The organism is Allobosea sp. 10N428 (genome assembly GCF_056394545.1).
Genome location: NZ_JBFTIC010000017.1, coordinates 1 through 43,336, shown reverse-complemented (window position 1 = coordinate 43,336; position 43,336 = coordinate 1). Strand labels below are relative to the sequence as shown.

At 63.5% G+C, this 43,336-nt stretch carries 44 protein-coding genes and 1 pseudogene; 25 read left to right on the top strand and 20 right to left on the bottom strand.

Annotated features, from left to right (window positions below; genetic code table 11):
- Both AC1DDA_RS26275 and AC1DDA_RS26270 read right to left on the bottom strand, forming a co-directional pair.
- Positions 1-267: hypothetical protein (locus AC1DDA_RS26275; RefSeq protein ID WP_476797970.1), on the bottom strand; the 267-nt coding region annotated here is incomplete at its 3' end.
- Positions 268-350: 83 nt separating this feature from the next.
- Entirely contained in the window at positions 351-1,217 is an 867-nt protein-coding gene (locus tag AC1DDA_RS26270; RefSeq protein WP_476797969.1) for a LysR substrate-binding domain-containing protein, read from the bottom strand.
- 202 nt (positions 1,218-1,419) lie between these two features.
- Between AC1DDA_RS26270 and ilvD the strand changes: the two genes are divergently transcribed.
- The 3 genes from ilvD to AC1DDA_RS26255 all read left to right on the top strand — a co-directional run bounded on the left by ilvD (position 1,420) and on the right by AC1DDA_RS26255 (position 5,577).
- Complete coding sequence (gene ilvD / locus AC1DDA_RS26265; protein ID WP_476797968.1) at positions 1,420-3,261, top strand: dihydroxy-acid dehydratase; 1,842 nt, start codon at positions 1,420-1,422, stop codon at positions 3,259-3,261.
- 195 nt (positions 3,262-3,456) lie between these two features.
- Entirely contained in the window at positions 3,457-4,563 is a 1,107-nt protein-coding gene (locus AC1DDA_RS26260) for an HPP family protein (protein WP_476797967.1), read from the top strand.
- 78 nt (positions 4,564-4,641) lie between these two features.
- A complete protein-coding gene (locus tag AC1DDA_RS26255) occupies positions 4,642-5,577 on the top strand; it encodes a hypothetical protein (protein ID WP_476797966.1) in 936 nt (311 codons plus the stop codon).
- A 56-nt stretch (positions 5,578-5,633) separates the two neighbouring features.
- Here AC1DDA_RS26255 and AC1DDA_RS26250 read toward each other — a convergent pair whose 3' ends face one another.
- Positions 5,634-6,119: a hypothetical protein gene (locus tag AC1DDA_RS26250; RefSeq protein ID WP_441509280.1), complete on the bottom strand. Its 486-nt coding sequence runs from the start codon at positions 6,117-6,119 to the stop codon at positions 5,634-5,636.
- A 244-nt stretch (positions 6,120-6,363) separates the two neighbouring features.
- On the opposite strand from AC1DDA_RS26250, the gene AC1DDA_RS26245 reads away from it, so the two are divergent.
- A complete protein-coding gene (locus tag AC1DDA_RS26245; RefSeq protein ID WP_476797965.1) occupies positions 6,364-6,807 on the top strand; it encodes an Lrp/AsnC family transcriptional regulator in 444 nt (147 codons plus the stop codon).
- 188 nt (positions 6,808-6,995) lie between these two features.
- Positions 6,996-8,126 (top strand): saccharopine dehydrogenase family protein, encoded by a 1,131-nt coding sequence (locus AC1DDA_RS26240; protein ID WP_441509281.1) that lies wholly within the window; start codon positions 6,996-6,998, stop codon positions 8,124-8,126.
- Between the two features lie 36 nt (positions 8,127-8,162).
- Here the strand turns inward: AC1DDA_RS26240 and AC1DDA_RS26235 are convergent, their stop codons facing one another.
- Complete coding sequence (locus tag AC1DDA_RS26235; RefSeq protein ID WP_476797964.1) at positions 8,163-8,777, bottom strand: HAD family hydrolase; 615 nt, start codon at positions 8,775-8,777, stop codon at positions 8,163-8,165.
- Between the two features lie 125 nt (positions 8,778-8,902).
- Between AC1DDA_RS26235 and AC1DDA_RS26230 the strand changes: the two genes are divergently transcribed.
- Both AC1DDA_RS26230 and AC1DDA_RS26225 read left to right on the top strand, forming a co-directional pair.
- Positions 8,903-9,775, top strand: coding sequence for a protein-methionine-sulfoxide reductase heme-binding subunit MsrQ (locus tag AC1DDA_RS26230; protein ID WP_476779799.1), 873 nt, complete (start codon positions 8,903-8,905; stop codon positions 9,773-9,775).
- Between the two features lie 162 nt (positions 9,776-9,937).
- Positions 9,938-11,668: an MFS transporter gene (locus AC1DDA_RS26225; RefSeq protein ID WP_476797963.1), complete on the top strand. Its 1,731-nt coding sequence runs from the start codon at positions 9,938-9,940 to the stop codon at positions 11,666-11,668.
- Between the two features lie 79 nt (positions 11,669-11,747).
- On the opposite strand, the gene AC1DDA_RS26220 is transcribed toward AC1DDA_RS26225, so the two are convergent.
- The gene (locus tag AC1DDA_RS26220) at positions 11,748-12,545 is read right to left on the bottom strand and encodes an undecaprenyl-diphosphate phosphatase (RefSeq protein WP_441509285.1); all 798 of its coding nucleotides are present in this window, start codon (positions 12,543-12,545) and stop codon (positions 11,748-11,750) included.
- 258 nt (positions 12,546-12,803) lie between these two features.
- Here AC1DDA_RS26220 and AC1DDA_RS26215 point away from each other — a divergent pair, with 258 nt between their 5' ends.
- From AC1DDA_RS26215 to AC1DDA_RS26205, 3 genes are read left to right on the top strand one after another with little or no spacing between them, the layout of a single operon-like run.
- Entirely contained in the window at positions 12,804-13,496 is a 693-nt protein-coding gene (locus AC1DDA_RS26215; RefSeq protein ID WP_476797962.1) for a glutathione S-transferase family protein, read from the top strand.
- Positions 13,497-13,507: 11 nt separating this feature from the next.
- Positions 13,508-14,632 carry a tRNA epoxyqueuosine(34) reductase QueG gene (gene queG, locus AC1DDA_RS26210; RefSeq protein ID WP_476797972.1) on the top strand — a complete coding sequence of 375 codons (1,125 nt, stop codon included), beginning with the start codon at positions 13,508-13,510 and terminating at the stop codon, positions 14,630-14,632.
- Entirely contained in the window at positions 14,629-15,495 is an 867-nt protein-coding gene (locus AC1DDA_RS26205; protein ID WP_476779797.1) for an SDR family oxidoreductase, read from the top strand. Before queG ends, AC1DDA_RS26205 begins: the two co-directional genes overlap by 4 nt.
- A 107-nt stretch (positions 15,496-15,602) precedes the next feature.
- Here the strand turns inward: AC1DDA_RS26205 and olsB are convergent, their stop codons facing one another.
- From olsB to AC1DDA_RS26190, 3 genes and pseudogenes are all read right to left on the bottom strand, one after another.
- Positions 15,603-16,454 (bottom strand): l-ornithine N(alpha)-acyltransferase, encoded by an 852-nt coding sequence (gene olsB, locus AC1DDA_RS26200; protein WP_476779811.1) that lies wholly within the window; start codon positions 16,452-16,454, stop codon positions 15,603-15,605.
- A gap of 204 nt (positions 16,455-16,658) precedes the next feature.
- Positions 16,659-18,746 carry a hybrid sensor histidine kinase/response regulator gene (locus AC1DDA_RS26195; RefSeq protein WP_476797961.1) on the bottom strand — a complete coding sequence of 696 codons (2,088 nt, stop codon included), beginning with the start codon at positions 18,744-18,746 and terminating at the stop codon, positions 16,659-16,661.
- A 161-nt stretch (positions 18,747-18,907) separates the two neighbouring features.
- Positions 18,908-19,834, bottom strand: a pseudogene (locus tag AC1DDA_RS26190) (YifB family Mg chelatase-like AAA ATPase); the annotation flags it as partial.
- A 102-nt stretch (positions 19,835-19,936) separates the two neighbouring features.
- On the opposite strand from AC1DDA_RS26190, the gene AC1DDA_RS26185 reads away from it, so the two are divergent.
- Entirely contained in the window at positions 19,937-21,676 is a 1,740-nt protein-coding gene (locus tag AC1DDA_RS26185; protein ID WP_476797960.1) for a recombinase family protein, read from the top strand.
- A gap of 7 nt (positions 21,677-21,683) precedes the next feature.
- Here AC1DDA_RS26185 and AC1DDA_RS26180 read toward each other — a convergent pair whose 3' ends face one another.
- On the bottom strand, positions 21,684-22,451 hold the full coding sequence (locus tag AC1DDA_RS26180; RefSeq protein ID WP_476797959.1) for a DNA-binding protein: 768 nt from the start codon (positions 22,449-22,451) through the stop codon (positions 21,684-21,686).
- Positions 22,452-23,420: 969 nt separating this feature from the next.
- On the opposite strand from AC1DDA_RS26180, the gene AC1DDA_RS26175 reads away from it, so the two are divergent.
- From AC1DDA_RS26175 to AC1DDA_RS26160, 4 genes are all read left to right on the top strand, one after another.
- On the top strand, positions 23,421-23,774 hold the full coding sequence (locus AC1DDA_RS26175) for a DUF6634 family protein (RefSeq protein ID WP_476797958.1): 354 nt from the start codon (positions 23,421-23,423) through the stop codon (positions 23,772-23,774).
- The gene (locus tag AC1DDA_RS26170) at positions 23,771-24,430 is read left to right on the top strand and encodes a hypothetical protein (protein ID WP_476797957.1); all 660 of its coding nucleotides are present in this window, start codon (positions 23,771-23,773) and stop codon (positions 24,428-24,430) included. Before AC1DDA_RS26175 ends, AC1DDA_RS26170 begins: the two co-directional genes overlap by 4 nt.
- 330 nt (positions 24,431-24,760) lie before the next feature.
- On the top strand, positions 24,761-26,629 hold the full coding sequence (locus AC1DDA_RS26165) for an AAA family ATPase (RefSeq protein ID WP_476797956.1): 1,869 nt from the start codon (positions 24,761-24,763) through the stop codon (positions 26,627-26,629).
- Positions 26,626-26,985 carry an antitoxin Xre/MbcA/ParS toxin-binding domain-containing protein gene (locus AC1DDA_RS26160; protein WP_476797955.1) on the top strand — a complete coding sequence of 120 codons (360 nt, stop codon included), beginning with the start codon at positions 26,626-26,628 and terminating at the stop codon, positions 26,983-26,985. The genes AC1DDA_RS26165 and AC1DDA_RS26160 overlap by 4 nt, the downstream gene beginning before the upstream one ends.
- A 448-nt stretch (positions 26,986-27,433) precedes the next feature.
- Here the strand turns inward: AC1DDA_RS26160 and AC1DDA_RS26155 are convergent, their stop codons facing one another.
- From AC1DDA_RS26155 to AC1DDA_RS26125, 7 genes are all read right to left on the bottom strand, one after another.
- Entirely contained in the window at positions 27,434-27,868 is a 435-nt protein-coding gene (locus tag AC1DDA_RS26155) for a pyridoxamine 5'-phosphate oxidase family protein (protein ID WP_476797954.1), read from the bottom strand.
- Positions 27,869-28,195: 327 nt separating this feature from the next.
- Positions 28,196-28,423: a hypothetical protein gene (locus AC1DDA_RS26150; RefSeq protein ID WP_476797953.1), complete on the bottom strand. Its 228-nt coding sequence runs from the start codon at positions 28,421-28,423 to the stop codon at positions 28,196-28,198.
- A 156-nt stretch (positions 28,424-28,579) separates the two neighbouring features.
- Positions 28,580-28,786, bottom strand: a complete 207-nt coding sequence (locus AC1DDA_RS26145) for a hypothetical protein (protein ID WP_476797952.1) — start codon at positions 28,784-28,786, stop codon at positions 28,580-28,582.
- Positions 28,783-28,983 (bottom strand): hypothetical protein, encoded by a 201-nt coding sequence (locus AC1DDA_RS26140; RefSeq protein WP_476797951.1) that lies wholly within the window; start codon positions 28,981-28,983, stop codon positions 28,783-28,785. The genes AC1DDA_RS26145 and AC1DDA_RS26140 overlap by 4 nt, the downstream gene beginning before the upstream one ends.
- The gene (locus AC1DDA_RS26135; protein WP_476797950.1) at positions 28,980-29,183 is read right to left on the bottom strand and encodes a DUF3606 domain-containing protein; all 204 of its coding nucleotides are present in this window, start codon (positions 29,181-29,183) and stop codon (positions 28,980-28,982) included. The genes AC1DDA_RS26140 and AC1DDA_RS26135 overlap by 4 nt, the downstream gene beginning before the upstream one ends.
- 217 nt (positions 29,184-29,400) lie before the next feature.
- The gene (locus AC1DDA_RS26130) at positions 29,401-29,862 is read right to left on the bottom strand and encodes a DUF3597 domain-containing protein (protein ID WP_476797949.1); all 462 of its coding nucleotides are present in this window, start codon (positions 29,860-29,862) and stop codon (positions 29,401-29,403) included.
- 2 nt (positions 29,863-29,864) lie between these two features.
- Positions 29,865-30,368, bottom strand: a complete 504-nt coding sequence (locus AC1DDA_RS26125) for a YciE/YciF ferroxidase family protein (RefSeq protein WP_476797948.1) — start codon at positions 30,366-30,368, stop codon at positions 29,865-29,867.
- A gap of 146 nt (positions 30,369-30,514) precedes the next feature.
- Here AC1DDA_RS26125 and AC1DDA_RS26120 point away from each other — a divergent pair, with 146 nt between their 5' ends.
- The 4 genes from AC1DDA_RS26120 (at position 30,515) to ku (AC1DDA_RS26105) (ending at position 33,718) form a co-directional block, all read left to right on the top strand.
- Positions 30,515-30,814 (top strand): PepSY domain-containing protein, encoded by a 300-nt coding sequence (locus tag AC1DDA_RS26120; RefSeq protein ID WP_476797947.1) that lies wholly within the window; start codon positions 30,515-30,517, stop codon positions 30,812-30,814.
- 36 nt (positions 30,815-30,850) lie between these two features.
- Positions 30,851-31,417, top strand: coding sequence for a hypothetical protein (locus tag AC1DDA_RS26115; RefSeq protein ID WP_476797946.1), 567 nt, complete (start codon positions 30,851-30,853; stop codon positions 31,415-31,417).
- 589 nt (positions 31,418-32,006) lie between these two features.
- Entirely contained in the window at positions 32,007-32,894 is an 888-nt protein-coding gene (gene ku, locus AC1DDA_RS26110; protein WP_476797945.1) for a non-homologous end joining protein Ku, read from the top strand.
- A gap of 11 nt (positions 32,895-32,905) precedes the next feature.
- Complete coding sequence (gene ku, locus AC1DDA_RS26105) at positions 32,906-33,718, top strand: non-homologous end joining protein Ku (protein ID WP_476797944.1); 813 nt, start codon at positions 32,906-32,908, stop codon at positions 33,716-33,718.
- Positions 33,719-33,733: 15 nt separating this feature from the next.
- On the opposite strand, the gene ligD is transcribed toward ku (AC1DDA_RS26105), so the two are convergent.
- From ligD to AC1DDA_RS26090, 3 genes are all read right to left on the bottom strand, one after another.
- Complete coding sequence (ligD, locus tag AC1DDA_RS26100) at positions 33,734-36,358, bottom strand: DNA ligase D (protein WP_476797943.1); 2,625 nt, start codon at positions 36,356-36,358, stop codon at positions 33,734-33,736.
- Between the two features lie 23 nt (positions 36,359-36,381).
- A complete protein-coding gene (locus tag AC1DDA_RS26095) occupies positions 36,382-37,485 on the bottom strand; it encodes an ROK family protein (protein WP_476797942.1) in 1,104 nt (367 codons plus the stop codon).
- Between the two features lie 138 nt (positions 37,486-37,623).
- The gene (locus AC1DDA_RS26090; RefSeq protein ID WP_476797971.1) at positions 37,624-37,917 is read right to left on the bottom strand and encodes a DUF982 domain-containing protein; all 294 of its coding nucleotides are present in this window, start codon (positions 37,915-37,917) and stop codon (positions 37,624-37,626) included.
- A gap of 539 nt (positions 37,918-38,456) precedes the next feature.
- On the opposite strand from AC1DDA_RS26090, the gene AC1DDA_RS26085 reads away from it, so the two are divergent.
- From AC1DDA_RS26085 to AC1DDA_RS26060, 6 genes are all read left to right on the top strand, one after another.
- Positions 38,457-38,696, top strand: coding sequence for a DUF2171 domain-containing protein (locus tag AC1DDA_RS26085; protein WP_476797941.1), 240 nt, complete (start codon positions 38,457-38,459; stop codon positions 38,694-38,696).
- Positions 38,696-39,337, top strand: a complete 642-nt coding sequence (locus tag AC1DDA_RS26080) for a dienelactone hydrolase family protein (protein WP_476797940.1) — start codon at positions 38,696-38,698, stop codon at positions 39,335-39,337. The genes AC1DDA_RS26085 and AC1DDA_RS26080 overlap by 1 nt, the downstream gene beginning before the upstream one ends.
- Positions 39,338-39,360: 23 nt before the next feature.
- The gene (gene xth, locus AC1DDA_RS26075) at positions 39,361-40,137 is read left to right on the top strand and encodes an exodeoxyribonuclease III (RefSeq protein ID WP_476797939.1); all 777 of its coding nucleotides are present in this window, start codon (positions 39,361-39,363) and stop codon (positions 40,135-40,137) included.
- Between the two features lie 167 nt (positions 40,138-40,304).
- A complete protein-coding gene (locus tag AC1DDA_RS26070; protein ID WP_476797938.1) occupies positions 40,305-40,706 on the top strand; it encodes an MOSC domain-containing protein in 402 nt (133 codons plus the stop codon).
- Positions 40,707-41,213: 507 nt separating this feature from the next.
- Entirely contained in the window at positions 41,214-41,606 is a 393-nt protein-coding gene (locus AC1DDA_RS26065) for a hypothetical protein (protein ID WP_476797937.1), read from the top strand.
- Entirely contained in the window at positions 41,587-42,516 is a 930-nt protein-coding gene (locus AC1DDA_RS26060; RefSeq protein WP_476797936.1) for a DUF6036 family nucleotidyltransferase, read from the top strand. The genes AC1DDA_RS26065 and AC1DDA_RS26060 overlap by 20 nt, the downstream gene beginning before the upstream one ends.
- A 51-nt stretch (positions 42,517-42,567) precedes the next feature.
- Here the strand turns inward: AC1DDA_RS26060 and AC1DDA_RS26055 are convergent, their stop codons facing one another.
- Positions 42,568-43,245 carry a hypothetical protein gene (locus AC1DDA_RS26055; protein WP_476797973.1) on the bottom strand — a complete coding sequence of 226 codons (678 nt, stop codon included), beginning with the start codon at positions 43,243-43,245 and terminating at the stop codon, positions 42,568-42,570.
- Positions 43,246-43,336: the final 91 nt, after the last annotated feature.

Here is a 43,336-nt window from a genome sequence, read left to right as displayed (position 1 = left end):
TCTCTTTCTGTCTTCAATTTTCAAACAGCAGGGCTTCAACAAAACCGACAGAACTTCACCCGGCGAACCGGCCTCAGCCCCAGCGTCCTTAGGAAGCGCAGAAGAGGCGCCGCTCAGCGGCGGCGCCGTCTCGATGGGTGGCTTATAGGGCGCGCTCCTTTTCGCTGTCAACGCCGATTTTGAAAGTTTTTCGACAACGCCAGAATTTTTAGTGAATTCAATGAGTTGTATGGAATCATGAGTTTTCCACAAGGTCGGGAGCGCCATTCTCGTCCGCTCCGGGGCCAAGCCGGCGCCATCCCTCACCAGGCCAGAGGGAAGATGCCGCGAGAACGCGAGAGCCCGTGCCCTCAGGATGCAGCGGGCGCATCGCTCAGCGCTTCCGCCAGGAAGTCACTCAGGGCCACCACGGCCGCCGCCGCGCGCCCCGGCGCCTGGTGCAGTGCGATCTCGGAGGCCGGCAACGCCGGCAGCCCCTGCTCCGGCCCCAGCAACTGCAACTCCTGGCGTGCGGTGCCGGCCTTGACCACGGTCAGCGCCGCGCCCGATGCCGCCATGGCTTCGACAGCGCCGATGCTCGACGATGAGAACAGGATGCGCCAGCGCAGCCCGGCTTCGTTCAGCGCTTCCAGCGCCCATTCGCGGAACATGTTGGGCGCCTTCAGCAAGGCGAGTTGCAGCGGCTCCTCCACGGAGAAGGCGGCACGGTCCGAGCAAGCCCAGACGGTGCGTTCCCGGCGCAAGACCTGGCCACGCCCATCGCCGGCCTTCTGCGTGGCGAGAACCAGGTCGAACTCCTCGCCGAGGCTGTTCAGCAGGTCGCGGGTGAAGCCGGTCGTGACCTCGAGCTCGACCTCGGGATGGGAGCGGGCAAAGCGGGCGAGCGTTTCCGGCAAGACGATGGTGGCGTAATCATCCATGACCGCCAGCCTGACTCGGCCGCTGACGCTCTGCGCATTGATGACGTCGAGCGCCTCATCATGCAGCGAGACGATACGGCGGGCATAGCCGAGGAACTGCTCGCCCGCGCGCGTCAGCAGCACTTCCTGCGGCGAGCGCTGCAATAGCGTCTGCCCCGCCAGCTCCTCGAGCCGGCGGATCTGGGTGCTGACCGTAGACTGGCTGCGGAACAGCGCCGCCGCCGCGCGGGTGAAGCTGCGCAGCTCGGCGACCGTGACGAAGCTGCGCAGCAGATCGACGTCGATATTGCGCAGCATGGTGCAGCAGCCCTCGCCTCTTCGCGTTCCAGCGGGTGTCGTTATGCCAATTCGGAAACCATCTGTCCCGTAGGCAGAGCCTGTGGCCGCCATGCGCGGCGCCGATCATGGAAATCGAAGAATTCAATTTTGTCGCAGGGCGCGGCAACGGTAGTTTGCCGCCCAACGGGACATCAGGAGCCCGAGACCGGAGACGCATGAGATGCCCAGGCTGAGATCCGCAACCTCCACCCATGGCCGCAACATGGCCGGCGCCCGCGGCCTGTGGCGCGCCACAGGCATGAAGGATGGCGATTTCGGCAAGCCGATCATCGCCGTGGTGAACTCCTTCACCCAATTCGTGCCGGGCCATGTCCATCTCCAGGACCTCGGCCAGCTCGTCGCACGCGAGATCGAGAAGGCCGGCGGCGTCGCCAAGGAGTTCAACACCATCGCGGTCGATGACGGCATCGCCATGGGCCATGACGGCATGCTCTACAGCCTGCCCTCGCGCGAGCTCATCGCCGACAGCGTCGAGTACATGGTCAACGCCCATTGCGCCGACGCGATGGTCTGCATCTCCAATTGCGACAAGATCACTCCGGGCATGCTGATGGCGGCGATGCGCCTGAACATTCCGACCGTCTTCGTCTCGGGTGGACCGATGGAGGCCGGCAAATTCATCGCCGAGGGTGTGCTGAAGAAGGTCGACCTCGTCGATGCGATGATCGCGGCGGCGGACGACAAGTATACCGACGCCGAGGTCGACGTGATCGAGCGCTCGGCCTGCCCGACCTGCGGCTCCTGCTCGGGCATGTTCACCGCGAACTCGATGAACTGCCTGACCGAGGCGCTCGGCCTCGCCCTGCCCGGCAACGGCTCGACGCTCGCCACCCATGCCGACCGCAAGCGCCTCTTCGTCGAGGCCGGCCATCTGATCGTCGATATCGCCCGCCGCTACTACGACCAGGACGACGAGAGCGTGCTGCCGCGCAATGTCGGCTCGTTCAAGGCGTTCGAGAACGCGATGACGCTCGACATCGCCATGGGCGGCTCGACCAACACGGTGCTGCACCTGCTGGCGGCGGCCCATGAGGCCGAGATCGACTTCACCATGGCGGATATCGACCGGCTTTCGCGGCGCGTGCCCGTTCTGTGCAAGGTCGCTCCGGCCGTCGCTAACGTGCATATGGAAGACGTCCACCGCGCCGGCGGCATCATGGCGATCCTCGGCGAGCTCGACCGCGCCGGGTTGATCGACACCTCGCTGCCGACCGTGCACAGCACGACGATGGCCGATGCGCTGGCACGCTGGGACATCACGCAGACGCAGAGCGAGGCGGTGCGTTCGTTCTACAGCGCTGCGCCCGGCGGCGTGCCGACCCAGACCGCCTTCAGCCAGGACCGGCGCTTCGCCGAGCTCGACGACGACCGCGAGAAGGGCGTGATCCGCAGCGCGGAGCATGCCTATTCGAAGGATGGCGGGCTCGCCGTGCTGTTCGGCAACATCGCTCTGGACGGCTGCATCGTGAAGACGGCGGGCGTCGACGCCTCGATTCTCAAATTCTCCGGGCCGGCGGTGATCTTCGAGAGCCAGGACGCGGCGGTCGACGGCATCCTCAACCGCAAGGTCAACCCCGGCGACATCGTTCTGATCCGCTATGAGGGGCCGCGCGGCGGGCCGGGCATGCAGGAGATGCTCTATCCGACGAGCTATTTGAAGTCGAAGGGGCTCGGCAAAGCCTGCGCGCTCATCACGGACGGACGCTTCTCGGGCGGCTCCTCCGGCCTCTCCATCGGCCATGTCTCGCCGGAAGCGGCCGAGGGCGGCGCGATCGGCCTTGTCGAGAGCGGCGACATCATCGCGATCGACATCCCCAATCGCAGCATCTCGTTGCAGGTTTCCGACGAGGAGCTGGCGCGCCGCCGCGCGGCGATGGAGGCCAAGGGCAAGGATGCCTGGAAGCCGTCCGCGCCGCGCAAGCGCAAGGTCTCGACCGCGCTCAAGGCTTACGCAGCGACGACGACGAGCGCCGCCAAGGGCGCGGTGCGCGTGGTCGACTGATCGTCCTCGGGTCGACCGGCCAACCCGACCGGTCGACCTTTTCACAGAGATCGAATTTCCACACCCCGTCACGGGACGAACGATTTCTGCTTTTCACGCCCTCCGGCGCGGCCGCAGCAGCAGAATCGCATTGTCTGGACACATTCTCCGGCGTATTGAGCCTGCCGAAATTTTGAGCAGCGCCAGCCGAGTTCAATGTCCCTCCCCGTTCCCGACCCACAGACCGGCCGACGCTGGCGCGGCAGGTTCTTCGCGCCGATCCTGGCCGGCGCGACATGGCGAGACCGACTCGTCGCCTGCCTCGGCGCCCTGATCGGGGTCGGGGCGACCGGGCTGATCTGCGGGCTTCTGCTCGGCAACGATCCCCATCTGCCGCTGCTTGCCGCGCCGATGGGCGCCTCCGCCCTGCTCCTTTTCGCCATCCCATCGAGCCCGCTCGCGCAACCCTGGTCGATTGTCGGAGGCAATACCGTCTCGGCGCTCATCGGATTGCTCGTCGGCCGTTACGTTCCCGAGCCCGCCATCGCGGCCGGCAGCGCCGTTGCACTTTCCATAGCCGCCATGTCGCTGCTGCGCTGCCTGCATCCGCCCGGCGGGGCGGCGGCGCTGACGGCGGCGCTCGGTGGACCGCTCGTCTCCGCCTACGGCCTCGGCTTCGCCTTCGTGCCGGTCGGGCTGAACGCGCTGGTGCTGACCCTGTTCGGCGTGCTGTTTCACCGTTTCTCCAGCCACAGCTATCCGCATCGTCCTGTGGCCGCCGCCAATCCACACGGAACGAAGGACCTGCCGGCCAGCCAACGTATCGGCTTCAACGAGGTCGATATCGACGCGGCGCTCGGCGATCTCGGCGAGGCCTTCGATATCGACCGCGGGGATCTCGACCAGTTGCTGCGGCGCGTCGAGATGCATGCGCTCTCGCGCTCCCATGGCCTGCCGCGCTGCGCCGATATCATGTCCCGCGACATCGTCCGCATCGACCGACACGGCGGGATCGAAACCGCACGCGCGCTCCTGCTCGAACATGGCGTTCGTGCCCTGCCCGTCGTCGATCACGACAACCGGCTGCTCGGCATGGTCGGGCTGCGCGAGCTGACGCGACCGGGCCTGCGCGTCGACGATGTCATGGCCCCGGCCCGCACCGCCAGCCCCGATGTCCCCGCCATCGAGCTGATCGCGCCGCTGACCGATGGCTGCCGCCACGCCGTCGGGATCGTCGACGAAGCGCAGCATCTGCTCGGGCTGGTGACGCAGAGCGACCTGCTCGCCATGCTGCTCAAGCCGCTGCGGCAGGAAGCCGCCTGATCAGCGCGGCACCAAAAAACGTTCCCCCTTTCGCCCGTCCTCCTTTAGCTTGCCGCCAATCTCATCGGAGGAACCGCAATGCGGGCCGCGGCCGTCGCCTTGATCTGCCTTTTGTCGCCTCCTGCGGAGGCGGCCGGCCCGTTCGGCAAGATCGTCGTCGGCAACTGGTCGGGCGGTACCTTCACCAACGACCAGACCGGCGCCTTCTCGCATTGTGCCGTCAGCGCCCGCTACAAGAGCGGCGTGACGATGCTGACCTCGGTTACCGCGCAGTATTCCTGGCTGCTCGGCTTCACCAGGCCCGACTGGAAGCTCAGGGCCGGTGAGACGCTCAATCTCCGGCTCGTCTTCGACCGCAGCTCGACCATCGATGTGACCGCGAACATCAAGACACCGACGCTGCTCACCATCGCGATGCCGGCGCAATCCAATCTGATCAACGCCTTCCGCCAGGGCCGCTACCTCGAGCTGATCGCCAATGACGCACGCTATACCTTCGCGCTGACCTCGACTGGCGAGATGCTGCCGGCTCTGGTCGAATGCGTGAAGCAGAGCGCCAATGCACGCGGCCCGGTGACACCCGGCGCGCCCGCTCAGGCTCAGACGCCAGAGGCGACGGAGAAGGAGCGCGCGGCACGGGCCGAAAAGAAGGCGCTGCTGGAGAAGACGCGCGACCTGATCCGCAGCAAAATGCTGGCCTGCATCGGCCGGGAGGGAACCCCGATGCTGCTCACCGACGAGAAGGCGGAGGTCGTCGCCAAGGCGGCCATGCTGTTCTGCAAGGGGGACGTCGACGCGCTGACCAACGCCACGATCGAGCTGATCGAAACCGAGGACGGGCGCCCCGCCAATCGGGGCGCGGTCCGCGAGGCGGCGGAAAAGCGGGTTCAGGAAGTCGTGACGGCACATATCATCCGCGCCCGTGGCGAGATGCTCGGCAAGGGGCAAAGGCCGTCCGATCCTGCGCCGACGAGACCGTCCGACCCTGCTTCTCGTCCGTCGCAGATGCTCTGAAACGCAAAACGCCGCGCCTTGTGGCGCGGCGTTTCGAACGCTGATCGATGCGAGGATCAGCCCTTGAGCTTGGTGTTGCACTGGCTCCAGTAGCCGCCGCCCTTCTCGATCCATTTCAGCTCGCCATTGGCGTTGGCCGCCTTGTTGGCGTTGTACTGGTCGACGCAGGTCTTGAGGCGCGCCTTCCCGGCGGTCTCGTTCGAATATTTCTGCGAAACGGCCTTGGGGAAGACCGCGGCCCTGGCCTTGGCGGACGGCATCGCCATGGGCTTGCCAGCCGGAGCGGCCGTCGTCGCGGCCGGAGCGGCAGGCTTCGCCGGCTCGGCCGGCACCGCGGCCGCGGCCTCGTCGTCGGCGGCATCGTCGTCACCACACTGGGCCTTGCGGAAATCGTTCCACTTCTGGCCCTTGAGCGTATTGGCCTTCTTGGCGTCCTGATACTTGACGCTGCACTCCTTCATCGTCAGCGCCGAGGCCGGCGCCACGGTGAAGGATGCAAGAGCAAGGGCCGATGCGGATGCGAGAATGAATGTCCTGAACATGACCTTCTCCATGGCAAAGCGTACTGCCGCCGGTCGGCATGCCACTCCGATTTACGCCCCGAGGCAAGCCCTTTTCCGGCACGCCGAATAACCTTTCGCCTGCAAAATGTTCCTTTGTAGGCAAGCCCTTGCGCGATCGCGGAGAGAAAGCCGCGGAGTAAGCCAGGCAGATCTTTCAGTCTCTCCTTGCCGGGTCGCCCGATTTCCCTGCTATATGACGGCCCATCGCACATCTGGAGACGATATGGCACGGCCCTCCGACGCCGCGAAGGACCGCGAGCTCATCCGCATTCTCACCGAAAATGCCCGGCTTCCCGTGTCCGACATCGCCAAGCAGCTCGGCGTCTCGCGAGCGACCGTGCAGGGACGGCTGGCCCGGCTGGAACGCGACGGCGTGATCGCCGGCTACACCACGATCCTGGGCAAGGCGACCCGGCCTGTCACCACGATCTCCGCCCTCATCCTGATCGAGCTCGAGGTGAAGCAGCAGGGCGGGGTGGTCGCATCCCTGAAAAAGCGGCCCGAAATCGTGCAATGCCACACGCTGAGCGGCCATTTCGATCTCTCCGTCAAGATCGAGTGCGAGACGGCGAGCGACCTCGACACCATCATCGACTGGATCGCCGAGATGGAGGGCGTCCGGCGCACGACGTCCTCCGTGATTCTGGCCCGGAAATTCGAGCGCTGACGCTGCCACGACGGCGCGGCCGGCGGCCCTCTCGTCCATTTCACATCGAAATTTTGCATATCCCTTCATCTTGAAGACACATGGCTGCCCGCAGCGGCGATCCGCTCGTTAAAGCCTGCGCCGCCTGAAGCGATGAATGACGGGAGAGGGAGGTGCCTTGCCTGCCCGACCCGTCAGGAGATCGCGACATGACCATCCAGAAGCAACGCATCGCCGTGCTCGGCGCCGGCCAGATCGGCGTCATCATCGCCGGCATGCTGGCCGAGCAGGGCCATGAGGTGACGCTGGCCGACGCTTCCGCGGCGCAGCTCAAGCATGCCGCCGGCGGCCGCTTCGCCACCGCAACGGTCGACGCCGCCGACCTCGGCGCGCTCAGCGCCTTCCTCAAGGACCGCGACATCGTCGTCAGCGCCTGCCCGTACTTCCTGAACAAGGGCATCGCCAAGGTCGCGGCCGAAACCAAGACCCATTATTTCGATCTGACCGAGGACGTCGCCACCACCTCCTACATCAAGGAGCTCGGCGCCACCTCCGAGGTCGCGCTGGTGCCGCAATGCGGTCTGGCCCCCGGCTTCATCTGCATCCTCGGCGCCGACATGGCCGCTCGCTTCGAAAATGTCCGCGCCATCAAGATGCGCGTCGGCGCGCTGCCCCTCTACCCGACCAATGCGTTGCGCTACAACGTGACCTGGTCGGTCGACGGCCTGATCAACGAATACTGCAACCCCTGCGAGATCGTCTTCGACGGCCAGCCGACCCTGGTGCCCGCGCTCGAAGGCATCGAGAGCGTGATGATCGACGGCGTCGCCTACGAGGCGTTCAACACCTCGGGCGGGCTCGGCACGCTCACCGAGACGCTGGCCGGCAAGGTGCGCAACATGAGCTACAAGACGCTGCGCTATCCCGGCCATGCCGAGATCATGAAGCTCCTGCTGCGCGATCTCGATCTCGCCGACGACCGCGAGACCCTGCGCCGCATCCTCACGCATTCCGCGCCCTTCACCCGCAAGGACGTGGTCGTGATCTTCGTGACCGGCGTCGGCGAGCGCCGCGGCCGACTGGAGGAAGAGAGCGTCGTTCTGCGCTATGACGGAAATGACGAGCTCGGCGCGATCCAGCTCACCACCGCTGCCGGCTGCGTCGCGATGGTCGAGCTCTTCCTCGCCGGAAAGCTGCCCGCCAAGGGCTTCGTGCGCCAGGAAGATGCCGTCCTCGCCGACTTCCTCGCGACCAAGGCAGGCACCCGGCTGGTGCGCGAGGCGCGCGGCGTCGACGCCGAAGGCCTCGCCCCCACCGTGGCGGTCAAGAGCGCGGCCTGAGAGCTCGCGCTCCCTCCGACAGTCAGGCTCTGCCCGTCAGAGCCTGACGCCCAGGCCGCGCAGCTCGGCGCGCAGGTCGATGGGCTCGACGAAATGGACGGTCCGCATGCCGATACCGCGGGCCCCCACGATGTTCTTCTCGCTGTCATCGACGAAGATGCAATCGCCGGCGTCGAGGCCGTAGCGGCCGAGCAGCACCTCGTAGATCGCCGGGTCCGGCTTCAGCAGCCGCTCATGGGCGGAGACGACGACGCCGTCGAAGCTCTGCAGGAACGGGAAGCGGACCAGGCATTCCGCCCATTTCTCGCGCGAGAAATTGGTGATGGCGTAGACCTTCTCGCCCTGTCTCTTCAGCTCTTCCAGAACCGCGACGCTGTCGGCGATGGTGTGGGGCACGCTGTCATGCCAGCTTTCATTGAAGGCGCGGATCTCGCGCTCCCATTCCGGATGCCGCGCGACCAGCAACGCCACGCCCTCCTCCCAGGAGCGGCCGCGATCCTGCTCCAGATTCCAGTCTCCCGTGCAGATGTTCTGCATGAACCAGTCGAGCCGCTCGGCCTCCGGGATCAGCTTGCTGTAGATCAGCCGCGCGTCCCAGCGCAGCAGGACATTGCCGACATCGAAGACGACGGTGGGATTGCTGGAAGCCATCGTGAAACCCGCTTGAAATGGACCGGCAGGACAACCCATTCACACGCTTGTGTCCAGACGTGCAGGACAGTGGCCGACCCTATCGTTTATGCCGGGGCATGAGCCTTCGCATCGGAGACCCGCCCGTGAAAGCATGGCTGCCATGGACCGACCGACAGGGCCGCTTCTCGCCCTTGCGGGCCGCGGCCTTCGCATTGCTGTTCGTACCGGCGCTGCTCCTGCTCCATGCCGCCTGGATGCATCAGCTCGGCTCCAAACCCTGGACCGAAGCGATCCACCAGACCGGGACCTGGGCGGTCAGGATCCTCATCGTCACGCTCGCCGTCTCGCCGTTCCGGCGGCTGTTCGACTGGGGCAAGCTGATCGGCATCCGCCGCATGGTCGGGCTCGGCGTGATGGCCTATGCACTCGGCCATCTCTCCCTCTACTTCATCGACATGGCGTTCGATTGGGGGCTGATCGTTTCCGAGATCGTCAAGCGCTTCTACCTGACCATTGGCTTCGTGGCGCTCCTCGGCCTCTGCGCGCTCGGCGCCACCTCGACCGACGGCATGATCCGCCGGCTCGGCAAGAACTGGCAGCGCCTGCACAATCTCGTCTATCCGATCGCGATACTGGCGCTCCTGCACTTCGCGCTGCAATCCAAGATCGACGTCACCGAGCCGGTGCTGACGAGCGGGCTCTTCCTGCTGCTGATGCTCTATCGCGGCCTGTATCGCTGGAAGCTGCCGGTCTCGGTTCCGGCCCTGGCCGGCATCGCGCTTCTCGCAGGGCTGCTCACCGCAGGGCTGGAAGCGGGCTGGTATGCGGCGACTTCCGGCGTCTCGGCCTGGCTGGTCTTCCAGGCCAATGCCGACATCCTGACCTATCAGGATTACGCCTCGCTGCGGCCGTCGCATTGGGTCGCCCTGGCCGGGCTTCTGGTCGCATTCGGCCATGGCTTGCGCGCACGCAAGCCGCGCCCGCCACGGCAGGTGCGCCAACCCGCGGTGGCGTAGACCTCCAGCCCTCATCCTGAGGAGCACCTTCAGGCGCGTCTCGAAGGATGATCCAGATGTCTCCTGGGTCAAACGGGCTCCAAGCAGAAAAACGTTCCAAGTTTCGACATCTTCCCGATGGAAAGGATTTCCCCTCCCGCACTCATGCTCTAACCCTATGGCATGCCTGACGACCCGCACGCCCAGCCCACGGCCGATGTCATAGAAGCCGAGCTCGCCTCGGAAGGCATCAAACCAGCGCAGGCCCGGGTCTCGCCCTTCGTTCCGCTGCAGCAGCCGATTTTCCGCGCCGTCTGGTTCGCCAGCCTCGCCTCGAATTTCGGCGGCCTGATCCAGGCGGTCGGCGCCTCCTGGATGATGGCCTCGATCTCGCCCTCGGCCGAGATGGTAGCGCTGGTGCAGTCCTCGACCACGCTGCCGGTGATGCTGTTCTCGCTGGCCGCCGGCGCCATCGCCGACAATTACGATCGCCGCCGCATCCTGCTGGTCGCGCAAATCTTCATGCTGCTGGTCTCCATCGGGCTGGCTGCCGTCGCCTGGTTCGGCCTGATCACGCCCTGGCTGCTCCTGACCTTCACCTTCCTGATCGGCTGCGGCACGGCACTCAACAACCCGGCCTGGCAATCATCGGTCGGAGACATGGTGCCGCGCCGCGACGTGCCGGCAGCGGTGACGTTGAACAGCGTCGCCTTCAACATCGCCCGCAGCGTCGGCCCGGCCATCGGCGGCGCCATCGTCGCGGCGGCCGGCGCGGTCGCGGCCTTCGCCATCAATGCCGTCAGCTACATCCCCCTTCTCATCGTGCTGGCGCGCTGGCGGCCGCCCAAGGTCGAACGTCTCCTGCCGCGCGAGACGATGCTGATCGCGATGGGCGCGGGCGTGCGCTATGTCGCGATGTCGCCGAATATCCGCTCCGTCATCCTGCGCGCCTTCGTCTACGGGTTCGGCGCCATCGTCGGGCTGGCGCTATTGCCGTTGATCGCGCGCGACCTCGTCCGCGGCGGCCCGCTGACCTATGGCGTGTTGCTCGGCGCCTTCGGCGCGGGCGCGGTGGCCGGCGCCTTCATGAGTGCGCGCCTGCGGCGGGCGATGAGCACGGAAGCGCTGGTTCGCTCCACATTTACCGCCTACGCCGTGGGCGTCATTTTCGTCGCGCTCAGCTCGACCATGCCGCTGGCGATGGCCGGGCTCTTCGTCTGCGGCGCGTGCTGGGTGCTCGCGCTCTCGACCTTCAATGCCACGGTGCAGCTCTCGGCCCCGCGCTGGGTCGTCGGCCGTGCGCTCGCGACCTACCAGATGGCGGCCTTCGGCGGGATGGCGACCGGCAGCTGGGCCTGGGGCCGGCTCGCTCAGCATTTCGGCGTCGAGAAGGCGCTGCTGATCTCGGCGGTCACGCTGCTGGCCGGCGCCGCGCTCGGGCTGCGCTACCGGCTGCCGCCGCTGGAGGAGCTCAATCTCGATCCGCTCAGCCGCTGGCGCGAGCCGAAGGTCGCGGTCGACATCGAGCCCCGCTCCGGCCCGGTGATCGTGACGATCGAATACATCATCAAGCCGGAAGACGTCGTCGCCTTCCTGACCGTGATCGCGGAGCGGCGCCGCATCCGGCGCCGTGACGGCGCCCGGCACTGGACCCTGCTGCGCGATTTGACCGATCCGACGCTCTGGATCGAGCGCTACGACAGCCCGACCTGGGTCGAATATGTCCGGCAGAACCAGCGCGTCACCCAGGCCGATGCCGAAATCGGCGAGCAGGTACGCGCGCTACATAGCGGGCCGAACCCGCCGGTGGTCCACCGCATGATCGAGCGGCAGACAACCTCCTTGCCGCAATTGCCGGCGGCGAGGTCTCCGACGCTGGCCGACTCGCTGGCCGACTCATCGCGGCCAGCCTGAGAGGGAGTCGAAGTGTAACCGCGGGGCTTCGCGCCAGCGACGCGCCCGGAAATGACGGGCGCTCCCCAGGTCGGTCCGGTCAGCCGACGATCCAGAGGCCGGCGAGACCGACCATGCCGACGATGATCCGCCACCAGGCAAAGGGGGCGAAGCCGCGCTTCGAGACGAAGTCGAGGAAGCTGCGCACCACGATCAGCGCCGAGAAGAAGGCCGCGATGAAGCCGACGACGATCAGGATGCCGTCATCGAAGGTCAGGTCCTTGTAACTCTTCAGCAGATCATAGGCGAAGGCGCCCGCCATGGTCGGCATGGCGAGGAAGAAGGAGAATTCCGCCGCGGCGCGCTTGCTGGCACCGAGCAGCATGGCGCCGACAATGGTGGAGCCCGAGCGCGAGACGCCGGGGATCATCGCCAGGCACTGGATCAGGCCGATCTTGAAATACATAGGCAGCGGGAAAGTCGTGGCGTCGGTGTGCTTTTCCTGCAGCTCCATCTCGTCCACTACGAGCAGGATCAGGCCGCCGGCGATCAGGGCGCAGCAAACGATGAACGGGTTGAACAGCACGCTCTTGATGAAGCCGTGCAAGGCGGCGCCGATGATCGCGGCGGGCAGGAAGGCGATCAGCACGCCGATGACGAAGCGCCGGGCGGAAGGGTCCGTCGGCAGGCGTCGCGCGATGTCCAGCAGGCGGCGGAAATAGACCAGCAGGATCGCGAGGATCGCGCCGAGCTGGATCAGCACCTCGAAGGTCTTGCCGTTCGACTCGAAGCCAAGGAAATGGCCCAGCAACAGCAGATGGCCCGTCGAGGAGACCGGCAGGAACTCGGTGAGGCCCTCGACGATGCCGAGGACGAAGGCTTCGATCAGGTTCTGCATGCGGGAGATCCTCGCGCGAATCAGACCGCACCTGGCCGGGCGTCGGTCGTCGTCTCGTCGGCTTACGCCCAGGCCTTTGCAAATTGGTTACCACTTTGCGAAGGAGCCGGGACAAATTGCAGGCACCCGCATTGCCGCGGCTTGTGACGCTTTTCAGGCATGACTATAGCAAGCCTCGCCGCCCCTTCGGATCGCGACAAAGTCCGGCGGCCCTGCTTCCGACGCATTTTGCCTGCTTCACAAGTCTTCATGAGTGCCATGGCGACCCTGTACCATTACCCGGTATGTCCGCATTCGCGTTTCATCCGTCTCGTACTTGGCGAGTTCGGCATGGAGGCCGAATTGGTCGAGGAACGCGTCTGGGAGCGGCGGCGGGAATTCCTCGAGCTCAACACGGCGGGGACGACGCCCGTCTTCCAGGAGCAGAACGGGCTACCTGTGCCCGGCGCGGGACCGATCGCGGAATATCTCGACGAGACCCGCGGGCTTGCGCTCGGCGATCGCCGCCTGCTGCCGGAAGGGCCCGGCGAGCGCGTCGAGGTGCGCCGCCTGCTCGACTGGTTCAACGTCAAGTTCCATGAGGAGATCACCGGCCCGCTCGTGATGGAAAAGGTGATGAAGCGGTTCATGAGCCGCGACGATGGCGGCGGACCGCCGGAAATGAGCGCGATCCGCGCGGCGCGCGCCAATGTGCGCTATCATCTGCGCTACATCTCCTGGCTGCTGGCCAAAAGGAACTGGCTCGCGGGCGCTCAGCTGAGCTATGCCGATCTCGCGGCGGCGGCGCATCTGTCCTGCGTCGATTATCTCGGCGACGTGCCCTGGGAAGAGGATGAGGCGGCTCGCTCATGGTATGCGAGGATCAAGTCGAGACCGAGCTTCCGGCCGCTGCTGAGCGACCGAATGCCCGGCATGTCTCCGAGCGCCCATTACGACAATCTGGACTTCTGAGCGGCGAGAAGCTGAAGCGCGCCGTCGCTGAGCGGGCGCTCGGTGAAGGCTTTGCCGTGATGCGCGTCGCCGCGGCCGACGCCATACCCGAGGCGCCCGAGCGGCTCGAAGCCTGGCTCGCCAGCGGCTATCAGGGCGAGATGAGCTGGATGGAGGAGCGCCGCGACCAGCGCGCCGATCCGCGCCGGCTGTGGGGCGAGGTCCGCTCCGTCATCATGCTCGGCATGAACTATGCGGGCGACGGCGATCCGCTCGCGACGCTGGCTCAGCCCGACAAGGCGACGATTTCGCTCTATGCGCGCCGGCGCGATTATCACGACGTCATCAAGGGCAAGCTCAAGAGCGTGGCCGGCCTGCTCGCCGCGCGCGGCGGCGCCGACGTCAAGGTCTTCGTCGACACCGCCCCGGTGATGGAGAAACCGCTGGCGCAGGCGGCCGGGCTGGGCTGGCAGGGCAAGCACACCGTGCTGGTCTCGCGCGAGCACGGCTCCTGGCTGCTCCTCGGCGCGATCTACACCACCGCCGAGCTGCCGGCCGATGCGGCTGAGCGCGATCATTGCGGCTCCTGCCGGCGCTGCCTCGACATCTGCCCGACAGATGCCTTTCCGGCGCCCTACCGGCTCGATGCGCGCCGCTGCATCGCCTATCTCACGATCGAGCATCCCGGCCATATCGATACGGAGTTGCGGCCGGGCATCGGCAACCGCGTCTTCGGCTGCGATGACTGCCTCGCCGTCTGCCCCTGGAACAAGTTCGCGCAGACCGCGCAGGAAACCCGGCTCGCCCTCAAGGACGAACTCGACGGGCTGGACCTCGCCGCACTCGCTCGCCTCGACGACGCCGCGTTCCGCACGCTCTTCGCCGGGACGCCGGTCAAGCGCACCGGACGCGACCGCTTCCTGCGCAATGTGCTGATCGCCATCGGCAATAGCGGCCGGCCGGAACTTGCCGAGAGCGCCCAGCCCCATCTCGCCGACCCTTCGCCGCTCATCCGTGCCATGGCGGTCTGGGCGCTCGGCCGACTCGCTCCCGAATGTGTCAGCGAGCGCGCCGCGGCGGGACTCGCCGGCGAAGACGATCTGCAAGTGCGCGCCGAATGGCTCGCACTGACACCTCAGACGGAAGACGCCGCATGAACATCCTGATCCTCGGCCTCGGCTATTCGGCGGGCTTCTTCGCGCGCGCCGCGCTGGCGCGGGGATGGGAAGTGACCGGCACCGTCCGCTCCGCCGAGAAGGCGGCGCAGCTCAGCCGCGAAGGCATCAGGACATTGGTCTTCGGCGGCTTCGCCGTGTCCTCTGCGCTCAGCAAGGCGGTGGCGGAGGCCGACGCGGTGCTCGTCTCGGTGCAGCCAGCCGAGGATGGCGACCCGGCACTCGGCCCGCTGCGCGGCGCGCTCGCTGCGGCACCCAACCTGCGCTGGATCGGCTATCTCTCGACGATCGGCGTCTATGGCGACCAAAGCGGCGCCTGGATCGACGAAGCCACGCCGCCGGCTCCAACCAACGGCCGCACCCGCCAGCGCGTCGCGATCGAGGAGGCCTGGCTGCAGCTTGGGCGCGATAGCGGCAAGCCGGTGCAGATCTTCCGTCTTTCCGGCATCTACGGCCCCGGCCGCAACGCCATCACCAAGCTGCGCGAGGGCAAGGCGAACCGGCTGATCAAGCCGGGGCAGGTTTTCAACCGCATCCATGTCGACGATATCGCCGAGGTGCTGATGGCCTCGCTGGCGCAGCCCCGCAACGGCGCGATCTACAACGTCACCGACGACGAGCCGGGGCCGCCGCAGGACGTCGTCACCTTCGCGGCCGAACTGACCGGCCTCGAACCGCCGCCGGAAACCCCATTCGCGCAAGCACAGCTCTCGCCGATGGCGGCGAGCTTCTACGGCGAGAGCAAGCGCGTCTCGAATGCGCTGGTGAAGCGGGAGTTCGGCTACGCCTTCCGCTACCCGACCTATCGCGAGGCGCTGCGGGCGCTGGCCGCAGCCGGCGAATAGTGGAGCAACCTCGCGCTTCCCTGAATCGCGAGGTTGCTCTCAGTTTTTGTTTTATCGCATTTTCTTTACGCGAACCGGTGCCCACTTCGCTCGAAAATGCTCTAGCGTCAGGCCGCGCGACGCGGAGTCTCGCCGCCATAGTAGTCGGTGTAGCGCTTGTCGATCGCCGAAACCGGCAGCACGACCAGCACGTCGGTCGTGCCGAACTGGCGGTCGATCACGGCGCCGGTGCCGAAGCGCGCGCCGATCCGAAGATAGCCCTTGATCAACGGGGGCAACTCCTTGAGCGCGAGCTTGGCGTCGATCATCTCCGACGGCAGGCGATCCATGCCCACGAAATGCTCGGGATGCGCAGCCGCGGCCCATTCGCCCTGCGAGCGAGCCTGATGGTGCAGGAAGCTCAACGGCAGGGCCAGCGAGTCGGGATCGGTCCCGTCGAAGGAAGCGCAGCCGAACATCGCATCGATGCGGTGATGCTGGAGATAAGCCCAGATACCCGACCAGAGCAGCTCGACCGTCCTCTTGGTGCGGTAGGGCTTCAGCACGCAGGAACGGCCGAGTTCGAGGAAGCGTTGACCGGGATGGCGCGCGAGCAGCGGCGCCAGATCGAATTCGCTCTGCGTGTAGAAACCGCCGAGCCGTTCGGCCGCGCTCTGGCGCATCAGCCGATAGGTGCCGACGACCTTGGGCTTGGTGCCGCCGAAGCGGCCGCGCGCCGCATGATCGATGACGAGGAGATGGTCACAGGCCTTGTCGAAGCGGTCGGCATCGCGGCGGAACATCCGCGAGACGACATCGGGCTTGGCCGACATTTCCTGGTAGAAGACACGGTAGCGCAGGCGCTGTGCCCGCCAGATCTCGCGCGGGCCGCGCGCCAGCCGGACCTCGAGCGAACCGAGCCGGCCGAGCGTGCCCGCAAGCGGCGGAGCCTCGCCGGGTTCGGCACCGAAACGCCGCATCGGGCCGCCCGCGATCAGCATCAGCGGAGCGAACCGGGTGAACGCATTGCCGGCTGAAAACCGGGAGGGCAGCGCGTTCTTGCTATCAGAAACGTGCAATGCCATCGCGAATCTCGATCCCTCAGCCGCGTTCGGCCTAGAGGTAGGCTTGCCCGGAGGATCTTACAACTTCGCGACAAAACGGCGTCGAAGCGATGACTGCCGTCAAGCCGAGAGGCTGCCTGCCGACGGTAGCGATAGGCGCTCCAGCCAGCGCAGCAATGCCGCGCGCTCCAGCGGTTTGGCGAGACAATCATCCATCCCCGCTGCGAAAGCCGCTTCCCGATCGGCTTCCGCGACATTCGCAGTGACGGCGACGAGCGGCAAGGCGGAGGCGCGCCCGAGCCGGCGTTCGAGCGCGCGGATGGCGCGCGCGCAATCAAGACCCGTCATCACCGGCATGCGCACATCGAGAAGGGCAAGCGCCAGCGGCGGAGCCGCGCCGGCAAAGCTGGCCTCCACGCGCTGCAGAGCCTCGCGCCCGTCGCGCGCCCAGAATGCGATGCAACCGAAACGTTCGAGCGTGCGAACGACCAGCAGCGCGTTGATTTCATTGTCTTCGGCCACGAGCACATGGAGGCCGGTGCCGGGCGAGTTGCGAGCGGATGCGGTGGCATTCGCGATTTCGCCCATCGCCGGCAGCCTATGCGGGAAGTCCGCATCGAGCCGTTCATAGAGCGAGCGCGTCCGCACCGGCTTGATGAGAAAGCCGGAGAAGCCCGCGGCCTGCGGCGCACCGAACTGCCGCCGCTCCAGAGGCGAGAGCAGGATCAGGCAATCGCGGATGCCCGACGCAGCGACCGCTGCCGCGAGATCCTTCGCCGGCATATCGCCGAGTGCGTGATCGATCAGAACCGCTGTCGGGCGGGTTTCGCCGATCAGCTTCACCCGCGCCGATTCGGCGGTCGTCGCGACGGAGACCGCGGCCCCGGTCACCCGGATCGCTTCCGCCAGGAAGCGCGCCGCGAACGGAACAGGCGAGACCAGCAGGATATGCTGTTGCGGCCAATGCGGAATGCCCGGACGCGGGGCATCCGCAGCTGCCGCGAGCGGCAGGGTGACGCGGAAGGTTGCTCCTTCGCCTAGGCGGCTTTCGGCCCTCACTTCGCCCGCCATCAAATCAACGAGGCGCCGGACGATCGCCAGCCCGAGGCCGGCTCCGGACTGCCGTATGCCGGCACCATGTTCGACCTGTTCGAATTCGCTGAAGATGTCCTCGAGCCGGTCGACGGGAATGCCCGGCCCGGTATCGGCGACGGTGATCTCGACGCCCGCACCCGACAGCCGCAGGCTGAGACCGACCCCGCCGGCTTCGGTGAACTTCACCGCGTTTCCGACGAGGTTGAGCAGAATCTGGCGCAGGCGGTCGCGGTCGCCGATGAGGCGCGTGGGCAGCTCGGGCGCAATATGGGCGGAGAGCTCGATGCCCTTCGCCTGCGCCCGCGGCGCCACGAGTTCCGCCACCGTCTCGACGAGCTGGACGACGTCGAAGGGTTCCTCGACCAATTCGAGCTTGCCGGCCTCGACCTTGGCGAAATCCAGGATATCGTCGACCAGCGCGAGCAAGGCCTCGCCGGAGGTCCGCAGCGCAGCGATATAGGTCGCCTGCTCGGCATCGGGGCCGGTATCGGTGAGAAGGTCAGCCATCCCCAGGATGCCGTTGAGCGGCGTGCGGAACTCATGGCTGACGGTGGCGAGGAAGCGCGATTTCGCCTCGCTCGCGGCTTCGGCCCGGGCGCGTGCCTCGACCAGGGCGTCCTCGCCGGCGATACGGGCGGAGATGTCGCGGCCGACGCGTTGGATGAGCGCCTTCCCGCCATGTCCCGGAACCGCCGTCTCGACCCAGGAAATCCAGCGCTCGCCCTCATAGGTCGCCAGGCACTCGTCGAAGCTGCGGGCTCCGCCTTCGAGCAGTTGCGCTGGCCGACTGGCGAGTTGCGGCAGCTGCATCTTGCTGCCGACGAGATCGACCTCGCTCGCGCCGAACAGCGCCCCATAAGCCCGGTTGGCATAGACGATGCGCGCACCGTCGCGCCTGACGATCAGGTCGCCCTGGGCTTCGATCAGGCTGCGATAGCGTTCCTCGCTATCGGCGAGTGTCCAAAGCCGGTCGTTGAGATTTTCGGTATCGCGGAGCAAAGCGGCGACCTGCCGCCGCAACTGTTCACGCTGGAACAGGAGCCGGGCAATCAGCAGGCATAGCGCGAGCGCGGCGCCTCCGACGATGAGCCATGACCAGAACGAAGAAACCATGCCCTTCGATCTAGCCCTCGTCCCTTGAGAAAGGCGCCTGCTAACCCCGCAGATTCGCCGTTCGGCTTTCAGGATCGGTTAATCAAGAATACGTCGAGCTCATCGCATCTTGCGCGGTCTTCGGACAAGCCATCTGCTGCGCTCGAAAACGCGCCACGCGATCAGGCCGCCTGAACGAGCTCGCCACCGCGCGAGCGATAGGACAGCGCCTCCGCCAGATGCAGCCGCCCGACCTTGGCCTCGCCGTCGAGATCGGCGAGCGTGCGGGCTACTTTCAGCACGCGATGATAGGCCCGCGCCGTCAAGCGCATCGCCTCCGCGGCATCGCGCAAAAGGGCGAGCCCGGCATTATCGGGCCGCGCGATCTCTTCCAGCACCGGCGGAGGGCAGGCCGCATTGGTGCTGACGTGGCCCAGGCCGCGCTGAGGCAGTTCCAGCGCCTCGAAGCGCGCGCGCTGGCGCTGACGGGCGGCTGCGACCCTCGCGGCGACGGTGGTGGAGTCCTCCCCCGTCGATGGCAGGATCAGGTCGGCAGCGGTGACCGCGGGGAGATCGATGGCGATATCGATCCGGTCGAGCAGCGGACCGGAAAGCCTAGTCTGATACTGCGCCATGCAACGTTCGTTCGGCTGGCGGCGGCAGGCGAAACCGGGCTCAGTCGCCTTGCCGCAGCGACACGGGTTCATCGCCGCCACGAGCTGGAATCTGGCGGGATAGGTGACCCGGTGATTGGCGCGAGAGATCAGGACATCGCCGGTCTCCATCGGCTGACGCAAAGCATCCAGCACCTGCGGCTGGAACTCGGGCAGCTCGTCGAGGAAGAGCACGCCGTGATGGGCGAGCGAGACCTCCCCCGGCTTGGCATGAAGGCCGCCGCCGACGAGCGCCGCCATCGAGGCCGAATGGTGCGGTGCCCGGAACGGGCGGCGATCGGTCAGGGCGCCGTCGGCGAGATGGCCAGCGACCGAGAGCACCATCGAAACCTCGAGCAATTCGCGCGGCGAAAGCGGCGGCAGGATCGACGGCAAGCGGCTCGCCAGCATCGACTTGCCGGCTCCGGGAGGTCCGTTCATCAGCATAAACGAGCCTATTAAAATTCAATCCTTGAATGCTCGTTCAAGTGCCTGACGTTGTTATCGATTTTGAAAGCCGCGATGGCATAGCTGTAGCACAATTGGATGGAGTTGATCATGCCAGCCGCCAAGGCCAAAAAAGCCGATACATCCTCCGAGCCGCAGACGTTTGCAATCTCTTACCTACGCTTCTCGACGCCGGAGCAGCGCAAGGGCGACACCGTTCGTCGCCAGCTCAAGATGGCGGATGAGTGGTCCGAGAAGCACGGCATTCCTATCAATGAGCGAATTCGCGACGCAGGCGTCTCCGCGTTCCGAGGCAAGAACGCGCTGGAAGGAAATCTGCGTCGGTTCTTGGATCTCGTTCAGGAAGGGAAAATTCCCCCGGGGACTTACCTTCTCGTGGAGTCGCTTGATCGCCTTAGCCGTGAAGCTGCGCACAAGGCCTTCAAGCTGATGTTCGACCTTATCGGAGCGGGCATCAGGATCGTCTCTCTTTCGGACGGCATGGAATACTCGGAAGAGATTCTTGAGAAGAACTCGGGAGCCCTCTTCCTATGGCTTGGCACGGCCATTCGATCCAATTTTGAATCGGTGGAAAAGTCGAAGCGCATCCGCGAGGCCTGGGCCGCCAAGCGGAAGCAGGCTGTCGAAGAGAAGAGGGTGCTCACTGCGAGGCTTCCGGGTTGGCTCAGATCGGTCGGCACGGGCAAGAATAGACGAGTCGAGGTGGATCCAGAGCGCGGGGCACTCGTTCAAAAAATTTTCCGCATGACCATCGACGGCTATGGCCGCCAGCGGATTCTCCAATACCTCAATGGAAACAAAATCCCTCCTTTCCGGAACAGCGACGAGTGGGTGCCGTCAAATCTCTCCCGAATTCTCTGTTCGCGCGCCGCTTTCGGCGAGTTCCAGCCGCACGTGACGGACGCCCAAGGAAACAGGCATCCGGATGGTGACCCTATCCCGGATTATTTCCCGGCAGTCGTTACGCAGGAAGAATTCAATCAGGCCTCTGCCGCGGTACTTTCTCGTCGAGCGTCGCCTGGCCCTAAGGGGCCGGTCATGGCCAATCTGCTACAGGGGATGGTTTACTGCGCAAGCTGCCGGCGCAGGATGGCGCTGCAAAACAAGGGCACACCACCCAAAGGCCAGCGATATTACGCCTGCTCTGGCAATGAGCGTTTGGCAGGTTGTACCAACTCAGGCAGATGGCGCGTTGACGTCGTTGAGAACGCCGTCTTGGATCGCGCCCATCAAGTCGATTGGTCTGAACTCGACGTCGGGGGAACAGCCTCGCTGGCGATTCTTATCAGCCAAAAGACTGCGGAGCTGAGAGCGCTGAACGCCAAGGTCGCACGCCTTCTGGATGCCGTGGAAGACGACGACGATGACGAGGCAGCTGAGCGCTATCGCAAGCGCCGCGCGGAAGCCAAAACCGTGAAGGCGGAGCTAAAGAAGATGGAAGCTCAACTTGCCATGGAGAACAGCCTCCCTCCCCCTGGCCAGCGCGAGGGTATCGTGGCCGCGCTCCGAGAGCGCCTCGAACAGGCAGATCCCGAAACCGCGCTCGCCTTGCGTACGAAAATTAGCCAGACGCTGAAATGGAGTATCGACAGGATCCTTTTCGGAACCGTCGAGATCAGCGTCAGCTATCGGACCGAATTGCGGCCCTACATGAGAAACGGCCCGGCGCATAAAACCATTATTGCCCGCACACCCGAACTCACCGAAGCCTATCAACGTGATGGGGAGATCGCGGCGGAGCTGGAAGCGATGGAATTGGCGGAAGCGGGTCCGATCAAACGACCATTCTGGCGATATGTTGGGAAAGACCCCAAAAGGCCTTCAAAATAACGGGCTCTCAACCAGCCTCGAGGTTCGCGACGCTGAGTGGCTGATAGCGGTCCCCGGTTTTGGTAAAGAGCCGCCCCCGATGAAAACTCTCATGCATGCGCTTGGAGAGACTGCTGGGGTTGAGTAGCTCGCCCTCCTCCGCAGCGCGCTGTACGACGTCGTCTGGAAGCCTGGCCGCGATCTCGGAGGTGGTGAGCCCGGGCGAGCCTTCTGGTTCGGCTAGGAGCATCTCCAAAATGCGTCCTTGTGCGAACCTCCAGAAGAGGCGCGATCGGCCGCGCTCCGCCCGGCGTACACCATCAGGATCGACAGGATCGCCGCGCAGCTCCATGAGCTTCGCCAAAAATGCGCCTGATTGCTTCTGGCTCGCTACGAGTTCCGCTTTCAGGCGGTCGACTTCGGCTTGCAGGTGCCCGACGCGCGCTTCCAGAACATCGGCGGCGGCGAGAGCCTCGTCTCGCATATCCTGATCGACCTTCGCCACCGCCCGCGCTTGTTCCCGCTCAGCGCTCAGGAACTTGGTGGAGTCCTGCAAGGCCGCTTGCCAGAGCGTGGCTCCCGCCCGCGCCAGCTGCGTCTGGATATGATCCGGCAAGCCGGACAGCTCGATCACTCGCGTGTAGCTGCGCTCAGCTTTCCAATCCGCCAGATGCGGGCCGATGTCGCGATAGGAACCGCCGTAAGGCAAGGCGGCCCGAACGCTGCGAACGGAAACCGTCTGTGACTTCGCCCGCAGAGCGTCTGCAGCAAGCCAAACCTCGCGCTTCGTAGGCATATCCAACTCCTCGGCCGACCCAGAGCTAAGTGGGAACGGGTAAAAGGCTGGTTGAAACGACCGGCCAATCCTTGATGCATGCTTGAAACTCGTCTGGGCTCATCGGATGGAACCGAGGCACTCCGCAACCCCTGCCGGCGAACGCCCATTCAGCCCCGCCACCCTGTTCGGCTTTCTTGAGGCCGCCCACAGGAGATGGGTGAGACCGGCGGACCTCGCCGCGATTGCCGCATCAAACAGGGCCGATGCCACCGGAGCGTCGTGGCAGCCTCCGCGGGCAACCGTCCATCGCGTGTGACCCATCTCTCCGGATCTGGGACGGTAACGAATTGGTAAGGAAGCTGCAGATATGGTGATTTCAGGTTCGAACTAGCGCTTGCTCGCAAGCTGTCGGGCGAACCAGGTTATAGCTCCTGCAGCTGCGACCTCCCGAGGCCACCCAGCACGAGTAGCACGCTGGAGCACGGACCGAAGGGTGACGTCCAGGGCGCGGGCAGCATCTGCGGTACCACCGTCCTCGGTGGAGAAATCGATCGGGCCAGGCGGCTCGATTTGCTGACGAAGCATAGTGCTCAACATCTGCACTATGTGCTCTGGGGGACCGCTCCTGGACCAGTTTTGGACCGTCCGCACCGGCAGGCGGTTCTCGCGCGCAAAACTCGTCTGAGTGTGCCCGAGCTTGGCTAAAGCCTCTTTGAAGGCAGCTCCGTCCATCAGCATCCTGTTGCGTCGAGCAGCAGCGTGAGTCGGCCAGCCAGTCCTGAGCCGTACGATCAGCGCTTCGCCGATACAGTGCAAGCCGCATTGTTAAGGATGCGTTGAGCTCAAACCTTGCCCCGCTGCCGTCGATTAAGGACTCGATCATGGATTGCACCGATCTGGTGTAGCGCAATCCTTTGCTGCGCGGCCGTCCGTTGATCCTCGCCTTAGCGTTCTCAACCACACCTGCTTCCACACAGGAGACGATGAATGGACTTCGACGACCCTATCAAACGCGACATCGTCCTCAAGCGGATCGCAGTCCTTCAGCGCCTGGTCGACGACCTCACCGACATCGCCGCCGGCACCAGGCCGACCGACCTCGACCTGGCAGACGCCGTCGTCATCCGAAGCCCCAGGTTGAGCGCCATCCCGCTGCCCTGCTTTATCGGCCATGCCGAAAACCACCCCCGGCTCGGCAACAAGATTATCACGACGTCGCAGCTCTTCGCGGTCGATCCCAAGGGCAAATGGGCGCGCACCCTTTCCCGCTTCTACCGGATCGAGGGAGATGAAACGCCACGCAGCGCTCTTCGCTCGTCGCGCAAGGGAGCGTGGGAATGAAGCTCCATCCGACGAAAGCCGTCGGATCCTTCGACGACCACTGGGAAGGTAGTTCCGAACTCGTCGTCCATATGGAAGCCGACCCAGGAACCCTCTCGTTCGCAAGATTCAGTTTTCAATCCATCATGCCACAGGAGAAAGCCTGCTCATTCCCAGGAATGGCTGCCTACCTCCTACGCCACGAATTCGGCTTGTTCGTCCTGACGGTCATGCCCACGGGCTACACATTCACCAACCAGGAGGTCGCCCTGTGGAACGAGGCTGACCGCATTCTTGCAAGAACGAGCACATGGCTTTTCGCGACGTCGCGGCACAACCTCCTGCGCGATCCTCAATGGTCCAACGCTCAGATGATTGCGCAATGCACCAACGCCGAGATCACACCTGCCGACCACACGCGCGTTGTCGACTTCCTGACCGACGCCGGACAGGCCTCGCTACTGGAATGCGCCAGACGCTGCGAGGAAAGCATCGATAGCTGCGAGGCCGCCCTCAAGCTCGTCGCCAACGGCGTCCTGCACTTCAATATGTCGGAGCGCCTGACCCTCAACAGCCACGTGCACCTCCGGTCTCGGCATTCGACCAACTCGACGCCCTGGATCCAGTTCCCCCGTCGCGCCTCGCGACCCTCAATATTGGTAGCAGGTAACAGGTAGCACTACCCGCTACCCGGCCTCACCGACTCGCACACCAGCGCTCCATCTCGCCAACTAGGCGCTGCGCGCGAACCCCATCCAGTCCACGAAAGAACGCGTGATTGTAAGCGTTGCACGCCCGAGTGCCCCCGATACTCTGTTCAGGCCGCGAGACCGGCATTCAGGCCGCGAGACTGGCGAACTCCTCCGCTCGTCTACACGAACGAGACTCCCGGCCCACCGTCTCCAACTCCACGCCATCGTCTTTCACATCTTGGCAATCGCGCGCGTTCGATCCCGCCCGGTAATCGTCCGCTATCGGATCGCGCCAACCCCCATCCCGAGACGCACATGAACATCACCGTACCCATGCTGGACGACGACTTCCCGCCCGACACCGACGATGAACATGCCCCCATCCGCCCGTCGATCTATCTGGGCGAACGAATGCTCGCTGATGCGATCCCCCGGGCCATGAGGCGCCACATGAAGCGGAAACGGAGCATGGTCGTCATCATCGAGGCTCCCTCCCAAGGCTGGTTCGAGGTCATCCGAACCAGCGTCCAGTTTAGCTTCCGTCCGGCGGAGGTCATCACTCGGGAGGAGAAGCTCTCTAAGAACGCGTCCCTCACCCAGAACGACGCTCTGCGCACTTCGATCGAGGTCGGTCATTCACTGATAGCGCTGGTGACCGACGCCGACACGCAGCTTTGCCCCGAGCTCATCGCGTCGGCCGATTTCCGTCTGCGGGTCCCACACCCGACGAATGCCCAACTGGCGGCTGCGCTTCGCGCCTTGTACGGCAACAAGCGCATCGGAAAGCTCCCGAGAGATATCGGCTCCCGGGCCCATGCCAGCTCGATCTTCGCGGCTATGCGGCCTGGCGAAAATGCCGGACGCGCCGTCGCTCGCTTGCATGAGCTGGACAAGCGGCTGAGAGGGGCCCTCGCCCAGTTCACAGTCCAAAACAACAGCCCGACGCTCTCGGAGCTCACCGGGTACGGAGCCGCCCGGGACTGGGGGTTGGCCCTTGCCCAGGACCTCCAGTCCTATCGCCGCGGCGAGCTCGTCTGGGCCGAGCTCAGCTCGGCCGCTCTTCTGCACGGCGCACCTGGTACGGGCAAAACGCTCTTTGCCACTGCGCTTGCCCGATCCTGCGAGGTGCCTCTCATCAGCACGTCGTTGGGACAGCTCTTCGCCAGCACCGACGGCTATCTCAACTCAATGACCAAGGCGCTGGACGAGATATTCCGAAAAGCGCGCGATCGGGCCCCCTCTATCCTTTTCATTGACGAGATCGACGCCATTCCCAACCGCGCCGCTTTGGACAGCCGTCGTCGGGACTACTGGACCACGCTCGTTACGCAACTCCTCAAACTCCTCGACGAGGCACGCCATGGCGTGATCGTGGTCGCGGCGACCAATATGATCGATCGGCTCGATGCAGCTTTGACCCGATCCGGGCGCCTTGAACTCCACTTCGAAATCAAGCCGCCCACGGCGTCAGAGCTCGTCGGCGTGTTTCGCCATCACCTTGCGGGACGGCTTTCCGAGCCCGAGCTCACCGCGCTCGCCGAGCTTGCCCAGGGCTCGACCGGCGCGGACGTCGCATTCCGGTCGAAGGTCGCGATCTCCGATGCACGCCGCGATGCCCGCCCGCTCACCTTCCAGGACGTCGCCACCCAATTCCTCAAGGACGACGTCGAGGGAGAGGACCTGCGCCGCGTCGCAGTTCACGAAGCTGGGCACGCGGTCGCGGCCCTCGCACTCGGCCGCCATGTCGACCATGCCTCGATGGTATCAATCGGCGTGCGGGCGGGCGGAGTGTTGACGGAAGGCGTTGGGGGCATCGGCACCCGACAACGCCTCGAGGACCACGTCGTAATCATGCTCGCCGGCAGGGCTGCCGAAATCCTGTTGCTCGGCGAGGGATCGTCTGGCTGCCATGTCGACCTCGCGCTTGCCACGACTTACACTTGCGCGATCCACGGGTCATTCGGTCTCGGCGCCAGCCTCCTACATCGAGCCCCCTCCAGCGACCCCGCGCGAATGCTCGCCGATCCGCGGTTCCGTCAGCAGATCGAAGATGAGCTCCACATCCTCGACGAGCGCTGCACGAAGCTGTTGACCAACCATCAGCATCGGCTCCTGGCCATCGCCGACGCGCTGGAGCAGAAGCGAGCACTTAGCGGCAACGAACTCCGTGAGCTCTTCGCATGACCCGTGAAGAACTCGCGGCCCTCAACCGCGCGATCGTCCGGCTCCTCGATCGCTGGAAAGTCGATGATGGAACAGCCGCGCGCATCCTTGATCTCGACCCGCAAGCCTATGATGCCTGGAAACGCGGCGAAGTCGCCGGGGTCGACGACGACCTCAAGCTGCGCTGCGTTCTCTTGCTGGACATCCACGTCCAGCTCGGCGCCCTGTTCGTAGATCGGCGACGCGGATATAGGTGGATGAGCCGGCCAAACGCCGTCTTCGGCCAAAGCCCACTCAACCTGCTCGGCCAAGGCGATTTGAACGCGCTATCGCGCCTGCACGCCTATCTCGCCGCCGAGAACCAAGGGTCGTGGTGACCCAAGCCCCGCCAAGCAAAGCGACCGCAGCCAACGCATGTCATCGCCCTTCGCGCATCCCGCGAGATAGATCGCCCGATCCGGGGCAGCGTTCAATTCGTCTTCGTTGCGATCCTGAGATGAGGCGCAACTGCTGAGCATTCCGAACGTTCCTCCCATCGCTCCCTTAACTCGGCGTAGTCTAGGCTGCGTCGGGCCGCAGCTCAGCCGGCTTTCACCGTGCAAGGTAGTGGACGACGATCCAAGCAGGCTCGGCCAACAAGAGCCCTCCAACGAGTACCGCCAGCACCGGGCGGCCCAAAAATCCTTGGCGACCTTCAACGGGCGTTTCCAACGCAGGGTCGGTGATAATCCTCAAAGCCGAATAGGGTTCGGGACCCCAGCCTTCGGCTCCCCGCTATCAGCGGCGGCACTCTGCTTTTGCGACAGGCTTCCGGCCCTGAGGTATTTAAACTTGGACCTCACCCTCCTCCTCGCCGTTCCAATAATGGATCCGGGACGCGTGCACCTTTAGCAATACAATGCCTGGGGTTTCGATCCCCTGCGGGAACCAACGCTCCATGTCGTCAACCCAGTGGTCCTCGAAAGCGAGGCGGTCTTTGATGAGGTCGGCCTTGCCTTCAACCGCTATGAAGATGCCTGGCTTGCCAAGCAGGCTCTTATCGCCGGCGAAAGTCAGCCCTACCTGATCGTTGGCTTTGACATCTTGGATGAAGCGGGCGTCATCGTACGCAAAGAACCAGGAATCTCCGTCGTAGTCGACGTCGCGGTTATTGCTCATGGGGCGGCTCGAAAGCTTCCCGCCGTCGGTCAGGGTTGTGAGCATGCAGAAATCGATGTCCTTCATCTTTTCCGCAATGTCGCTGAGGGTGAGCTCGCCCATATCGTTCTCCCGGTCCGTGGGTGGCCGTTGTGGAAACCGAACGGGCCGGCGCCGGGCATGTTCCTTCCGCCCGGATTGAGCTTCTATGGCAGATTGGCTGGAAGGGGGCAGTTACGAGGCAAGCTGTCCAATAGCGTGCTTGTCGCAAGCTTTCTTGAGGCGATCCGGGTAGCAATCTGGTTCTCAAAGGACCTGGGGCTTCTCGAAATCTCACGAAGCTCGCGCGCATCGACCGATCCCTCGGGTGCCCCGAAGAGTTGTTCAAAGCGCTTTAGCGCTCGGGCGAGATCTTCGTAGGTTCGGATCTTAGACATCTAAGCGCGAGGGCTAAGTCCGTCCTCCGTCGCGAGCGAGTTCGGCTTCCGCGAGAAGTTTCCCCGCTGCCGAGAGGATCGCTTCGGGAGGGACCATTTCCTCCTGGAGGTGCCATTCGACATAGTCGCGCGGGCAACCGGAACATTCCATCATCATCGCGATCCAGTCGTGACCGGCGAAAGCCGCGTTCATGCGAAGGGCGAGTTCGCGACCATTGGTGATCGAGTCGGAAGAATCCATTTTGTGCTCCGTGCGTCGGCGTTTCGAAAGCTCGTGTCATCGAGGAACTTCACTGGTCCCGCCACCGTTCCGGAGATGCGTGGCCCCTTCAGTGTCGCGCCTGAAACCACGTATGAGGGGGCTGGCAGCTGCCGGTCCCCTCTTCCGCTACCGACCTCAGTGAAGTTTCTGATGCTCCATCTGCTCCAGATTGGCGCGGTCCAGCAGACCTTCGAGCTGGGCGAGCTGTTGTAGAGGCAGGACGAGCTGTACACGCTGTCCACCTGCGCAATGCATGGCGATGACAGCCCCATCGGCTCCGTCCGGGCTGACTACGAGCTTCGTGATTTCGAGCACCTCGTAGCTATGCGTCCTGGCCGTCATGACAGTTTCTCCGGGCGCACCGTCCGTTCGGGCGTCTCGGATCGAGTTGCGCTGGGGCGCGAGCGGTTTTCATGATCCCACTGATCGACCAAGCGCTCGATGATTCCAGCACCAGGCTTGGTCATACGAACGCGAGCCGATCCATCGTCGATGATCCACTCGTCGCCGTCGCGGCGAATCTCGATTGTCGCGCTCACTGCTTCGATCCGTCGGTGAGCGTCGACCGGCGAAGCTCGGTTTCAACGGCCTCTGCAAAAGGACCCACCTCTCTGACGGCCTCTTCGAGTTGAGCCTTCGATACCCCGAACTTGTCGGTCCAATAGCGAACTTCGTAATCCTCATTCAGATTGATACGCGACCGGTCCTGAGAGCCTCGATCTGTCTTGTCGTCTGCCATGTGAATCTCCCGTCTCGCAATTCAATCGGCAGGAGCGCGTCGAGTTCCGACGCGATCTCCCGTTCATCATCCGCCTCGGAACCTTCTCGTCGTAGCTCGTATACGCCCGCGTTTTGGAGGCGGGCATGGACGAGCCGGTTTTCGTCACAGTTGGGATGACGGCGGTGGCGATGTTGGCTTGGTATCCCCGACGGCCCACCGCCGGGGATCGTCGCACTCAGTTGAGGAGGTCGGCCGGGACCTTGCCACCGTTCTCCGAGAGCTTCTTGATGACTGCCTTGTGCAGCCAGACGTTCATCGTCGCCGAGTCGTTGGTATCGCCCGTGTAACCGAGTTCCTGCGCCAGTTCCTTGCGGGCGGTGAGGCTGCTGTCGATCTTGAGCGCCTTGAGCAGGTCGACAATGGACGTCTTCCAGTTGAGCTGCTGGCCGCTGTCCTTGACCGCCTTGTCGAGGATCGGCGCGACATCGACCTGCTGCGAGGCCGTCGATCCAGGCGCAGTACCGATGTTTGCCGTGGTCTGACCGGCCGGTGTCCCTGCCATCGGCGAGGCCGCTGCGGTGGAAGTGCCGGAGGGTGTGGCAACCCCACCTGGAGGGGGAGCAGACGTTGAAGTAGCGACCGTATCGGCCTTGGCCTCGCCGAAGATGGCCTTCTTGATGCTGTCGAAGATTCCCATAATCAGGCTGCCTTCTTCGTTGCGGCGGTGTTGGCGGCGCCGCCGAGCTGCGTCAATGCCTTGTCCGTCTTGGTCTCCTCGGCGAGCGTCGCGTCGAGCAGCTTGACTGCATCCTTGTGGCCGAGCTGCTGGGCCCACGCCTTGAGGGTACCGTAGCGGGCCATCTCATAGTGCTCTACGGCTTGTGCCGAAGCGACCAGACCGGCGTCGATCGCCGGGCTGTCGCCATAGTCCTCCATGACTGCCTTGCCTTCCTCGATGATGCCGAGGATGGCGTCGCAGGTCTTGCCGCGCGGGGCCTTGCCGATGAGCTCGAACACCTCACCGAGGCGTTCGACGTGTCCCTCGGTCTCTTCGCGATGAGTCTCGAAAGCCTTCTTGAGCTCGGGCGACTGGGCCGCCTTCGCCATCTTCGGCAGCGCCTTCAGAATTTGCTTCTCCGCGTAATAGACGTCCTTGAGCATGTCGTGGAACAGGTCGTCGAGCGGCTTCGGTTCGGTCGCCATGTATTCCTCCAGCGATGTGGGGTGGTCATGGCTGCTGAACGAACCCTGAGAGCCGGTGTTCCATTCCGCTCCGCTGGAACTTTCGCGGGCAATCTGCCGTTGGATTGTGCATCGCGGCATCGGCCGCACGCCCACGGGAGACCATCATGAAGAAGCTGCTCATTGCCACCTTGATCGCCTCCGCGACATCCTTTGGTGCCATCGCTCAGACGTCTACGACGTCGCCGATGCCGGCCCCGAAGGCTGACGCCGACAAAAACGCCCCGCTGCCGGGCGCCAACAGCTTCACCGAGGGCCAGGCCAAGAGCCGCCTTGAGGCCAACGGCTATTCAAACGTCGGTGCCTTGAAGAAGGACGACAACGGCATCTGGAAGGGCACCGCGACCCATTCGGGCGGGCAGGTCAACGTATCCATCGACTACCGCGGCAACATCACCCGCAACTGATCCGTGCCCCTCGAAGCCTGAAAACTGGAGAACGATATGACCCGCACCCTGACCCGTTCCTACGATAGTCACGCCACCGCCCGCTCCGTCGTGGACCAGCTTGAGGCTGCCGGCGTTTCCAGCAGCGCCATCAGCATTGTCGGCGGCGATGGCAAGACTGACGAGACCAACGCTGCCGAAGGCGCCGGGATCGGCGCCGGAGTCGGCGGGGCCGCCGGCCTGCTGACCGGCCTTGGCATCATGGCGATCCCCGGCGTAGGCCCGGTTGTTGCCGCGGGCTGGCTTGCCGCCACCGCAGCAGGCGCGGTCGCCGGTGCCGCCGCCGGTGGTCTCGTCGGCTCATTCGTGAAGGAAGGCCACGATGAGGACGAGGCCAACTACTACGCCGAGACGGTTCGTCGCGGCGGATCGGTCGTATCCGTCCGCACCGAACCTGAGCACGAGGCGACCGTCCAAGCTATCCTCGACGGCGCCACTCCGATCGACCGCGCGACCCGCGAGGCTGACTATCGCGCCGGCGGGTGGTCGCGCTTCGACGAAAACGCCGATCCTTACGTTCGGGATGCCAGCGCATCGGGCCGAGTGCCACCTGCGGTGATCTGACGCCGCGCGCATGATGAACAACGGCCTCGGGTGACCGGGGCCGTTTTCTGTTTGGCGTCCAGAGAAGCTTGGGAGCTTCTGTCGCTCCCCGACCTCATCCCGTTGGGTAGAGGATGGTCCACCGCTGCGGCCCTGGGCGGATGTTCGCCTCGCCGGAGCAGGGCCGGGGATATCAGCGACTGATCGGCCAAATCAGAGAATGGGATGAGGCCCACAAGGGGCAAAACGCTCGCGGCCCCGAAGAGGACGATGGCTTCTTGACGGCCGACGATATGGCTGTGACGGGATGGCCGGGCAATCTGGGCAAGCTTCGCAAAGGTTGAATGCGCTGTCGGCAGCCCGTGCTCGCCCACGCGTGGGCCTGGAGCACCACGCGGTCATGTACGAGCTGCCAGAGCTGTTCGAAGTGCTCCCGCTCACGGAACCTCGGTCGGGTTCGAGGCAGCTTACCGTTCGGCACAATCCTGAGACGTCGTCGAGCGTTGGAACGTCCGGCTTGCGAAATATTTGAATCCTAGTTCGATCCCTGCCGGAACAAGCAGGGGTCAAGCCGATTGACTCGCTGGAGTGAGTTGCGTGGGAGTTTGTCATGGCGGGTCATCGCGCCCAGTGGAAGGGCTTCATCAAGTTCGGCCAAGTGAGCTGCGGCGTAGGTTTATACACTGCCGCGAGTACCTCAGACCGCATCGCGTTTCACACGCTGAACAAAGCTACCGGCAACCGCGTGAATCGCATTTTCGTCGATAGCGAGACGGGCAAACCGGTCGATCGCGAGGATCAAACCAAGGGCTTCGAGATCGAGAACGGCGAATACGTCATGATCGATCCGGAGGAGGTGGCGGCCACCGTTCCCGAGAGCGACAAGACGCTCGCGATCGAAACCTTCATCCCGTGCTCAGATGTCGACGACGTGTACTTCGACAAGCCGTACTATCTCGTCCCTACAGACAGAGTGTCTTCCGACGCGTTCACTGCGCTGCGTGATGCCATGACCAAATCCAAGGTCGCTGCCGTCGCTCAGACCGTACTCTTCCGCCGCATGCGGACAGTCCTCATCCGAGCTCACGGCAAGGGGCTGATCGCGACGACTTTGCAGTACGATTATGAGGTCCGCTCATCGGAGAAGGCTTTCGAGGAGATGCCGAAGCTGCGGATTAAAGGCGAAATGCTCGATCTGGCGAAGCACATTATCGCAACCAAGAAGGGGGAGTTCGATCCCTCCGAATTCGATGACCGCTATGAGGCGGCACTTGCCGAGCTGGTCAAGGCCAAGATCGAAGGCAAGGCGATGCCGAAACGCAAGGAGGTGAAGGTCTCGAAGCCAGACGACCTCCTTGCCGCCCTGCGCGAGAGCGCCAAGATGATGGCGGAAGGCTCGCGCCGTGGCGAGGCGGCTAATGCCAATCTCGGGACGTCCCGCACTGCTAGGCGCTCCGCGAGCCAAGCCTCACGCGATCAACAGCGCAAGGCGAGCTGAGGAGAGGCGATATGGCTCTGCGCCCTTATTGGAAAGGCTACCTCAAGCTATCGCTGGTCACGTGCCCGGTGGCAATGTCGCCCGCTACATCTGAAAGCGAGAAGGTCCGCTTCCATACCCTGAACAAGGCCACCGGCAATCGCGTCGTGTCCCAATACGTCGACTCGGTTACCCGCAAGCCGGTCAAGGACGACAACGAGATCAAAGGCTACGCGCGCGGCGAGAACGACTACGTCATGCTGACGGATGATGAGCTCGACGCTGTCGCACTCGACACCGTCAAAACCATCGATATCGAGAAGTTCGTCCCGCGTGACAGCATCGAATGGGTCTTTCTCGAAAAGCCGCATTACCTGATGCCCGACGATCCGGTCGGCCACGAGGCGTTTGCTGTCATCCGGGACGCGATGGCAGCGGACAAGGTCCTTGGCATCTCCCGGCTCGTAATCGGCCGGCGCGAGCGCGCCATCGTGCTGGAGCCTCGCGGAGAAGGGATCGTCGTGTGGACGCTCCGCTTTGGTGATGAGGTACGGCCCGAAGAGTCGTATTTCGAGGATATCTCGACGAAGTCGGATCCGGCTCTCATCCCTCTCGTCCAAAGCTTCATCAAGCAACATACGAAAGCCTGGTCGGCCGACATGGTCTCGGACCCGGTTCAGGACGCTCTTCTCGACATCATCGCCGAGAAAAAGAAGGCTATGAGGCCGTCGCGGAAGGGCAAAAAGAAGGGCCCGGACGGTTCGTCCGGCAGCAACGTCATCGACATCATGGAGGCCTTGCGCGCAAGCCTAGCGGCGGGCGGCAAGAGCAAGAAGGCTTCCTGAGCGGAGCTTGCGCATTCACGCGGCGCGCTTCGTCTTACCCAGTCGCTTGATCGCAGTTTCCAAGGGGCGTTGGCCGTCGCAGTAATCCTTCCAGGCGGAACTCTTGCCGAGCAGCGACGGCACCGTGCGCACCGTAAATCGCTTAGGGTCGAGATCCGCTTTGACCTGGGTCCAGGTTAGGGGCATCGAGACGGTCGCGCCTGGACGTGCTCGTGGTGAAAGCGGAGCTACCGCGGTCGCCATGCGATCGTTGCGCAGATAGTCGAGGAATATCTTCCCGCCGCGCAGGCTCTTCGTCATCTTGATGAGATAGCGATCCGGGTCCTCCCGAGCCATCTCCTGGCAGACATCGTGGGCGAAAGACTTCGCTTGATCCCATGACAGCGGCCTTCGAGAGGATACGGCGAGCGGCGTGACGACATGGAGTCCCTTGCCGCCCGTGGTCTTGCAGAAGCTGACCAGACCGAGCTCATCGAGGCGAGCGCGCATATCACGAGCAGCTTCCACCACTGCCGAGAACGCGACATCCGGACCGGGGTCGAGATCGAAAACCAGTCGCCCGGGAACCTCGGGCTTGCCCGGCTCACAATTCCACGGGTGCAATTCCACGCCGCCGATTTGCGCGATGGCCACCAATCCCTCGATACGGTCGACCTGCAGGTAAGGCTTCTTGTCGCCAAACACCTTGACCAGTTCGAGCAGGTTGGAGGTGCCCGGCATCGCATGGCGCTGAAAGAACTGCTCGCCCCCGATCCCATCGGGCGCGCGTATGATGGAGCAAGGACGACCTTTGACGTGATCGATCAGCCACTCGCCGACCGATTCATGATATCGTGCCAGATCCTCCTTGGTCACCGGCTTGTCATCCCCCGCGTCGGGCCAGAGCGGCTTATCCGGGTTTGAGATCAACACGCCCATCACCTCCGCCTTCGCTCCTTTACGGCGCGGCGACCTCGCCGTTGAAACAGGCACGGGAGTTTCGGTGCGGGAAGGTGGTGCGGGCTTCTCAGCCTCGACCTCCGCGGCCGGCTTCTCCTCTCGAAGTCCCTTAAACGCGCCTTGCCGGACGAGTCCGTCGGCGGTCCAGCCGGCGAACTCGATTTCAGCGACGAGTTCCGGCCTTAGCCAGATGACCTCCTTTTCCCTCTTGGGAGCACCGACGCCGGTGAACGGGGATGATCCGGTCTCTGCTGCCTTCAGTTTGGGGAGCAGCTTCTCGACCTTCGCCGCTCCGAACCCCGTGCCGACGCGCCCGACATAGACAAAATGGTCCCCACGGTGCACTCCTACTAGCAGCGAGCGGAACTTGCCGTTGGTCCTGGCATAGCCGCCGATGACGACCTCATGCCCAGCCCGACACTTTGATTTCGCCCAGGTGTCGCTCCGACCGGATTGATAGGGAGCGTCAGTTTGCTTCGAGACGATGCCCTCGAGGGAGAGTTTACAGGCCGACCGCAGTACGGCATCGCCCCCCGTCTCGAAATGCTCAACGAAGCGCAGGCGGGGGTCGTCCGACGCATTGGAGAGCAGCTTCTGAAGCCGATTTTTGCGGTCGACCAGCGGAAGGTCGCGCAGATCCTCGTCGCCTTCGAACAGCATATCGAATGCGAAGAAGACGAGATTGCCCGTGGTGCGCTCTGATAATGCGGCCTGTAGCGCGGCAAAATCGGGAGCGCCATTTTCATCAAGCGCGCAAATCTCCCCRTCGAGTATGCAGTCCGGAAGCTCCGATCCGGCTACGACGATTTCAGGGTATCTGGCGGACCAGTCCAAGCCCTTTCGCGTCTTTAGCGATACCTCGCCGCTGCCCACGCGCATCTGGATGCGATAGCCGTCGAACTTGATCTCATGCAGCCAGTTCGCGCCTGTCGGCGGTCGCTTCAGGGTTTCGCAGAGCTGCGGTGCGATGAAGTCTGGAAGCTTGGCCTTCTTGCCCACGCTTCCGGAGGGCGGCTTCTTCGATTTGGCGGCAAGGCCGCGCTTACTGTCCCAGACTGCATCCCTTTCAGTATCAGCATCACGGGTCATAAACGGCGTGGGCTTTCGCCCTTTTCCGTTGGCGATCTGCTCCATCGTCCGTGAGGACGCCACCGAGGTCATGTTCTCTTCGAGAACAGCTTCTCCATTGGCGTCGACGGAATAGTCGTCGTGGTGCTTGATCAGAAGCCAGTTGGTCCTCTTTCCGCCATCGCGATCGCTACGCATGCGGACGAGCACAAAGCTACCCTTCAGGCGTTTGCCATGCAGCTCAAACTTGAAGTCGCCCTTCTCCAGCGCCTCCTCTGGGGGCCGAGAGCCCTCCGGCTCCCAGTATCCACGATCCCAGAGCATCACTGTGCCGCCGCCGTACTCACCTTTTGGGATGGTCCCCTCGAAGTCGCCGTAGTCGAGCGGGTGATCCTCAACCTCGACGGCGAGGCGCTTGTCGTGGGGATCCAGTGAAGGGCCTTTCGTAACGGCCCAGGATTTGAACACGCCGTCGAGTTCAAGCCGCAGGTCGTAATGCAGCCGGGAGGCGTCGTGCTTCTGGATGATGAACCGGCGCCGGTTAGAATTCTGGATCGGGCGTTCGCCGCTCGGCTCCGCGGTCTTCTCGAAATCGCGCTTGGAGCGATACTTGGAGAGCTTCTCCGTGGCCATTGCCGCATCCTCAAATGAAGCGTCTAACTCGACCTCAGTGCGTCACTTGCAGTGAAGCTAGAGGTCTTCCGACGAGTCGCGCGGTTCTCGTAACTGGCATTTCCGAGGCCAGTGCCGATTGTCAGCACGCCCCAGTTCTGGACATCCTGCATGAACGGCAGCTCGCTCAGGCCTTGGATCACCGCGTCGTTGTGCATGGTCACCATACTCTCATGCTCCCCGATGGTTGGAACCGTTTCCTTGATGCTGTCGATCAGGTTGAAGCGGCTACTCTCCCAGTTCCCCGGCAAATTCTGCGCGCCGCGATCGATCGTTCCGTCGGATTGGATGATGCCGGGACAGCCTATCCCTATAAACGGCGCGACCTTTAATCCCGCTCGGGTCGCGGACTTGATTTGATTGCGAAGCATCTCGCCCAGCCGCTCGACCGCCTGGTCGCGATTGGTGGTCTCGTCGGCATGACGCCAAAGCTCAAACTCGAAGACCTTCGCCTTGCTCAGGTCAGAGGCTTTGTCCTGGCGAAGCTCCACGATCCCCGCCCGGATGTTCGAGCCGCCGATATCGACAGCGACCAGGCTGTCGAATGCCCCGAACATCCATTTCGGCACGATATGCACGTTTCCAATGAGGCCGGCCTCGTCAGGATGATGGCGGATCGGAACGAGTTCTACGGGGGAGCCCTGAGTCCGCAGCATGATGGCCGCCCTGCCGATCGCGAGCTCGCCAACTCGGCTTTGCCGAAATCCCCCTCCCACGACGATGCGCTCGACCCGAGACCAGGCCTTCAGGCGCGAGAACCGTCGCACGACCGAAGCTAACGCATCTGCGTATTGCTCGACGGCACTGTGCACCAACGCCGCGGCTTCCGCGTCGTCGCCGGTCAGGATTGCGTCCAGATCCTTTTTCTTCAGCTCCTCGCTTGGAACGTCGATGGGATCCGCGCCCTGCTTGCGCAATGCGGCGCGGAGCTCCTCAAGATGCTCGAAAATCGCCCCCCGACGCGCGCGGTCGCCGACGAAGCCCTCTTCGTCGCGCGCTTCGAGATTATAGCTCGTGACGATAACAGATGGCAGTTGCGAAGCCCCATTGGGTCCATCGACAACTTTCGGCCGGGAGTTCTTCGCCATATGAGCCTCGCTCTTGCGAGGGACACAACCGGACGCGCCGCGCAGAGTTCCTCCTGTCCGCGTGAGGCGCCGACGCCGGAGGGGGCGGTGAGCTAGCTGCAGCCGCTCGCGCCCCCTTCTCCCTGCGGCTTGCGATCCTCAGGCGGTGCCGTAGGAGCCCGCATTGCGGCTACCGACAGGCACAGTGGCTTCAAGAGCGAGAAGATCATGCTTCTCGGCCCAGGATGCGAACAATCCCTTCGCGGTTTCAGGCTCGATTTCGCCGCGGACGGCGGCCAGGCAGGCCTTTGATGCGAAGGCATGCGCGGCGTCTCGTTGCGACTTCGGCCAATCTGCGAGGAACATGTAAGCCTCCATCGCCGAGCAAATTGCTGTGGGATGTCCAAGGCCAGTCAGAATGACGACAGGACGTTCGAATTCGTCGGACGGCAACAGTGCCATAGCCATATTCTCCTCGAAGCAACATGGGTCTGGTCCCGCGCGGTGCGCTTGGATCCCGCAGATTTAGGAAGGCACCCCCGACCTTTTCAAGGAGGCTTGCAGAGGCTCGAAGCTCACCTAAATCAGCCCTGCCGGATCCAATGAGGGAGCCGATGGCATGCCCTTTTCTTCGCTGACCGATCCGACCGATCTAGCGCGGGCTTATGCTTCGCTCGAAGCGGTTTGAAGCCAAGTGAAGGCGTCCATACCGGCGAGCGACCACGAGAAGGAGCGCGAGAGAATTGCCTATTTGGTAGCGGGCTTTGCTCCAGTCCCACTCGACGAGGATGATCTTACCCGCAACGTCCTGTTCCAGCTGCAGCGTGACGAAGCCGCCTAAACCGAAGCCTTTGCAGCACGATCATTCCCGAAGCCGGGACAACCCCGGCTTCGACAATCGCGGCGCGAGATCCCGCGTTGCGATCGTAGATTGGAACCTCGGTGCCAGACGGCCCGTTGCCGATCGGTGGGGGCTGGACGGAGAGCAAGCCATGATGTTCGTAGAGCAAATCAAGGAAGGCCAGCGCGTCATCGGCTCGGATGGAGCGCATGTCGGAACCGTCGACGCCCTGAGCGGCCAGCTCATCAAGCTGAAGAAGAATGATCCCGAGTCGGGGGGAGCCCATCATTACCTCGACCTGGCGCTCGTCGTTGCCCTCGAGGATGAGACGATCAAGCTGATCGTCCCGGCCGCTGAAGCCAAGGAGAGGTGGTCGGAGGCGACCGAGTAATGGACCGACGCCATTTCGTTGGTGGAGCTGGCGCGACCATCGTGTCCGGGCCAGCCCAAGCGAGCGTCGCAGTCGACCGCTTTGGTCCGAGCGTTTCCGGAGGCGGCGTCCTCCTCCTCTATGGTTCGGACGGTCTGACGAATGGTGGCCGATATCAGTTCGCCGCGAACATGATCGCGGGGGCTGGCTACAACGTCCTTCTACCGCGGTACTTCGAGGCCACCGGCGATCAGCGGGCCCGCTACGGCGAAATCAAAAGCAAGTTTCCGATCTGGCTGGAAGCGATCGAGACGATCACGGGCGATCAGCAGGCCCGTTTCGCCGTTGTCGGCTTTTCGCTTGGCGGCGCATTGGCCTTGGCTCTGGCGGCGCGCGATCGCAGGATCAAAGCCGTTGTCGACTTCTTCGGATTTCTGCCGCCAGGCCTGGAAAGAGCGTCTCTGCCCCCTACGCTTATTCTGCATGGGGATGCGGACCGAGTGGTGCCGGTGTCCAACGCCGGCGCCATCGAGAGATCACTCAAAAGCAAGGGAGGGACTGTCCAAACCCATATCTATCCCGGCGAAGGACATGGCCTGTCTCTGGCGAGCTGGCCGGATGCGATCGCGAGGACGCAAGCATTCCTGCGCGAGCACTTCTGACGATCGGGTTGGAGGAGCCTTCGTTGAAGATCGCGACCTATAATGTGAACGGCATCAATGGCCGGTTGCCCGTTCTGCTCCGGTGGCTGAAGCAGGACCATCCTGATGTCGTGTGCCTGCAAGAGCTGAAATGCTCAGACGATCGCTTTCCCGAGCGCGAATTGCAGGAAGCCGGCTACACGGCGGTCTGGCACGGTCAGAAGAGCTGGAATGGCGTCGCGATCCTCGCGAGGGGCGGACCGCCGGTCCTGACGCGCCGAGGATTACCGGGGGATCCTGACGACAGCCATAGCCGTTACATCGAGGCGGCGGTCAACGGGGTGCTGATTGGGTGCCTCTATCTTCCCAACGGGAATCCCGCTCCCGGCCCCAAGTTCGAATACAAGCTCCGCTGGTTCGCCCGCTTGCTGAGTTATGCAGAAGAGCTTCTCTCCCACGACGTGCCGATCGCACTTGTAGGCGACTTTAACGTCATGCCGACCGAGCTCGATGTCTACGCACCAGAGCGATGGCGAGATGACGCCCTTTTTCGTCCGGAGGTCCGAAAAGCTTATGCCGACCTGGTCGATCAGGGTTGGACGGACGCCGTGAGGCACCTTCACCCGAGAGAGCGCATCTACACGTTTTGGAAGTATTGGCGGAACTCGTTCGAACGCGACGCCGGCCTTCGCCTCGACCACCTCCTGCTTAGTCCTACCCTGGCGCCGCGGTTGAGATCCGCGGAAGTCCGACGGTCGCCGCGAGGCTGGGAGCACACCAGCGACCACGCGCCGGTGATGGTCGAACTTCTGCCCGCATAGGCGTGGAGGCTAGGGATATCGTCCCGCGACTAACGCCCGTTGATCAAATTGGCCAGACACCGACCGTGCCCTTTAATCCCTCATCCTCGCTCTCGAAGCTTTTGAACGCACAGATGAGATCGGGACAGGTCGTTTGGCTTGGTGTCCGCCCTGGCCGCCGTAAGCCCATGCTGGCGATCGAGACCGCAAACCTCGATGTTGATACAGGGATTGTCGGCGATCGTTACACTCGGCCGGCCGGCAGCCGGCAGGTCACTTTGATCCAGGCCGAACACTTGGCGGCCATCGCCAGTCATTTGGGCCGCGATCAGATCCTGCCCGCGGACATGCGGCGTAATATTGTTACCCGGGGTATCAACCTGGTCGCTCTCAAGGAGAAGCGCTTCAAGCTGGGCTCCGCCATCTTGGAGACGACAGGCGAGTGTCATCCGTGCTCACGAATGGAAGAGATACTGGGCGCGGGCGGATACAATGCCGTGCGGGGTCTCGGCGGTATCACAGCGCGGATCATTCAAGGTGGAAGCGCCGATATCGGCGACGAGCTCGTCGCGCTACCCTCGGACACATAGGCAGCTTTCACCTGGTGCGGCCGATCTCGCCTCAGCCGACTGTCCGACATCAGGAACGAATAGAGAAGCCCTTGAAGGTTGCCGAGAGGTGCGAGCTCGCGCTGGATTCGCCGCACAGTCGTTTTGGGCTAGGACTGAAGAGGGCTTGGCCGGTAGATCGCACAACACTTAATCGGGCTACACCGCGCGATTATATGGGCTAAACGACGGGCAATCGGGATACACGACAATTATCTCGTTGTCGGCGCGGCATACTCTGATGCCTGTCTGCTCTCCAGTTGGATGCGTTGCCGCGGATGTACCGGCCCAGACGACCGGAGGGCATGGCCAATTTCCCAGCGATGGCCGGATCCGCCTAGTCCTGACAGAAGTCGGAGGCCCGCCGTTCTCTCAACGGCGGGCTTATTCTTTGAACGTCACCGCGGCCATCGCCCGGCGCTCGCCGCAACCTCTCCTTTGAATCTCGCCTCGTGAAATGCTATCTCAGGAGAGAAATTGAGCAGGACGATGTCGAGCCAGATCAACCAGGAACGGGTCAACGACCGCGCGAAACTGATCATGCATCGCATGGTCGCGCGCGAGCTTGCCCGTGATCCGGGGTTGCTGGCTCGCGCTCGTAACGCGCTTCGCAAACGTTCGGTTCGGATGCCGGAGCGTGACTTCACGAGCGAGTGGGAAAAACTGCTATCCTCCTCGATCGACGAGCTCCGGCGGAAGTTGACTAGCCGGGAGGAAGATATGGCTCGGCTACGCCTATCCTCTCCATTCATGATGGTTACCAGTCTCGGACTCGACGATGTGCCTCTTAGGCGCCGCATCTGGCGTCTCGCGAAGCGCGGTTTGGAGCGTCAAACGCCGCTCCACGTCGCGGAGGAGACAATTGTCACGCCGTCACCCTGATCCCGAACGAAATAGCCTGCAGGTTCGCTCTGTTGCCGATCTAGAGGAGGCAGTGCGCGCGCTGGCCTTCCACTTCCAAACCGACACAGTCGTTATAGTCGGCAGCCAGGCGATCCTTGTCGGATGGCCTGAGGCTCCCGTGATCATGCGTACCTCGCCGGAGATTGACGCCTACCCGGCCAACGCCCGGCTCTGGGAAGAACGCTTGAACGCAAAAGCTCAAAACCCAGCCGAGATGGCCGAAGCCACTGAGGACATCAATGCTTGGTTCGGGCAGGGATCTGCCTTTGAAAGAAAATGGGGCTTCTACATCGACGGCGTCGACGAAGGCACCGCTCGGCTGCCGCTAGGATGGCAGCAGCGGGCGATCTATCGGGAAGTAGAGGGCATCACAGGAACCGTTACCGTCGTTGCTCCCTCCCCTGTCGACCTGGTTATTTCAAAGCTTCACCGGCTCGAAGAGAAAGATCGCAGCTACATTGAAGCCCTTCATCGCTCAAGACCGCTCGACCGCGGGTTGGTGCTGGATCGCATGAGGGCGTGCGAGCCGGCGCAAGAGAGCATGGCTCGGGTCGAGGTGTTCATCAACGCCCTGCCGGAAGTGTCCTTGCCACCGGGTCGGCCACAGGTCTTTGAACCGCTCCCTCGATGCCCTCCGGGGTCACATTGCCGCTTCATCGACAACGAGGGGACGGCAGTCACCGTCCGAGCTTGGGACGACGTGCGAAACCTGTATTACAGGATCGACAATCCTCTTGGGCCAGCAGTCGTCAAGGACGGTGCCGAGTATTTTTTCCTCGAAGGGGAGAAGCTATCAGAGGCTGAATGGCGCGAAGCGCCAAGAGTTACGGAGGCACAGCCGGAAGAACCATCCGGGCCCACTCCGAAGTGGGCTACGCAGAGGCGTTGAGTTCCCGAAAATCCCAGAAGATGGGGGCACCCCCGCCATTTATTGGATCCCCTACCTCGCGATTGTCATTAGGATCTCGTCAAGTTTTCCGTAAAGTAAATCTGTAGGATCACCGCCTTCATCTCGTTTTCGCAGCATTTCACAGAATTCTTCGAGACTTATCCATAGAATCAACTTTCCTTGCTCTCGCAGCGCGCCTCGGCAGGCTTTCTGGGCACTGTCGCTCGCCCCACCTCTTGCAACGATGACCGCCACAGAGCGAAGGGCAGCTGTAAACAAATATTTTTCAGTGGTGTAGATCTGATCCTGAGTTATTGGATTGGAGTAGTTCTTGAACTCGAAAACCACGTAGCGCGTCCGAAAATCGTTCGCTATCCCGGACCAGAACGGATTAATCGTCGGCACCAGCCGAGCAATAAGGTCCATTCTGTGGAAACCTTCGTCAACCTCATTCTGTGGAGTCCAACCAAAGAACTCCGACCCAAACATCAATCTAAGCGCGCTTTCGCATACTCGCTCAAAGTCGGCAGCATGATCCCTTCCGGGCTCGATGGCATGAAGCTGCTCCATTAGTTTAGCAGCTGGCGAAGCCCTGGGATAAGGTGCCGCTTCGTCGTAGTTCAACTCAACCTTGAGCAGCGGGTTGGGATTAGGCTTCGATTCGGCGCCTACTTGCAGTGACCTGAGACCCTGATCTTCCTCCAGATTTGAGTAGAGTCCGTCGATCATGGAGACGGACGATGCGCCCCTCACGATTCACGGAAGAGCAGATCATTGGGATGCTGAAGGAGCAGGAGGCTGGAGCGGCGACGGCTGATGT

Coding starts and splice junctions, on each gene's coding strand:
- AC1DDA_RS26255 (WP_476797966.1), top strand. CDS start 4,642: ATGCGGGCCGCGGCCGTCGCCTTGATCTGCCTTTTGTCGCCTCCTGCG.
- AC1DDA_RS26145 (WP_476797952.1), bottom strand. CDS start 28,786: ATGACGGCCAGGACGCATAGCTACGAGGTGCTCGAAATCACGAAGCTC.
- AC1DDA_RS26080 (WP_476797940.1), top strand. CDS start 38,696: ATGGACCGACGCCATTTCGTTGGTGGAGCTGGCGCGACCATCGTGTCC.
- AC1DDA_RS26195 (WP_476797961.1), bottom strand. CDS start 18,746: ATGGTTTCTTCGTTCTGGTCATGGCTCATCGTCGGAGGCGCCGCGCTC.
- AC1DDA_RS26235 (WP_476797964.1), bottom strand. CDS start 8,777: ATGGCTTCCAGCAATCCCACCGTCGTCTTCGATGTCGGCAATGTCCTG.
- AC1DDA_RS26175 (WP_476797958.1), top strand. CDS start 23,421: ATGGACTTCGACGACCCTATCAAACGCGACATCGTCCTCAAGCGGATC.
- AC1DDA_RS26155 (WP_476797954.1), bottom strand. CDS start 27,868: ATGGGCGAGCTCACCCTCAGCGACATTGCGGAAAAGATGAAGGACATC.
- AC1DDA_RS26180 (WP_476797959.1), bottom strand. CDS start 22,451: ATGCCTACGAAGCGCGAGGTTTGGCTTGCTGCAGACGCTCTGCGGGCG.
- AC1DDA_RS26240 (WP_441509281.1), top strand. CDS start 6,996: ATGACCATCCAGAAGCAACGCATCGCCGTGCTCGGCGCCGGCCAGATC.
- AC1DDA_RS26245 (WP_476797965.1), top strand. CDS start 6,364: ATGGCACGGCCCTCCGACGCCGCGAAGGACCGCGAGCTCATCCGCATT.
- AC1DDA_RS26095 (WP_476797942.1), bottom strand. CDS start 37,485: ATGGCGAAGAACTCCCGGCCGAAAGTTGTCGATGGACCCAATGGGGCT.
- AC1DDA_RS26185 (WP_476797960.1), top strand. CDS start 19,937: ATGCCAGCCGCCAAGGCCAAAAAAGCCGATACATCCTCCGAGCCGCAG.
- AC1DDA_RS26250 (WP_441509280.1), bottom strand. CDS start 6,119: ATGTTCAGGACATTCATTCTCGCATCCGCATCGGCCCTTGCTCTTGCA.
- AC1DDA_RS26065 (WP_476797937.1), top strand. CDS start 41,214: ATGTCGAGCCAGATCAACCAGGAACGGGTCAACGACCGCGCGAAACTG.
- AC1DDA_RS26150 (WP_476797953.1), bottom strand. CDS start 28,423: ATGGATTCTTCCGACTCGATCACCAATGGTCGCGAACTCGCCCTTCGC.
- AC1DDA_RS26170 (WP_476797957.1), top strand. CDS start 23,771: ATGAAGCTCCATCCGACGAAAGCCGTCGGATCCTTCGACGACCACTGG.
- AC1DDA_RS26070 (WP_476797938.1), top strand. CDS start 40,305: ATGCTGGCGATCGAGACCGCAAACCTCGATGTTGATACAGGGATTGTC.
- AC1DDA_RS26055 (WP_476797973.1), bottom strand. CDS start 43,245: ATGATCGACGGACTCTACTCAAATCTGGAGGAAGATCAGGGTCTCAGG.
- AC1DDA_RS26160 (WP_476797955.1), top strand. CDS start 26,626: ATGACCCGTGAAGAACTCGCGGCCCTCAACCGCGCGATCGTCCGGCTC.
- AC1DDA_RS26135 (WP_476797950.1), bottom strand. CDS start 29,183: ATGGCAGACGACAAGACAGATCGAGGCTCTCAGGACCGGTCGCGTATC.
- ku (WP_476797945.1), top strand. CDS start 32,007: ATGGCGGGTCATCGCGCCCAGTGGAAGGGCTTCATCAAGTTCGGCCAA.
- AC1DDA_RS26165 (WP_476797956.1), top strand. CDS start 24,761: ATGAACATCACCGTACCCATGCTGGACGACGACTTCCCGCCCGACACC.
- AC1DDA_RS26215 (WP_476797962.1), top strand. CDS start 12,804: ATGGCGACCCTGTACCATTACCCGGTATGTCCGCATTCGCGTTTCATC.
- AC1DDA_RS26085 (WP_476797941.1), top strand. CDS start 38,457: ATGATGTTCGTAGAGCAAATCAAGGAAGGCCAGCGCGTCATCGGCTCG.
- AC1DDA_RS26125 (WP_476797948.1), bottom strand. CDS start 30,368: ATGGCGACCGAACCGAAGCCGCTCGACGACCTGTTCCACGACATGCTC.
- AC1DDA_RS26225 (WP_476797963.1), top strand. CDS start 9,938: ATGCCTGACGACCCGCACGCCCAGCCCACGGCCGATGTCATAGAAGCC.
- AC1DDA_RS26220 (WP_441509285.1), bottom strand. CDS start 12,545: ATGCAGAACCTGATCGAAGCCTTCGTCCTCGGCATCGTCGAGGGCCTC.
- AC1DDA_RS26260 (WP_476797967.1), top strand. CDS start 3,457: ATGTCCCTCCCCGTTCCCGACCCACAGACCGGCCGACGCTGGCGCGGC.
- AC1DDA_RS26130 (WP_476797949.1), bottom strand. CDS start 29,862: ATGGGAATCTTCGACAGCATCAAGAAGGCCATCTTCGGCGAGGCCAAG.
- ilvD (WP_476797968.1), top strand. CDS start 1,420: ATGCCCAGGCTGAGATCCGCAACCTCCACCCATGGCCGCAACATGGCC.
- AC1DDA_RS26270 (WP_476797969.1), bottom strand. CDS start 1,217: ATGCTGCGCAATATCGACGTCGATCTGCTGCGCAGCTTCGTCACGGTC.
- AC1DDA_RS26120 (WP_476797947.1), top strand. CDS start 30,515: ATGAAGAAGCTGCTCATTGCCACCTTGATCGCCTCCGCGACATCCTTT.
- AC1DDA_RS26115 (WP_476797946.1), top strand. CDS start 30,851: ATGACCCGCACCCTGACCCGTTCCTACGATAGTCACGCCACCGCCCGC.
- AC1DDA_RS26205 (WP_476779797.1), top strand. CDS start 14,629: ATGAACATCCTGATCCTCGGCCTCGGCTATTCGGCGGGCTTCTTCGCG.
- ku (WP_476797944.1), top strand. CDS start 32,906: ATGGCTCTGCGCCCTTATTGGAAAGGCTACCTCAAGCTATCGCTGGTC.
- olsB (WP_476779811.1), bottom strand. CDS start 16,454: ATGCGGCGTTTCGGTGCCGAACCCGGCGAGGCTCCGCCGCTTGCGGGC.